31 protein-coding genes are annotated in these 41,871 nt (G+C 50.1%); 25 read left to right on the forward strand and 6 right to left on the reverse strand.

The window, feature by feature from the left end:
* The 3 genes from HKN88_09245 to HKN88_09255 all read left to right on the forward strand — a co-directional run.
* A partial coding sequence (locus tag HKN88_09245) for a hypothetical protein (protein ID NNC98240.1) occupies positions 1 to 680 on the forward strand: 680 nt, incomplete at its 5' end.
* Positions 681 to 791: 111 nt separating this feature from the next.
* On the forward strand, positions 792 to 1,079 hold the full coding sequence (locus HKN88_09250) for a hypothetical protein (protein NNC98241.1): 288 nt from the start codon (positions 792 to 794) through the stop codon (positions 1,077 to 1,079).
* A 65-nt stretch (positions 1,080 to 1,144) separates the two neighbouring features.
* Positions 1,145 to 2,095 (forward strand): DMT family transporter, encoded by a 951-nt coding sequence (locus HKN88_09255; GenBank protein NNC98242.1) that lies wholly within the window; start codon positions 1,145 to 1,147, stop codon positions 2,093 to 2,095.
* On the opposite strand, the gene HKN88_09260 is transcribed toward HKN88_09255, so the two are convergent.
* From HKN88_09260 to HKN88_09270, 3 genes are all read right to left on the reverse strand, one after another.
* Positions 2,077 to 3,123: a 2Fe-2S iron-sulfur cluster binding domain-containing protein gene (locus HKN88_09260; protein NNC98243.1), complete on the reverse strand. Its 1,047-nt coding sequence runs from the start codon at positions 3,121 to 3,123 to the stop codon at positions 2,077 to 2,079. The genes HKN88_09255 and HKN88_09260 overlap by 19 nt on opposite strands.
* A gap of 81 nt (positions 3,124 to 3,204) precedes the next feature.
* The gene (locus HKN88_09265; GenBank protein NNC98244.1) at positions 3,205 to 3,846 is read right to left on the reverse strand and encodes a ParA family protein; all 642 of its coding nucleotides are present in this window, start codon (positions 3,844 to 3,846) and stop codon (positions 3,205 to 3,207) included.
* A 132-nt stretch (positions 3,847 to 3,978) separates the two neighbouring features.
* Positions 3,979 to 6,081: a S9 family peptidase gene (locus HKN88_09270; GenBank protein ID NNC98245.1), complete on the reverse strand. Its 2,103-nt coding sequence runs from the start codon at positions 6,079 to 6,081 to the stop codon at positions 3,979 to 3,981.
* 314 nt (positions 6,082 to 6,395) lie between these two features.
* Between HKN88_09270 and dapF the strand changes: the two genes are divergently transcribed.
* The 14 genes from dapF (at position 6,396) to HKN88_09340 (ending at position 18,802) form a co-directional block, all read left to right on the forward strand.
* The gene (dapF, locus tag HKN88_09275) at positions 6,396 to 7,229 is read left to right on the forward strand and encodes a diaminopimelate epimerase (GenBank protein NNC98246.1); all 834 of its coding nucleotides are present in this window, start codon (positions 6,396 to 6,398) and stop codon (positions 7,227 to 7,229) included.
* A gap of 77 nt (positions 7,230 to 7,306) precedes the next feature.
* Positions 7,307 to 8,074: a DUF484 family protein gene (locus tag HKN88_09280; protein ID NNC98247.1), complete on the forward strand. Its 768-nt coding sequence runs from the start codon at positions 7,307 to 7,309 to the stop codon at positions 8,072 to 8,074.
* A gap of 33 nt (positions 8,075 to 8,107) precedes the next feature.
* Positions 8,108 to 9,064 (forward strand): tyrosine recombinase XerC, encoded by a 957-nt coding sequence (xerC, locus tag HKN88_09285; protein ID NNC98248.1) that lies wholly within the window; start codon positions 8,108 to 8,110, stop codon positions 9,062 to 9,064.
* A gap of 29 nt (positions 9,065 to 9,093) precedes the next feature.
* Positions 9,094 to 9,624, forward strand: coding sequence for an ATP-dependent protease subunit HslV (gene hslV, locus HKN88_09290; protein NNC98249.1), 531 nt, complete (start codon positions 9,094 to 9,096; stop codon positions 9,622 to 9,624).
* A 193-nt stretch (positions 9,625 to 9,817) separates the two neighbouring features.
* Complete coding sequence (gene hslU, locus HKN88_09295) at positions 9,818 to 11,140, forward strand: HslU--HslV peptidase ATPase subunit (protein NNC98250.1); 1,323 nt, start codon at positions 9,818 to 9,820, stop codon at positions 11,138 to 11,140.
* Between the two features lie 120 nt (positions 11,141 to 11,260).
* Positions 11,261 to 11,635, forward strand: a complete 375-nt coding sequence (locus HKN88_09300) for a DUF971 domain-containing protein (GenBank protein NNC98251.1) — start codon at positions 11,261 to 11,263, stop codon at positions 11,633 to 11,635.
* Positions 11,636 to 11,657: 22 nt separating this feature from the next.
* Positions 11,658 to 12,413 carry a bifunctional demethylmenaquinone methyltransferase/2-methoxy-6-polyprenyl-1,4-benzoquinol methylase UbiE gene (gene ubiE / locus HKN88_09305; GenBank protein ID NNC98252.1) on the forward strand — a complete coding sequence of 252 codons (756 nt, stop codon included), beginning with the start codon at positions 11,658 to 11,660 and terminating at the stop codon, positions 12,411 to 12,413.
* A 4-nt stretch (positions 12,414 to 12,417) separates the two neighbouring features.
* The gene (locus tag HKN88_09310) at positions 12,418 to 12,993 is read left to right on the forward strand and encodes a hypothetical protein (GenBank protein NNC98253.1); all 576 of its coding nucleotides are present in this window, start codon (positions 12,418 to 12,420) and stop codon (positions 12,991 to 12,993) included.
* Positions 12,990 to 14,621: a ubiquinone biosynthesis regulatory protein kinase UbiB gene (gene ubiB, locus HKN88_09315; GenBank protein NNC98254.1), complete on the forward strand. Its 1,632-nt coding sequence runs from the start codon at positions 12,990 to 12,992 to the stop codon at positions 14,619 to 14,621. The genes HKN88_09310 and ubiB overlap by 4 nt, the downstream gene beginning before the upstream one ends.
* Before the next feature lie 99 nt (positions 14,622 to 14,720).
* Complete coding sequence (locus HKN88_09320; GenBank protein ID NNC98255.1) at positions 14,721 to 15,419, forward strand: alpha/beta hydrolase; 699 nt, start codon at positions 14,721 to 14,723, stop codon at positions 15,417 to 15,419.
* 62 nt (positions 15,420 to 15,481) lie between these two features.
* Positions 15,482 to 16,150, forward strand: coding sequence for a hypothetical protein (locus HKN88_09325; protein ID NNC98256.1), 669 nt, complete (start codon positions 15,482 to 15,484; stop codon positions 16,148 to 16,150).
* Between the two features lie 16 nt (positions 16,151 to 16,166).
* Positions 16,167 to 17,111 carry a patatin gene (locus HKN88_09330; GenBank protein NNC98257.1) on the forward strand — a complete coding sequence of 315 codons (945 nt, stop codon included), beginning with the start codon at positions 16,167 to 16,169 and terminating at the stop codon, positions 17,109 to 17,111.
* 108 nt (positions 17,112 to 17,219) lie between these two features.
* The gene (locus HKN88_09335; protein ID NNC98258.1) at positions 17,220 to 18,125 is read left to right on the forward strand and encodes a DMT family transporter; all 906 of its coding nucleotides are present in this window, start codon (positions 17,220 to 17,222) and stop codon (positions 18,123 to 18,125) included.
* 5 nt (positions 18,126 to 18,130) lie between these two features.
* Positions 18,131 to 18,802, forward strand: coding sequence for an RNA pseudouridine synthase (locus HKN88_09340; protein ID NNC98259.1), 672 nt, complete (start codon positions 18,131 to 18,133; stop codon positions 18,800 to 18,802).
* Between the two features lie 35 nt (positions 18,803 to 18,837).
* Here HKN88_09340 and HKN88_09345 read toward each other — a convergent pair whose 3' ends face one another.
* The 3 genes from HKN88_09345 to HKN88_09355 all read right to left on the reverse strand — a co-directional run bounded on the left by HKN88_09345 (position 18,838) and on the right by HKN88_09355 (position 23,102).
* Positions 18,838 to 20,487: an alkaline phosphatase gene (locus HKN88_09345; protein NNC98260.1), complete on the reverse strand. Its 1,650-nt coding sequence runs from the start codon at positions 20,485 to 20,487 to the stop codon at positions 18,838 to 18,840.
* Positions 20,474 to 22,312, reverse strand: a complete 1,839-nt coding sequence (locus tag HKN88_09350; protein NNC98261.1) for an NUDIX hydrolase — start codon at positions 22,310 to 22,312, stop codon at positions 20,474 to 20,476. The genes HKN88_09345 and HKN88_09350 overlap by 14 nt, the downstream gene beginning before the upstream one ends.
* Positions 22,313 to 22,415: 103 nt before the next feature.
* Positions 22,416 to 23,102: an aquaporin gene (locus HKN88_09355; GenBank protein NNC98262.1), complete on the reverse strand. Its 687-nt coding sequence runs from the start codon at positions 23,100 to 23,102 to the stop codon at positions 22,416 to 22,418.
* A gap of 90 nt (positions 23,103 to 23,192) precedes the next feature.
* Here HKN88_09355 and uvrD point away from each other — a divergent pair, with 90 nt between their 5' ends.
* The 8 genes from uvrD to HKN88_09395 form a co-directional block, all read left to right on the forward strand.
* The gene (gene uvrD, locus HKN88_09360) at positions 23,193 to 25,397 is read left to right on the forward strand and encodes a DNA helicase II (GenBank protein ID NNC98263.1); all 2,205 of its coding nucleotides are present in this window, start codon (positions 23,193 to 23,195) and stop codon (positions 25,395 to 25,397) included.
* A 217-nt stretch (positions 25,398 to 25,614) separates the two neighbouring features.
* On the forward strand, positions 25,615 to 27,006 hold the full coding sequence (trkA, locus tag HKN88_09365) for a Trk system potassium transporter TrkA (GenBank protein NNC98264.1): 1,392 nt from the start codon (positions 25,615 to 25,617) through the stop codon (positions 27,004 to 27,006).
* A 14-nt stretch (positions 27,007 to 27,020) separates the two neighbouring features.
* The gene (locus HKN88_09370) at positions 27,021 to 28,469 is read left to right on the forward strand and encodes a potassium transporter (protein ID NNC98265.1); all 1,449 of its coding nucleotides are present in this window, start codon (positions 27,021 to 27,023) and stop codon (positions 28,467 to 28,469) included.
* Between the two features lie 74 nt (positions 28,470 to 28,543).
* Positions 28,544 to 28,900, forward strand: a complete 357-nt coding sequence (gene queD, locus HKN88_09375) for a 6-carboxytetrahydropterin synthase QueD (GenBank protein NNC98266.1) — start codon at positions 28,544 to 28,546, stop codon at positions 28,898 to 28,900.
* 3 nt (positions 28,901 to 28,903) lie between these two features.
* Positions 28,904 to 31,207, forward strand: a complete 2,304-nt coding sequence (locus HKN88_09380) for a M28 family peptidase (GenBank protein ID NNC98267.1) — start codon at positions 28,904 to 28,906, stop codon at positions 31,205 to 31,207.
* Between the two features lie 78 nt (positions 31,208 to 31,285).
* A complete protein-coding gene (locus HKN88_09385) occupies positions 31,286 to 32,005 on the forward strand; it encodes a TIGR00730 family Rossman fold protein (protein NNC98268.1) in 720 nt (239 codons plus the stop codon).
* A gap of 57 nt (positions 32,006 to 32,062) precedes the next feature.
* Positions 32,063 to 32,563 (forward strand): TRAP transporter small permease subunit, encoded by a 501-nt coding sequence (locus HKN88_09390; GenBank protein ID NNC98269.1) that lies wholly within the window; start codon positions 32,063 to 32,065, stop codon positions 32,561 to 32,563.
* A gap of 612 nt (positions 32,564 to 33,175) precedes the next feature.
* On the forward strand, positions 33,176 to 41,871 hold an 8,696-nt coding region (locus HKN88_09395), incomplete at its 3' end, for a tandem-95 repeat protein (GenBank protein ID NNC98270.1).

Raw genomic sequence — 41,871 nt, forward strand, 5'->3', positions numbered from 1 at the left:
AAGAGCTTTCACCGGGCCACAAACAAAGTTTGCGTTTGCAGGCCAAACTTTATGAACGCCTGGAAGATTGGGGTATGTTGCGAGGCCTGGTACCGCGCTTGCGTCAATACCAGGCCTATAAAAAAGCTGAAATTGACCAGATCGCTCTATTGGCGAATAAAGAGATCTTGATCGATGCCACTGCAGCCGAGCAACTGCAAGCGGCCTGGGATTCTTTAGACAAGACCACCAAAACCCAACCCAAACTCATCGCAACCTATGCCAGAGGCTTGTTGCAACACGGTCAGGCCAAGCAAGCCGAAGCCGTGGTGAATCAGGCCTTAAAAAAACACTGGGATGAAAGTTTGCTGGATTGTTATGCCGACCTCAGCGGCATGGATGCGAACAAGCAATTGAGCCAGGTAGAAAACTGGCTAAAAAAACGTGGCGAAAGTGCCAAGTTATTACAAGTGGCGGCCAAGTTATGTGTGCGGGTCAAATTATGGGGTAAGGCTCGCAGTTATATCGAATCCAGTCTTGCCATGCAGGCAAGCCCGGAGAGCTATCAATTGCATGGCGAGTTGTTGCAGCACCTGGGTGAGGTTAATGAGGCCAGTGAATCCTTCAAAAAAGGTCTGCAGCTGTTAACCGGCCAAACCGGAAATATGACCCGAATTCTGGCGCTACCACAAAACAAATAAGCAAAAAATAAACCTAATATCCCGTATTTATACGCATTTCAGCATCAGATATTGGCTGTTCTTGAAATTAGACTTGTGCAGCCGCCTTAAATCCGTAGAATCAGGGGTCATATGAACGTCGGGCATTTCAATTCTGATAAAGACAAATTTGTGGTTCTGTTTATTCCAGAACCCCAGCAAGGTGTGCCAGTGCAGGTCCTTAAAGAGAACATCAAATTTGTGTTCAAAATGCAGGACAGCGAGGTTTCCAGATTGTTTAGAGGTAAGCCTACAGTGATCAAAACCGGCGCGGATGAAGATACTGCGATTATGTACAAGCGAGCCATAGAGCGTTGTGGTGGTTCGTGCTGGATGGAGCCGGAGCAACACGATGCACAATCCAATATCATGACAGCCTGAGTCAGAAATAACTCGGCAATCTGCAACGACCTTTATGGTCGTTTTTATTTGTCTGGAATAAACGCATGTCAAAACCCACCAGCTTTCGTGCCAACCTTTTAATGCTGATTGCTGCTGCGATCTGGGGCTTTGCATTCGTGGCCCAGAAAAAAGGTATGGATTTCATCGGGCCGTTTACCTTCAATGCTGCGCGCTTTGGTCTTGGAACCATCGTCTTGATTCCAGTGCTGTGGTTTTTCTATTCGCGGCGCAAGTCGTCAAATGAGCTTAACGCGTCGCATGCGGCTATACAAAATATTCACACTTCTTTATTGCCGTCCATAGTGCTGGGTTTTTTATTGTATTGCGGCATAGGCTTTCAGCAAACCGGCATGATCTACACCACCGCGGGTAAAGCAGGTTTCATTACCGGCTTATATGTGTTGTTTGTTCCATTGCTGGGATTGTTTGTCGCCAAAAAAGTGAATCTGCCCACCTGGCTTGGCGTAGGGCTTGCACTGTTTGGTATGTATTTGCTCAGCATCAAACCGGACGCAGAAAATTTTTGGTCTCTGGAATATGGCGATGTTCTGATCCTGTGCAGTGCGGTGTTCTGGTCATTACATGTTTTGGTCGCTGATCGATTTGTGCAATACAACGACGCCCTGACTCTGTCTTTTTTGCAATTCGGGTTTTGTGCAATCTTCAGTTTGATCACGGCAATCGGATTCGAATCAATCGATCTGTCACTAATTGCCAAAGCCTGGGTTCCAATAGCCTACACCGGCTTGTTGGCAACAGCCCTGGCATTCACTTTACAAATGCTGGCCCAAAAAGAAGCGCACCCGACCCACGTGGCAATAATTATCAGTATGGAAGGCGTGTTTGCAGTAATTGGCGGTTATTTGCTGCTGTCCGAAGTAATGACGGCAAGAATGTTAGTCGGCTGTGGATTGATCCTGGGCGCGATGTTGCTGGCACAAATCCCAATCGCGAAAAAGCTTGAAAAGAAATCAGATCAAGACATGCTCGCCTGAATAACATCCGCGCCGAACTCAAAGGAGTCGTAAAACAATTGCTCATGCGCTAACCCGGCATCGGTGAACGCCAGCTTTGCCGCCTCTACCATCGGTGGAGGGCCTGCCATGTAAACATCAAACGGCGACATATTCGGATAATCTTCCAACACCGCCTCATGCACCCAGCCGCTACGTCCTTTCCAGTTCTCTCCCGATTCTGCTTCAGAGAGCACCGGGCTATACATTAATTGCTCGTAGTCAGAAGCCATCTCCAGCAGGTGATCGTGCAAATACAGATCACGAGTTTGGCGCGCTCCCCAGAACAAATGCACACCATGATCATCCTGGTTTTCCAGGAGGTCACGCAACATTCCAAGGAGTGGTGCGATACCGGTTCCTCCGCCCAGCATAATGATCGGGCGGCGTTGGTTCTTGCGTACAAAAAAGTTACCAATGGGTCCTTCAATCCTGAGTAAGGAGCGTTCCGGGAGAGCGTCAAAGACTTGTGAAGTAAAGGAACCGTCGGGAACCCGTCGTACGTGGATTTCCAGCAACCCGGCATCGTGCGGTGGATTGGCAATGGAAAAACTGCGTCGCCGACCATCGGGTAACAAGATGTCGATATATTGCCCTGCCAGAAACTGGAAGGGCTCAACTCTGGGCAGCCGTAAATGCAATGCCATGACGTCATGACAGAGCAATATTTTTTTCTCGATGCGACAGGGCAGGCGTTTGATCTGGATCTCGGCCGGGGTTTCCACTGCCTTGGCAATAATTTGCATATCACTGTCGGCATGTGCCAGACAGATCAAACATTGTCGCGCTACAAGGTCCTCTTCGCTGAGACTCCAGGGTGTGCCGTTGGGATAATGAAAATCGCCAAACGTAACGCGAGCTTTGCAACTGTGACAACTGCCGCCCCGGCAACTGTGTGGCAAGTTGTGACCCTGACGAATAGCCGCATCCAGAATGCTCTCGTGCTCTTGCACATTAAAACTGTCACCACCGGGTTGCAGGGTAATGGAGTGGGTTTTTTGAGACGTCATAGTGCTGATTCAGTTACTGTAATGCGGTAATGCAATAAAAAAGCCGTCCGAAGACGGCTGATGTACGCTTCGAGTTGTCGATTATTTTGGTTGGCTTCGCTTGCTGTCTAACCATTCGATCAAAGGTTCCCATTGTTGTTGGTCTGGCCAGGCCAGATACTCGGGAAGTTCATTGATGCCCAGGCCACGCGTGTAGGCACGGATATAATTTTGTGCTTCACGAAATGCGGCGATGTAAGGTGGTTTTTGTTTTTCCAGAAACTCGTCCAGTTTGTCCCACACCAGAGTATTCTCACGGAAACGGTTGGCAACCAGACCAACTTTAACTTTTTTCTCTTTGATCTTTTTGTAGTGACTCAACTCATCCAGGAATTTTGCCGTGGCATCCATATCGATCGGTGACGGTTGCACCGGGATCACGATGGTTTCGGCACGATTGACCAGATCGGTCAGTTCGGTTTTGTGGGTACGCGCCGGAGCGTCGATGATCACAATATCGGTGCCGCGATTCACGCCACGCATGCCATCTTCAAATCCGGCTAAACCGACAATTTCCGGGTAACGCTCGGAACGACGTTCCAGCCAGTCCAGGCTGGAAGCTTGTGAGTCAAAATCTACCAGGGCAACATCGTCAACCTTGTGGGCGTAATGTGCCGCGAGATTGGTCGCTACGGTGCTTTTACCGCTGCCGCCTTTGGGGTTGATGACCAATATGTGTCGCATAACGTCCTCTCTTTTGTTTTATTTCTTTTGGCTTGTATAAATTATCAGCTAAATCCTAAAGCACCCGCCAGTCGCTGTCCAATCTTGTGATTGGCTCATCGCTGCATATGCTCAAAATTTACCCAATCTAAACTACTTTGCAGCTTGTTTCTGAGAATCCGGCATCAATTGGTCTTTGAAATAGCTGTAGGTGAGCGCTGAAATATAGGCGGCTTGTTCATTATTGGTTGAACCCGCGTGCCCACCTTCGATATTCTCGTAGTAATAGTTGGGATGTCCGTATTCTTCCATCAGGGCAACCATTTTGCGGGCATGTCCGGGATGCACACGGTCATCTTTGGTTGATGTATAGAAAAAGACTTTTGGGTATTCCCGGTTTTTTTCAAGATTGTGGTAGGGCGAATAATTCTTAATGTAATCCCATTGTTCCGGAATATCCGGGTCACCGTATTCGGCCATCCAGCTCGCACCGGCCAGGAGTTTGTTGTAGCGTTTCATATCCAGTAAAGGCACAGCGCAGACCACCGCATTGAACAGATCCGGGCGCATGGTGTAAATGGCGCCGACCAATAAGCCGCCGTTACTGCCACCGCGAATTCCGAGGTGCTGCGGTGAAGTTATTTTGCGATCTATCAGATCTTCTGCTATGGCAATGAAATCCTCATAAGCACGCGGACGTTTTTCCTTAAGTGCTGCGTGATGCCATTTGGGGCCGAATTCACCACCACCCCGAATATTGGTTAATACATAGGTACCACCCTGATCGAGCCAGTCGATACCGATGGTGGCCGAGTAGGAAGGTCTTAATGACACTTCAAAACCGCCGTAGCCATACATGACCGTGGGGTTCTTGCCATTCAATTCAAGGTCTTTACGCGCAACCATGAAATAGGGCACTTTGGTGCCGTCTTTTGAAGTGACTTCAAACTGTTGAACCTGATATTTGCCAGCGTCAAAGAAATCTGGCAGTGAGCGAACTTTTCGTTGTTTGCCATTATTGTCGACGTAATACAAGGTATTGGGATTTAAAAACCCGGTGTAAGTGTAAAAATAATCGTTCGCCGTATCGTTTGTTGCAACCACCGACAAGTTGCCAAGATCGGGAGTGTCAACTTTGCTGTTTGTCCAGGAGCCATGCGCGTATTCATACTTGTACAGCTCGCTGCGCACATTATTCAAAACTGAAAGCAGCAAGTGATCCCTGGTGGTACTGAATCCGGCAACACTGGTACGCTCGCTCGGTTCATACAGCACGGTGAAATTGCGTTTCCCGGCCAGGAAATTCTCAAACCCGATACTGACCAGTGAGCCCTGCTTCAGGACTTGTCCGCCGACTTCCCAGTCACTTTTTAATTCAACCAGCATTTGCTCTTTGAAGATTCCGTTAAAGTCGGCGTCTTTCGGCAAGTCGAGCTTGGTGGTCTTGTCATTGTGGTAATAGTGGGTTTCGCCGGTGTAGAAAGTGCTTGAGCGTCTTATGAAAGGGTAAGAGCCCTCGGGAACATTGATCACATAGCCCCAGATGCCCACATCTTCCTGTTGCCCGGTGAACAGGGTCTTGGCGTCAGTGAGAGGCGTTCCGCGTTTCCACAGTTTGCTTAATTTCGGGTAACCGGAGTCGGTCATCGACTCGGGTCCGAAATCTACACCGACCATGACCGTATCCTTATCCAGCCACGCAATGGCGCCTTTGGATTCCTTGGTGACGAATCCGTTTTCCACAAAACTTTGAGTATTGAGATCGTATTCCCGTCTGACTACCGCATCACTTCCCCCGATGGAGAGATTCAGAATACACCTGGTGTATTCGGGGTACAGACAACTACTGCCCTTATAAACCCAGTTCTTGTTTTCACTCTCGGCCAGTGCATCAATGTCGAGCACGGTTTTCCAATCCGGATCATCCGACTTTAAATATTCGGCCAAAGTTGTACGACGATATATACCGCGTATGTGTTCGTCGTCTTTCCAGAAGTTATACACATAGTCTCCCCGAATACTCGGATAGGCAATGCGTTCATCCGAATCATAAACTTCGAGATTCTTTTTATTCAGTTCCTTGAAGCCCGGAATGGCTTCTAAATAATCGAGCGATTCCTTATTACGTGCTTTGACCCAATTCAGAGCTTTTTCGCCATCTACGTCTTCAAGCCATAAATAAGGATCGGAATCTTCCAGAGCTTGCAAATCTGCTTCAGACAATAAATTACTGGCAAGAGTTTTAACTTTAGCCATAGTGTCTTCTTTTATTTTCTCTTGCGCTTCGCTGCTTGAATCACTAGCCTCTGCAGCAATTTCATTTACAGCGCTTTGATCGGTGTCTGAACAGGCGCCCAGGAGCAAACACGTGCTTGCGAGAATTAGGGTAGAAGTTTTAATGGTTTGTTTGGTGAATAACATAGTTAAAGCCTTAAAAGAAATGATTGGGCGGGAGAGATAGTAGAGCTGCAGCATTTAGCCGATTAATGTAGCTTTTTTTTAGGAAAATGAAAAGGCTTAAGCGCTTAAATAATCAATGTTGTGGGCGATAGCTGCTAAAATTCCCGCTAATGAACACCATAAAATTCACCAAAATGCACGGTTTGGGAAACGATGTGATCGTTCTGGATCGTCGTGATCAAGATGTCGAGCTGAGTCCTGAATTTATTGCCCATTTATGTGATCGTCGCAAAGGCGTGGGTTGTGACCAGCTCATGCTGATCGAAACCAGCGATGATCCCGTATGTCATGCGCGCTACCGGATTTACAACCCCGATGCCAAGGAAGTCGAGCAATGTGGCAATGGCGCTCGCTGCGTGGCCCGATACTTGTTTGATAAAGATGAATTGCCAGCCGAGTTCCGATTACAGGCCATGCGCAGTGATGTGGACGCGATCTGTCATGCCGATGGTTCGGTTAGTGTTGCACTGGGGGTGCCCTCGTTTGAACCTGCGAGCCTGCCCTTAAAGTCCGCTCAACAATTGTCTGAATATCACATGCAAGCGGCTGGTCGGGAATTGAGTTTTGGCGCCGTTTCAATAGGGAATCCTCACGCAGTGTTGTCGGTGCCAAGTGTTGCGGACACCGATGTGGCGGGTTTAGGCACAGCTATTCAGGGAAGCAGTATGTTCCCGCAAAGCACCAATGTGGAATTTGTCGAGTTTCTGGCACGTGACCACTTGCGCCTGCGTGTGTATGAACGCGGCGCTGGAGAAACCCTGGCCTGTGGCAGTGGTGCCTGTGCCACGGTTGCGGTGGGCCGTCATTGGGGCTGGTTGGACGACGAGGTCAGGGTCGATATGCCCGGTGGGCAGGCCATCGTAAATTGGGCAGGCGACGGGCAAAAGATCTGGTTGCGCGGTGATGCCGTTCGCGTGTTTAATGGCAGCATTCAGGTGTCTTGATTCTCATCAATATGTCGCAATAGACAGTGAGTTCCGTTACACTGTTGGCATTAACAAAACGGAGCGCAGTCCATCCAATGAGTTCTGAAATCAGCAGTAAAGAAAGCGTCAACAAGGACAACGTCAGTAAGCTTGATCTGCCCGCAACTTTAAGTATGGAACAGCGCATGGAAGAGGCTGCAATTGCCGCGTACTTGCGCGAACATCCGGATTTTTTCACCCGCAATAATGACCTGTTGAACGAGTTGCGTTTGCCACATCCCGACGGCACACACTCGGTGTCGCTGGTTGAACGCCAACTGGTTGCCTTGCGAGATAAAAACTATCGTCTCGAACACCGCCTGGCCGACTTTATCGAGATCGGCCGGGAAAATGACCAATTGATCGACAAGATCCACCGTCTGGCATTGCGTTTGGTTAAAGCCCGCCATTTACCCGGGATCTTCACCGTGGTCGAAACCGCCTTGCGCGATGATTTTGGTGTGGACATGTATAGCCTGCAGATCTTCCAGGATATTACCGCCGATAAAGTCACCATGTTCCCGGGCAATTTCGTGCACAGCATCAAGCGCGAGAATGCCGAATTCTCCACCTTGTTCCAGAGCATGTTGGAATCGGGTCAGCCCAAGTGCGCGCGCTTGAGCAAGGCTCAAAACAAATTCCTGTTTACTGAAAAACAGCAACAAGAGATTGGTTCGGCGGCCCTGGTGCCTTTGGGCGACAAAGGTGAAGTAGGCTTATTGGCTCTTGGATCGCGTGATATCAATCATTTCAATCCCTCATCGAGTACCGATTTTCTTGCGCGCATGGGTGAATTGGTCAGTCACGTTATCGCAACCTCCTAAGGGTTTTTCTTCTGGTCTCACTGAGACTGTTCCATGACTAGCACTGACGCAAACGAAGCTTCTCAGTCCTCCGCGACAGATGGGTTATTACCGCAGGTCACCCGCTTTCTTGACTACCTGCGTTTTGAAAAACAGGTTTCTCCCCACACCTTGAGCAATTATCGTCGTGACCTTAAAGCATTGGGTCTATTCTGTGCCGAGCAGTCCATCACGGAATGGCAGGCTCTGGACAGTAAGCAAGTGCGATTTTTTGCCGCAACTGCATTCAGACAAGGTCTCGGAGCCAGCAGTATCCAAAGACGTTTGTCGGCATGTCGCAGTTTTTTCAATTATTTATTGAAAGAAGGCGAGATCCAGAATAACCCGGCCACCGGTGTGCGCGCACCCAAGGCGCCCAAACGCTTGCCCAAAACCCTCGACGTTGATCAAATGACCCGGCTTTTGAATATGACGGGCAAGGGCCCAACCTTTTTACGCGACAAAGCTATGCTCGAATTGTTATATTCCTCGGGTTTGCGTTTGGCCGAACTGGCCGCATTGGATATCAGTGATGTGGACATGGCGCAGGGCTTGTTGCGGGTGCTGGGTAAAGGCAACAAAACGCGCGTGGTACCGGTGGGCGCAATGGCCCTGACAGCAATACAAGAATGGTTAACAGTTCGTACCGACTGGGTCAAAGACGCCGCAAACCGGGCACTGTTTGTGAGTAACCGTGGCAGTCGCATCAGTCATCGCAGTGTGCAACAACGGATTAAACACTGGGCCAAGAAACAGGGGCTGGACAGCAGTTTGCATCCCCATCAATTCCGCCACTCCTTCGCCTCGCACATGCTGGAGTCGAGTAGTGATCTGCGGGCTGTGCAGGAATTGCTCGGACACGCCGACATCAGCACCACCCAGATCTACACGCACCTTGATTTTCAGCATCTTGCCTCCATTTACGATAAAACCCATCCACGGGCCACCAAAAAGACCGACGAATCGTCCTGAAGCACTGGCCCGACAAATAAGAGAACTGTATGACAACGATCGTTTCAGTCCGTAAGAACGGAAAAGTCGCCATTGGCGGCGATGGCCAGGTCACCCTGGGCAATACTGTCATGAAGGGCAATGCGAAAAAGGTTCGCCGTTTACACGGTGGCAAGGTATTGGCCGGGTTTGCCGGCGGTACCGCAGACGCCTTCACCATGTTTGAGCGCTTCGAGACCAAAATGAAAGAGCACAACCGCTTGATGAAGGCCGCCGTGGAAATGGCCAAGGACTGGCGTTCTGACAAGTATTTGCGCCGTCTTGAGGCCTTGCTGGTGGTGGCCGATGCCGAATCCTCATTTATTATCTCTGGCAACGGGGATGTTATAGAGCCGGTGGATGATCTTATGGCGATTGGCTCAGGTGGCTCATTTGCACAAGCCGCTGCGCGTGCGCTTCTCGATAATACTGAGTTAGATGCCAGCGAGATAGTGGCAAAATCGCTGCAGATCGCAGCAGATATCTGCATTTATACCAATCCGGTAATGACCATCGAAGAATTGGAGAGCAATAAGGCCTAAAATTGCCGATTACGCAGGTATCAGCGCCTAATACGTGTTTAAATGTCGCGAAATTACATAAAGTAGCGATTCACCTAAAGTTTCGATTTACTACCATATAACAACAATTAGCACCATTTTGTCTACATTTAGCTTCAATATCAGCTGATTTTAGGTAAAAGTACCAAATTCACTAACAAAAAAGGTTTTTATTATGTCCATGACCCCGCGCGAGATTGTGCAAGAACTGGATAATCATATTATTGGTCAAGACGCCGCCAAACGGGCGGTGGCCATCGCATTACGCAATCGCTGGCGACGCGCCCAGGTTGAAGAGCCTTTGCGCAGCGAGATCACGCCCAAGAACATTTTGATGATCGGGCCTACCGGCGTAGGTAAAACCGAGATCGCCCGACGTCTGGCCAAACTCGCCAAAGCGCCGTTTGTAAAAGTCGAAGCCACCAAATTCACTGAAGTGGGTTATGTAGGACGCGAAGTGGATTCGATTATTCGTGACCTGGTCGACATGGCCGTGAACCAGACACGCGAAAGCGTCATTGAAAAATTACGTCCGCGCGCCGAAGACGCGGCCGAGGATCGCATCCTGGATGCCTTGCTGCCACCGGCACGCTTTGGCGATGATGTCGAACAGGAAAAAGAAACCGATACGCGACAAAAATTTCGCAAAATGATGCGTGAAGGCAAGCTCGACGACAAGGAAATTGAAGTCGATACCAAAGCGGCATCCGTGGGCATTGAAATAATGGCACCTCCCGGAATGGAGGAAATGACGGGACAATTACAATCAATGTTTCAAAACCTCGGTGGCGACAAGAAAAAACGTCGGCGCTTGAAAGTCAAAGATGCTTTAAAAATATTGATCGATGAAGAAGCCGCCAAACTTATTGATGAAGAAGAACTCAAACAGGAAGCTCTGAACGCGGTCGAGAACCACGGCATTGTGTTTGTGGATGAGTTCGACAAGATCGCCAAACTCAGCGATGCTTCAGGCGCGGGTGTCTCGCGTGAAGGTGTGCAACGCGACCTTTTGCCATTGGTGGAAGGCAGTACCGTGAATACCAAATATGGCATGATCAAAACCGATCATATTCTGTTTATCGCATCGGGAGCCTTTCATGTTGCCAAGCCATCTGACCTGATACCGGAACTGCAAGGTCGTTTTCCGATCCGGGTTGAGCTGGAAGCCTTGACCGTTGATGATTTTGTCAAGATCCTGACCGAGACCGATGCCTCCTTAACCACGCAATACAAGGCCTTACTCGCTACGGAAGAACTGGATGTGAATTTCTCGCAAGCCGGCATCCAACGCCTGGCTGAAGTGGCATTCAAAGCCAATGAGAAAATGGAGAATATCGGAGCACGTCGCTTACACACCGTGATGGAGCGATTACTGGAGCAATTGTCCTTCGATGCGTCGGACAAACACGAGAATGCAGTCGAGATTGATGCCGCCTACGTGGATAAGCAACTTGAAGCCCTGGTCGAGGATGAAGACCTAAGTCGCTATATTTTGTAAGGTGGTAGCGAAACGATTCGTAATAAATTGCGTAGGATGGGCAAAACGGAGTGTGCCCATCACCTAAATAAAAAAACATGGGCGCGCAGGCTTTGCCCATCCTGCATGGTGTAATTAAAAATGACCCAACCCATCCCAACCGAAATTAAAATGCGCCAGGAATCCCGCTTGCTGGAGGTCCGTTTTGATGACGGGCAAACATTTAGCTTAAGCTGGGAATACTTACGCGTGTTCTCGCCCTCGGCGGAAGTGCGCGGACACAGCCCGACCCAGGCGGTATTGCAAGTGGATAAAGGCGACATTCGCATTGTGCGTATCGAACCGGTTGGCCAATACGCATTACGACTGGAATTTGATGATGGGCATAATACGGGTTTGTATTCCTGGTCATATTTGTACGAACTTGGCGTAAAATACCCGCAGAACTGGCAAGAATATCTGGATAAATTGAAAGCCGCAGGTCATTCCCATCCCGACATGCCTTCGCCAGATTAACCGCAACAGATAAAGACCCACTATGAGCAAATCTGAAAAAAATACCACCCATTTCGGGTATCAGGAAGTACCGGTCGACGAAAAACAAGACAAGGTCAAAGGTGTTTTTGATTCGGTCGCCAAAAATTACGACATCATGAACGACCTGATGTCTTTGGGTGTGCATCGGCTGTGGAAAAAATTCACTTTAGAACAAACCGGATTACGTGAAGGCATGCAAGCCCTGGATGTTGCCGGTGGTACGGGTGACATCGCGATCGGTTTGGCCAAACAGGTAGGGCCAAGCGGTCATGTCATCCTGACCGATATTAACGAGAATATGCTGGAAGTCGGACGCGATCGTTTGATCGATGCCGGTATTGGCGGCAATGTGTCGTTTCAAACCGCGAATGCCGAAGACTTACCGTTTGATGACAACAGTTTTGATTGTGTGAGCATCGCCTTTGGCTTACGCAATGTAACGGACAAAGACAAAGCCCTGCGCTCCATGCACCGTGTATTGAAACCGGGCGGGCGCTTGTTGGTGTTGGAGTTTTCCAAGCCAGTCGCTCCGGGACTGGGGCCAGTCTATGACACCTATTCGTTCAAGATCTTACCCTTACTGGGAAAACTGGTGGCCAGGGATTCTGAAAGTTACCAATATCTGGCCGAATCGATCCGTATGCACCCGGATCAGGAAACACTCAAACAAATGCTCACGGATGCGGGTTTTGCCAGAGTCCGTTACCAAAACCTGACTGGCGGTATTGTGGCATTGCACAGAGGGTACAAGATCTAAGACCATGTTAGTCGAAGCCGCCGTTCCCCATATTGAAACCTTATTGAATCGCAAATTACGCGATTCGGTCACGGCGCGTGAATTTTGTAAAACCTTGAGCGGCAAAGTGCTTGAGATAAATATCACTGAAGTGCCAGAACGTATTTTGCTGGCCCCGCTGGGCGAGAGTATCGAAATTTTGACCGATGCGGACATGAAAGCCCAGGTGGTTTTCAGTGGTTCGGTTTTTACGTTTATGCAAGCCACTCAGCAAAAACCACTGGAACTGGTGCGCGCGGGTAAATTAACCATGAAAGGGGATGCCGTACTGGCGGGCCAATTTCAACGCTTGATCGAACTGGCGATGCCGGATTGGCAAGAAGAGCTAGCCAAACTTTTCGGGGATTACGTCGGTCCGCAGCTCAGTAATGTCTTGCAAGGATTGGCGAGTATCGGGCAAGAACTGTTTAAAAGTTTTGAGCAGACGACAAAACCCGAAACTCAAGCCGAATCGCCACCCGCCCAGGAAGAATTCGAGCAATTTTCAGAGGATCTGGACACCTTACAAAAAGATCTTGATGAGCTGGATAAGTCTTGTTGATCCGGCCCAAACAATTCTGGCGTCTGTTGCAGATCCAGCGCGTATTGGTAAAGCATGGCTTGATCGAAGTCATCAAAGCCACACATTTATTCCGCCCCGTACGTTTTCTGTTTTATATATTCCCTTCCAACTGGTTTGTTGATAAAAATAAACCATTAGGCGCCCGCATTCGCGAAGCCCTGGAAGAGCTTGGTCCAGTATTTGTGAAGTTTGGTCAGGCCGTATCCACCCGGGTCGATCTCTTGCCACCGGAAATTGCACTTGAATTGGCCAAACTACAGGATGCGGTGCCACCATTCCCGTCCGAGCAGGCTAAAGACATTCTTGAACAAGCATTCGCACAACCACTCAATGCAGTGTTTGCGACCTTTGAAGACCAGCCATTGGCGGCGGCTTCCATTGCCCAGGTGCATGCAGCAACCTTGCACGACGGAAAAGATGTTGTGGTCAAGGTCTTGCGGCCCGGCGTCGAGGCGCTGGTCGCACAAGATGTGGATGTATTAAAAGACCTCGCAAAACTTGCAGATGCTTACTGGAGCGAGAGCAAGCGCTTGCGTCCGATCGAAGTGGTGAGTGAATACGAAAAAACCATTTTCGACGAGCTGGATCTGATGCGTGAGGCGTCCAACGGGGCGCAACTCAGGCGCAACCATGAAAAGATTGACGCTTTGTATGTGCCGGAAGTGTATTTTGATTATTGTCGGAAAAATGTTCTGGTCATGCAACGCGTGTACGGTATTCCGATCGGGCAAGTCAGTGAATTCCATCAACGCAATGTGAATATGCGGCGTTTGTCTGAACGCGGGGTGGAGATTTTCTTTACCCAGGTATTCAAACACAATTTTTTCCATGCCGATATGCACCCCGGCAATATTTTTGTGAATGTCGATGACCCGGAAGACCCGAAATACATCGCTATTGATTTCGGAATTGTCGGCACACTCACGCCGAATGACCAGAATTACCTGGCACAGAATTTTATCGCCTTTTTTAATCGTGATTACAAGCGCGTGGCCGAACTGCACGTGGAGTCGGGCTGGGTCCCGGAAGGTACCCGGGTTAATGAATTTGAAACCGCGATCCGTACCGTGTGTGAACCGATTTTCAACAAGCCTCTGAAAGAGATCTCGTTTGGCAATTTCCTGCTCAGTCTGTTCAATACTGCCCGACGTTTTGACATGGAGGTCCAGCCGCAGCTGGTGTTGCTGCAAAAAACCATATTTAATATTGAAGGTCTGGGGCGACAGTTGTATCCTGATCTGGACCTGTGGCAAACCGCCAAACCCTTTTTGGAGAGCTGGATGAAAGAACGTTATGGCCCGATGGCCGCCATCGATAAAATTCGCGAAGACCTGCCGGAAATGGGCGAGGCCTTGCAGGTGGCGCCGCAGCTGGCCTTCCATACCTTACAAAAAATGGCCGATGGAAAACTGGTGGTGCAGGCCAAAGGCAAACAGCTGGAAAAGATCCAGCAACAACTGGTCGACAATCAGAAAAAAACCAAAGGCAATATTCTGGCTGGATCATTATTTATCGGAGCAACGGTCTTGCTCGGAACCGCTTTCCAGCCGCTGTGGCTGGGCTGGGGCATGATGATAATTTCACTAGCCATTTTTGCTCGCAGCTAGGTGCATGAATTGCATCACCGTTGTTAGATGTTCAGATTACCGTTCTTAGTACTGATTTGCACAAGTCTGTTATTGTCAGCTTGTGCTACAGCCCAACAAGTGGCCAATCAACAAAGCAGTTTGCATCAATACCGGCCTTTACCGGATCTGGATAATCAGGAAACCGTGGTGTTATTACACGGTTTGAATCGCACGGCACGTTCAATGCGACCGCTGGCAAGCAGTCTTCAGGCCAATGGCTATAGCGTCTGCAATATTGATTATCCATCACGTTATTTTGAACTCAATGTCTTGGCCATGGAATATGTGTTGCCCCGCATTCGGAACTGTGTGACTGATCCATCAGGGGTGCTGCATTTTGTAACCCATTCCATGGGCGGCATGCTGGTTAGAAGTCTGGATGCCCATTTATCAGAATTCACTACCGGACATCTGGTGATGCTGAGTCCGCCCAATAAAGGCAGTGAAGTGGTGGATGTATTCGCCCATAATCGCTTGTTTATGCAAAGCGCCGGCCCGGCCGGCAGTCGCCTCGGCACTGATCCCGACAGTTTGCCCAGCACTTTACCTCAGCCATCAATGCCATTTGGAGTGATTGCGGCAAAGCACAGTAACAGTGCGATGTCATGGGTATTACCGGGTGACGATGACGGTAAAGTTACCCTGGAAAACATGAAACTCGAAAGCATGCAGGATTTTATTGTGATCGGAAACACGCATTCCTTCATGATGCGGGATGCCGACGCAATCCGGCAGGTTTTGCATTTCCTCAGACAAGGTAAATTCAAACACAATTGATCTCCGTCAACGATCGGGGGTGTGCAAACGCTATACTTGACCGCCATGCAAACAGGAAGGCAATGGTAAACCTAATCGATAAACAGCAACTCACCAGTACCAGGATCATGCAATGGATCACGGTGATTCTGCGGGTACTTCTGTTTATTGGCGCGATAATACTGTTTGTACAAAACAAATTCTTGCCGGCATTGACCACTTGTGGAATTATTCTGGCCACTTTTACGCCGCGGTTACTCGGTCATTCCCTGCGCGTGACCGTTCCGGTTGAATTCGAATTCCTGGCGGTGGTATTTATTTATGCCTCACTGTTTTTGGGCGAGGTTGGAGGCTACTATCAAGTGTACTGGTGGTGGGACCTGATGTTGCATCTGGCCTCCGGGTTTATTGCGGGTATCTTTGGCTTTGTTCTGGTGCATGTGTTAAATGAAAATGACAATATCGGCATGCACCTGAATCCCGGCTTTGTGGCTTTTTTTGCTTTTTTGTTTTCGCTGGGCCTCGGAGTGATCTGGGAATTATTCGAATACATCATGGATGTGGTGTTTGGTATGAACATGACCAAAACGGGCCTGGACGATACGATGGAAGATATTTTTATTGCCTTGATCGGAGCTCTGGTTATCTCGGTGATTGGCTATATTTTTTTAAAACGCAACAAACCCACCCGCTTCTTTGAGCGCTGGGTGTACAAATTTGTAAAACAAAACCCGCAACTATTCAAAAACTGATCACTTGACGGACATTATGCAAAAACCATCTCGAAAAATCGGCTTGATACTTGGAAGTGGCTCGGCCCGCGGCATGTGCCACATTGGTGTAATAAGAGCTCTGGAAGAGATCGACATCGTGCCGGATATAGTGGTGGGTTGTTCGGTCGGAGCCCTGGTAGGCGCCTCTTACTTGCATGGCAAGCTCGAGCAAATGGAAAAATGGGCGCTCTCATTGAACAAGCGCACGATTGCCAGTTATTTCGACCTGAATTTTTCATTTCACGGGTTTGTGAAAAAAGAACGCATGCAGGAGTTCTACCAGGAACATGTTTGTGGTCCGCATAAATTGATCAGCCAGATGGATAAGCCGTTTGCAGCCGTGGCGTGTGACTTGAGCAGTGGCGAAGAGGTCTGGTTGAAGCACGGGCAGGTGCTGGACGCAATTTGGGCAAGTATGTCTTACCCAGGATTATATCCGGCATACTGGCACGAAGAGCGCTGGCTGGTGGATGGCGGGTTGGTCAACCCGGTGCCGGTGTCTCTGGCCAAGTCTCTGGGTGCCGACGTGACCATTGCGGTCAATCTCAATGCGGATATAGCAACCAGTCATGAGCTGAACGAGCATGTGGAAGATACAGATCATCCAGTAAACGTATCAAACAATGTTGACGATACTTTTATCACAAAAGCAAAACGGAATTTCAGGCAGGTAACCAGCAATTGGTTGAGTTCAGACGATGATCCTGATAACGGATTCGAGAAGCCCAAGGTCTTTGATGTGATCGCCAGTTCAATCAACATTATGCAAGATCGCCTGACCCGAAGTCGCCTGGTTGGCGATCCGCCGGATATTGTCTTGGCTCCGCGCTTATCCGAAATCGGTTTGCTGGAACTGTATAAGGCCAAAGATGCAATCGCTGAGGGTGAGGCATGTGTCAAACGTCTCAGAGAAGAGATCGATTACCGGGTCAATGGCTAGGCACTGCCGCTTCAGTCTGCACAATTCAAGGTACAATAGCGCGTGCATTTAGCAGGTCAGCCACACGGTTGACCTTTTTTATTTTCAGGTTATTTAGAGTTTTCCACTATGGCGATAAGCTTTGGATTCGGCGAGTTTTGTGCCACGGCGTGTTCTATTGCCTGGGCACTGAGTGTAGTGCTGTTTCGCCGCAGTGGTGAAAGCATGCCGGCTTTCGAGCTAAATTTTGTTAAAAACATTATTGCTGCATTATTGTTACTGGCCACAGTGGTGGTTATTGAACTGTTTCAAGACGGTGCAGGGTTACCGTCTTTTTCCCGATGGGATATGTTTTTAACCTTTGTGTCTGGCCTGATCGGGCTCGCCATTGCCGACACCTGGTATTTTAAAGGCTTGCAGTATCTGGGCGCGGCTCGCATGGGAATTGTGGCGACTATTTACAGTCCATCGGTGATTTCCTTATCCGCTTTATTTCTGGGCGAGTCTTTGCAAGGCTGGCAATATCTGGGTTTTGTTTTGGTCTTACTCGGATTGCTCATGGTTGCATGGCGCCAGAATAAACAAGACATAGATCCTGCGGATCTACGCAAAGGTCTGTTTTTTGGTGGCACGGCAGTCATATTAACCGCAGCGGGGGTCTTGATGGTTACCGGGGTGATGGACCGTCAACCGTTTTTCTGGACCGCCTTGTTACGCATGCTGGCAGGTTTGGCGGGCATGTGCATTTTCATGAGTGTGCGCAAAGAGTGGCCGTTGTTCAGACAAAACCTCAAAGGCAATCATCCCTGGAAAACGATTGTATTGGCCAGTTTCCTGGGCGGTTATTTATCCATGGCGCTGTGGTTGACGGGATACAAACTGATCAACCCGGCCGTTGCATCGATATTGAATGAAACCTCGTCCGTGTTTATTGTGTTCTTTGCCTGGTTGGTCCTGAAAGAGCACATTTCCAGACAAAAGATCCTGGGTCTCTTGCTCACCTTGAGCGGGGTGATGGTTGTGTTGATGGGTTAATGAAAATGCCTGAGACTCATAAATCCAAGAATTACATTGTTCCGCCTTGCGCAGAGCAGGTCGAAATACTGCTCGAAGGCGAGAGCTTCCTGTTGGTGAATAAACCGCGTCCCCTATTGTCGGTTCCTGGTAGACATCCATTGAACAAAGATTGTTTGATCACACGGCTACAGAAGCAGTACCCGACTGCACGCATTGTGCATCGACTGGATATGAACACCTCGGGCATCATGGTAATTGCTTTAAATACGGACAGTCATCGCCACCTGAGTATGCAGTTTGAACAACGCAACACCTACAAAGAATACGTTGCTGTGGTTTACGGCGTAGTAGAAGAAGATACGGGTTCGATCGAACTACCCTTGATCTGCGACTGGCCAAACCGTCCCAAACAAATGGTTGATCACCAGGTGGGCAAGCCGGCTTTAACGCATTTCGAGGTATTGCACAGGGGCGAGGATCAAACACGCCTGTTGTTCAAACCGCTAACCGGACGATCTCACCAGCTCCGTGTACATGCGGCAGAGATCGGTCATCCGATTTTGGGTTGTCGTTTGTATGCGCACCCAAAAGCCTTGGCGATGTCGCAGCGTTTGATGTTGCATGCCAGCAAACTGGAATTTGATCACCCGCTTAGCAATGAGCGGGTTAAGGGATTTTGTGAAGTGCCTTTCTAGCATGATTATTGCTGGCCAAATTTATTGGGGCAATATTATTCAGCAGGCTCGAGGCGCAAGGCGTGTTGCATCACATGAAAAATATAATTCTGCTCATACACCCCGGTAAGTAAATGCGCTGCCGGGCCCTTGGCATACACGCCGACATCGGTGCCGGAATGGGTTTCAGAGCGAGTTGGTATACCCGATTCTTGTAAATAGTTCTTGTCTTCGGTATCGACTTCGCTCAGATCCGGTCTGCCGTTTGTAATGCCCTGAATAGTATTTGGATAATGCGGATAGCTTTTGCTGCCCTCGGGTTGTGTGTCACTGGCACCAATATGTCCCGGGCCATTGAGATAACCCAGGGTGGTATAGGGTTTACCACTGGCATCGCGATCCAGGGTCATGCCGTCAACCGTCAGGGCGCTGCTGACCTTGCCCAGGATCGGGTTACCGCGTTTCGGGTATCCGGCAAATTCCATCACATGGCCATGATCCGCAGTCACCACGATCAAAGTATCTTCATCATTGGTCAACTCATCGGCCATTTTCACGGCATCGGCAAAGGCGACGGCATCATGCAGGGCGCGGTAAGCATTTGCCGCATGATGGGCGTGATCAATGCGGCCGCCTTCAACCAGCAGAAAAAAACCGTCTTCCGAGCTGAGATGCTTGATCGCAAAGCCGGTCATGTCGGCAATCGACGGTTCTCCACTGGCGTCTTCCCCGCGATCGGCCTCGTATTGCATATGGCTGGGTTCAAACAAACCCAGGATCTGCGAGTAAGCATGTTTGGAGAGCGCAAGCGCATTAAAGTCTTGTAGATTCCAGACATATTTCCGGCTTGGCGTTTGTGCTTGCCATGTTTGTATCAGGTTTTTGCCGTCACGCCGGTAACCGTTTTTGTCGGCATATTCCGGGTCTGGTGTGCTGACCGGCAAAAAGGCTGCGCGTCCGCCACCCAAGACTACTTCGATTCCGTCTCCCTTATCAAAATCCACCAGTTGGGAGGCGATATCCTTGCATCCCTGCGGCGCCTGGGCTTCCCAGTCGCGGTGTGCCACATGCGCAAAGGCCGAGGCCGGTGTGGCGTGTGTGATACGGGTAGTTGCAATGACGCCGGTCTTGTATCCGGCCTGTTCGGCAAGTTCGAGCAAGGATGGTGCAATCGCAGCTTGGCTACCTGCGCATTCACCACGCACCACCTTATCGTTCATACCCACCACACTGATCTTGGTTTTAATACCGCTCAGCATGGCGGTTGCGGTGCCGGCCGAATCCGGAGTTTGGCTATCGGTGTTGTAGGTTTTGCTCAGGCCGGTATAGGGAAAATGTTCAAAACTCAAAAAATTCTCTTCCCCGCTTTCACCACGCAATTGCCCGTCAAGGATACGCGCGGCAGTGACTGTTGCCACACTCAGACCATCGCCAATGAATAGGATCACATTTTTTGCAGGGCGTTGATTCAGCGGTTGCTGCAATTTTTCTTGTAACAGGCTTTGTCCCTGGGCATACCAGTCATCCGGATGCTCAATTGTGCTCACGGGCAGTTGCTCAACTTGCTTGACAGGTTCCTCGGAGCTTGCCTGCTGAACTTTATCGGAGCGACTACACGCCGCAAGCGTGATCAGAATTGCAATACAGCAGATACCAAGGGATCGCTTTAATGCAGGCTTGGTCTGTGAAGATTTAGTCTGATCCAAGTTCTTTCTCCAGATTTTCCAATTCGGTGAAACGTACCCGGCGATATTGGAACCGGCTTGCGGCTTTCATGTTATTGGCCAGCACCTGATGCAGCTCGGAATCCCAATAGCCCCAGCGTTCGATCATGGCCTTGGCTTCATTCTTTTTGCCACTGGCCTGGATGCCTAACACTTCTTCCAGCATGCTGGCGACCACAGCAGGAAATTTTTCGTAATCAATATGAATTTTTTCCATTTCAGGATCAAAGCTGATCACCTCGTTTTCTAATAAATAATTAAATTGCATCAATTGCATGGTGCCATAGGCCTGGTCCCTGCGTGGTTTGTTGGTTCTGAGTACGCGTAATATTCCGCCGGCCTGAATTTGTTTAAAGGTCTCGGCGCCGAGTTCTTCTTTTTCCAATAATTCTTTCGCCGTGAACAGGGAAACCAGGTCCGCTTTCATTTCTTCAAAATGATCGGCGACTTCTTCGAGTGCAGCGTCCAGATCACCACCGGACTCGGTTTCGTCGACTCCCAGATAATGACCCACTTCATGCCACAAGGTGCGCTGGAATTGTCCATCCATGCTTAAATCAGCGGCAAATTCAGGCTCTACTGCCGCGGCAAAGCGTGCCTGGGCATTGGCGAACAGCACCGGATTGGTCATGATGTTATGGCGTAGCATGATAGTACGACCATACTTACGTGATTGTTCCGCTTCATTGGGCAATATGGTGGCGGTATTGGCACCACGTGACTGGCCAAAGTCAGCGATCACGTCGTACACTCCGAGTGACAAGTTTTCGTTAATACGCCGCGGAAATTGATAAGGCAAGGCGTCGTGTACTGCTTGTAAATTTCGCAAACCGCTGGCGAGTTTTTCACTGGCCTCTTTGTTTCGTAACAGCACATTCAAACTGAAATAACTTTTCACGCCAAACAAGGTGTCGTCGTAAGTTTCGTAACTGCCGATCTGACCATTGAGTTGATTAAAACGGCCAGTGACCCAGGATGCGTCACCGGCTTCATAATCATCACGCAGCAGATCAAAACTGCGTTGGCGTAAATATCCGGCAAATTCGCGGTCTTCATTCTCCATCCAGTCGGCCGCATTATTCAGGTGTTTGTGGATCTGCATGATCTCATTCATGTAATGCACGGAATAGGGCAAGCCGTAGTAACCCTCATTGGGATGTTCACTTTGGATCTTGAGCAGACGGTCTTTAAGCCCCGGGTGCAAACTGTCGAGGAGTAAATTGTTATTGAGTTTGGCGATGTCTTCGGTGAGATTGGTCGGGGTAACTTTGCGTACCACTGAACGCAAATGCATAATGCTGCGACGCAGATCCGGATTGCCGGACAAATATTTTTCCAGCGCTTCTTTATCCACGCCCCAGGGGTAGACATTGCCACCGGCTTGTTCGGGTTCGACCGGCAAAAAAGCCACACGCTCGTTTTCAAGGTTTGTGGCGATCGGCCCCTTGAACTGATAATACAAATTGAGCAGATTGGCGGTTTCCACCGGTTCGCCGAGTTCTTTGTGTAATTTATTCAATTCATCACGCGCACTCAAGGCCTGCGGGTGGCGGGATAATTCATACAAGTCATTAAATATAATCCCGGCCAGCATCAGTTCACGTACGGCTTCACGTTCCTGGGCTTTTAAGGCGCTGAGGTCGGGCGACAAGATGATCTCGGCACTGCGTTCCAGTACTGCACTACTTTGTTCCACCGACCAATAGCCTGTCGGGAGTTTAATGGAGTCGGAGTCCCCCTTTCCCTGATATAAAAAATACACGCCAATTAGAACTACGGGGACCACAATAAGAACAAGTTTTTTCATAAGGCCGAATTTACGCAATGGTGATTTTAAAAACAGTCATTGTACGCCGTGCAAGCAATTACTTTTAGAATACTTTTGTAAATAATTTTTGCTTGAATTGTGTTTACACAGTGGCTTCACAGCAACCATCAAAGGCGGTCCATTTACAACTGTATACCGCCAGTGCCGCGCCGATCATTGGCGCAATGGAATAAAGCCAGAGTTGTGACCAATCCAGAGCGACCAATGCCGGTCCTATACTGCGTGCCGGGTTCATGCTTGCATTAGTGAGTGGTCCGGCAAAGGCTGCGGCCAAGGCTACTGTTGCACCTATGGCCAGACCCGCCATCATGCCCGTTTCTTTTGCCCCAGTTGCTACTCGCAAGATCACGAACATCAAAAAGAAGGTAATGATGATTTCGAGTACACACCCTTGCCAAACTCCAATCGAAGACCGGGTTACACCAAAGTTAATATCGTTGGCTGCAAAATCGCTTAACAGGAAGCGTAATAAAACAACAGCAAATACTGATGCTGTGATCTGAACCACGCTGTAAATTACAAATTCTTTTGCCGGAAAACGCCGCGATAGAAAAAACCCGAAACTCACCGCAGGATTAAAATGTGCACCCGAGATATCGCCTACGGCATAGATCATAACCATGACCACCAAACCAAAGACCAGGGCAATCCCCATATTGCCCAGACCGCCAAAAAGCTGGTCGGCAACAATTGCGCCAACACCACAAAAGACCAGGGCAAAGGTTCCGATAAATTCGGAAAATAGACGATCACTGAGTGGTGCTTGCATGTTTTTTGGTGTCCAAAAGTGTTTTTTCAGGCAGGCTATATTGTACGGTAAGCAGACAGAAAGTTTTATTGCATCCAGTACAATAGCCGAATGGATGTTTCAGCAATTCTCGACGACCTTAATGATGCACAACGCCAGGCGGTAACGGCCGCAGACCAGCCTATGTTGGTATTGGCAGGGGCGGGCAGTGGCAAAACCCGGGTCTTGGTGCATCGTATCGCCTGGTTGGTGCAGGTTGAGGGCGTGAATCTGCATAACATTCTGGCCGTGACCTTTACCAACAAAGCGGCGGCCGAAATGCGCGGACGGGTTGAGGGCATGTTGCAAGTGCCTGCCGCACCGCTCTGGATAGGCACTTTTCACGGCTTGGCACATCGCTTATTACGTCGGCATTGGCGCGAAGCGGAATTGCTGCAGTCTTTCCAGATCATGGACGCTGATGATCAAAAGCGCATGATGAAACGGGTCTTGCGTGAAATGGATCTCGACGAAGGCGCCTGGCCACCGCGCGAGATGTGCTGGTGGGTGAACAAGAAAAAAGAAGAGGGTATACGACCGCAGCATTGTCAGGCGGGCGAGAATGAACTGGAGTCTATCCGGATCCGTATTTACACCGCCTATGAAGCCATGTGCGCACGCACCGGGTTGATCGACTTTGCCGAATTATTATTACGTGCGCATGAACTTTGGTTAAACAATCCACATTTGCTGGCCCATTACCAGCGACGTTTTGCCCATGTGCTGGTCGATGAGTTTCAAGACACCAACACCATCCAATACGCCTGGTTGCGACTATTGATCGGTGACAAGGGCATACCATTTGTGGTCGGCGATGACGATCAGTCGATTTATCGTTGGCGCGGTGCCAAGGTTGAACATTTGCAGCGCCTTGCACAGCACTATCCGGCTTTGCAAACCATACGTCTGGAACAAAATTATCGTTCCACCGGTAACATCCTGAAAGCCGCCAATGCGGTTATTGACAACAACACCGATCGCCTCGGCAAAGAACTCTGGACCGATGGCCACGATGGCGACTTGATCCAGCTGTATTCTGCCTACAATGAACGTGAAGAAGCGGAGTTTGTGATTAACTGCATTCGCCAATGGCAGAACGAAGGCAACTTACGCAAAGATTGCGCCATCCTGTATCGCTCGAATGCGCAATCGCGGGTGTTTGAAGAAATGCTCATACAGGCGGGCATTCCGTATCGTGTTTACGGGGGCTTGCGCTTTTTCGAACGCGCCGAGATCAAAGACGCCTTGGCGTATTTGCGTTTGTGTTCTAACCCGCACGATGATGCGGCCTTTGAACGCGTGGTCAATACTCCGACCCGCGGAATTGGTGCGCGTTCGGTCGAACAGATCCGCGCTTACGCCCGGGCCAACGCCTGTTCAATGTGGCGTGCTGCCGGTGCCTGTGTGTCGGATGAAATGGACTTTCCACGGCGTTCTGCCAATGCTTTGAACGCTTTCCTGATCATGCTCGATCACATGAGCAAAGCCATCGAAGATCTCGATCTGGGTGAACAGGTTGAACACGTGGTGCACACCAGCGGCATTATCGAACATTACAAAAAAGAAAAAGGCGAACGCGGTGAAGCGCGTCTGGAAAACCTGGATGAACTGATCTCGGCGGCCAGTGGTTTTGATCCTGACGACATGGCGCACGCTTTGCAAAATGACGAGGATGAATTTTCTGAAGAAATGTCGCCATTGGTGTCGTTTTTGGCGCACGCCGCCCTGGAAGCCGGCGAGGGCCAGGCCGATGCCTGGGAAGACTGTGTGCAACTGATGACCTTGCATTCCGCCAAAGGGCTGGAATTTCCATTGGTGTTTTTATGTGGCATGGAAGATGGGCTTTTTCCGCACCAGCGCTCGATCAATGATGCCGCCGGGCTCGAGGAAGAGCGTCGCCTGTGTTACGTGGGCATGACCCGGGCTATGGAGCATTTGTATCTGCTACACGCCGAACGGCGCCGTTTGTACGGCCACGACAGCTACGGTCAAGCCTCGCGCTTTTTGGCGGAAATCCCCAAAGAACTGGTGAATGATATTCGTCCTAAAGTGTCGGTGGCGCGCCCGGTCATGCCAGCAGCACGGGCAGGCTTACGCATCAGAGAACCGGCACCGTCAGGATTAAAACTGGGTCAATCGGTCATGCATAAGAAATTTGGCCCCGGCGTGGTCATGAATTACGAAGGTCAGGGCAGTCATGCCAGGGTGCAGGTGAATTTTCAAGACGTGGGCGCGAAATGGCTGGTCTTGGCCTATGCCAATTTGCAAGTTGTGTAAGTATTCCGATTTCCACGTATGCGCACCATTTTTTTGCCTATTTTGCAAGACATTTAATTAGCGGAAATTGCCGGTAAATCCTTGCAAGCCCGCATTATTAGGCGTAATGTGCTTATCTTGACGTGCAGCAAAAAAATAATATTCGGATTCGCAACAAGCAATAACGCATAAGTAATAAGCATAAGAATTTGTCAGATCTCGCGACGCATATCTCCCTATGAAAATACTAATACTAGGTGCCGGACAAGTGGGCTCAACTGCGGCCTATAATCTCGCGCAGGAAGAACAAAACGAGATCACAGTAGTCGACACCGATGCAGAAGTATTAAAAGAACTCAGTGACCGTCTTGATATTCGCACCGTTGAAGGCTTCGCCTCGCACCCGCGCGTGCTCGAACAAGCCGGTTGTAATGATGCCGACATCATGATCGCCTTAACCAATTCTGACGAAACCAATATGGTCGCCTGTCAGGTGGCATATACCTTGTTTCATACCAAAACCAAAATTGCCCGGGTGCGTGAATCCGCTTATACCCATCCGTCGGTGTCACGCATATTCAGTCAGGATGCCTTGCCGGTTGACGTCATCATCTCGCCCGAACAACTGGTGACCGAACACATTGAACGTTTGATCCATTTTCCGGGTGCCTTGCAGGTCCTGGAGTTTGCCGATGGCAAAGTTCGCCTGGTCGGGGTAACCGCGCATGAAGGCGGATTGTTGGTGGGTCAGGAATTACGTGCTTTGGCGGAACACATGCCAAATACCGACGCACGTGTCGCGGCGATTTACCGTGACGGCCTGAGTGTGATGCCGGACGGGGATACCGTGATACAGGAAGGCGATAATGTGTTCTTTATTGCCGAGCGCAATGATATTCGCATGGTGATGAGCGAGATGCGCAAACTGGAAACTCCGGTGCGACGGGTCCTGATCGCCGGCGGCGGCAACATTGGATATCAACTGGCTAAAGTTCTGGAGCGCACCAACAAGGTCAAGCTGATTGAACGCGATCGTGACCGCGCACGACGTATCTCGGAAAAGTTACGCAAAACCATTGTGCTCACTGGTGATGCCGCTGATCAAAATCTTTTACTGGAAGAGAATATCGAAAACACCGATGTCTTCGTATCGGTCACCAATTCCGAAGAAGCGAACATTTTATCCGCCATGGTGGCCAAACGTCTGGGCGTAAAAAAAGCCATCGCGCTGATCAATCGACCAAGTTACGGCGAGGTGGTGGAAAGCGGCGGGGTTATTGATGTAGCGGTTTCACCCCAGCAAATAACCAGTGGCGCCTTGCTCTCGCATGTGCGGCGTGGTGACGTGGTTAAAGTGCATACCTTACGGCGCGGCGCGGCGGAGGCTCTGGAAGCGATCGCGCATGGTGACAAAGAAACCTCACAAGTGGTCGGACGCGCCCTTGAGGACATCGACTTGCCCAAGGGTTCAACCATTGCTGCTATTGTACGCGATGAAGAAGTGATCATTGCGCATCACGATGTTGTGGTCGAACGCGATGACCACGTTATCTTATTCCTGACCGATCGCACCAAGATCCCGGCGGTTGAAGATCTATTTCAGGTTTCGGTCAATTTCAGTAATAGCTAAGATCAAGTCATCACATGAATTTTAAATTGGTCATTCGGATTCTCGGTGTTTTGCTGATGATCTTCAGTGCCACCATGCTGCCACCAATCGTATTTTCGATCTTTTATGACGACGGCCAGGTCGCGGCATTTTTTAATGCGCTGTTGGTCTATCTGGTGCTTGGTGCGATTCTCTGGTATCCCTTGCGACATTTACGGGCGGAATTGCGTTTACGCGACGGGTTTTTGGTGGTCTCCACGTTCTGGGTGGTGATTGGATTAGCCGGGGCCTTGCCGTTTTTATTCTCGGATCTCCAGCTAAGTTTGACCGACGCGTTTTTTGAAGCCGTTTCCGGTCTTACCACAACCGGTGCAACCATTCTGGTGGGCCTGGACGAAATGCCGCGTTCAGTCTTGTATTATCGCCACCAGCTGCAATGGCTAGGCGGCATGGGCATTATTGTTTTGGCACTCGCCATCCTGCCCATGTTAGGTGTGGGTGGTATGCAGTTGTATCGCGCTGAAACGCCCGGACCGGTAAAAGATTCCAAACTCACGCCACGCATCACCGAAACGGCCAAAGCCTTGTGGTACATCTATCTGGGTTTGACTGTGTTATGTATGTTGGCTTACTTTTTTGCCGGCATGACCTGGTTCGATGCCTTGTGTCATAGTTTTAGTACGATCGCTATCGGGGGGTTTTCAACTCACGATGCCAGTATCGGGCATTTTAATAGTCCCCTGATCGACACCGTTGCGATTATTTTTATGTTGATCGCGGGAATGAATTTCGCCTTACATTTCACCGCCTATCGACGTTGGCGTATCAAGCATTATTTTCGCGACGCTGAATTCAGAACCTATTTATTTATAATTTTTATAGGCGTGGTGATCGTTGCCTTGAGTCTTGAGATCTCCGATCATATTGATGACGCATCGCAGGCAACGCACGCGGCTATTTTTCAAGTGGTCTCGATCGCGACAACCACAGGTTTCACCACTGCCAACTATTCACTGTGGCCGGGCGCCTTGCCTTTACTCTTGATCTTGCTGAGCTTTATTGGAGGCTGTGCGGGTTCAACCGCCGGCGGCATGAAAGTTATCCGCTGGTTGCTGGTATTCAAGCAAGGCATGCGGGAAGTGGTCCGGCTGGTACACCCCAGCGCCGAGATCCCGGTCAAGCTGGCCAACCGCGCCGTTTCACCACGAGTGATCGACGCCGTGTGGGGATTTTTCTCCGTGTATATTGTGGTGTTCGGGGTCATGATGCTACTCATGATGGCCACCGGCCTGGATCAGGTGACCGCCTTTTCGGCAGTGGCTGCGAGTTTAAACAATTTAGGACCGGGCTTAGGTGAGGTCGCTGGTAATTTTGTAAGCGTTAATGACACAGCAAAGTGGATCAGTATTTTTGCCATGCTTCTGGGGCGCCTGGAAATTTTCACATTGCTGGTTTTATTCACCACGGCGTTTTGGGAATATTAAGTCCTTGCGCTGGCATAAAGTTGCCAAACAGTTTCATTAATTCCGTATTTTTACATCACTGATAGAATGCCCGAATGGAAATATTTAAAGTCTTTCAAATTGAAGCCGCCCATCATTTGCCCAATGTGCCCGAAGGGCATAAATGCCGACGTTTGCACGGGCACTCCTTTATCGTCGAAATTCACGTCAGTGGTCCGGTTGGCGAGAACAGTGGCTGGGTTATGGACTTTGCCGAACTCAAGGCAAGCTTCGACCCCTTGTACCAGCAACTCGATCACAACTACCTGAATGAAATTGACGGCCTGGAAAATCCGACCAGCGAGAATCTGGCCAAGTGGATATGGCAACAGTTGCAAGTCAAGCTTCCGTCACTGAGTAAAGTTGTGGTTAAGGAAACTTGCAATTCCGGGTGTGTGTATACAGGTAATTAAGGTATGCAACCAGCTAACACTTCACATCAGTCTCCAAATCTGGAGTATTTCCCGTTACTGACTTGTGTGTTGTTATTTGCTCTGGCCCTTTTCCTGGGCATGCAGCAAATTACCCCGCCACCGGTTGTTCTGACCAATGCCCCCGCTGACCAGTTTTCCGCTGAACGTGCCAGTGAATATTTGAATCATATTGCGGTACGCCCGCATATGGTTGGTTCGCAAGAACACGCCAAGGTCCAGGCGTACATCAGTAAAGAATTGCAATTGCTGGGTTTGCAAACCCAGTTGCAAGCAACCTCGGTGATCTACGATTATCCGCGATACTCCAAACGAACCCCGCGTATCGCAAAAGTTAAAAATATCGTGGCACGCTTGCCGGGTAAAAATCCCGATTATCCCGCGGTAACCCTAATGAGTCATTACGATTCTGTACCAACGGCTGCGGGTGCTGGTGATGCCGGGTCGGGTGTTGCCGCCATTTTGGAAACTCTCCGGGTCTTGCGTAACGGACCACAGTTGCTGCGTGATGTGATTGTGGTCATCACCGACGCCGAAGAGGTCGGCTTGCTCGGAGCACAAGGGTTTTTTCGCGAACATCCCTGGGCGCAAGAGATCGGATTGGTTTTGAATTTTGAGGCCCGGGGATCAGCGGGTGGCTCGCAAATGTTTGAGACCAGCCCTGGAAATGCCTGGCTGATCAGGGAATTCAGAAAAGCCGCCAAATCACCATCCGCCAGTTCGATCAGTTACGAAGTCTACAAGCGCATGCCCAATGATACAGATGTCAGTATTATTAAAGACCGGGGCTATCAGATCCTTAATTTTGCCTTTGTAGACAATGCATTTGATTATCACTCGCCAGCAGATACTATCGAGAATCTAAGTATTGGTTCCTTGCAACACCATGGTGTATTGGCTACCTCTCTGGTGCAACATTTTGCCAACCTTGATAACTGGCAAACCTCTCAAAGTGACGCCACGTATTTTAATGTTCTGCCTGGTCTATTGGTGCAATATTCCAGTAATACTGCAATAGCGTTTGCTGTATTGGTATTACTGTTTGCCTTGTACACCTTGTGTACCGGTGTGCGCCTCAAGCATGTCAACCCTAAGGGAATTCTGGCGGGAGTGTTGTCTATCCTGGTAGTGATCATTGTGATCAATGTGATTACCAAATTTGCCTTTGACAGTTTTCAGAGTAGTGAGCGCCCGAAAAACCTGACTTATAAATATCATTACCTGTTATTAAGTTATGGATTATTTCTGGTCGCCTTAACGGCCGCGTTTTGTAAATTCGCGAATCGTTGGGTCTCACACAAGAATCTGGTGGCCGCAGCCTGGGTAATATTGAGTATCTGTAGTGCGATCGTTGTGTTCTCCATCCCCAATGCCAACTACATTTTCAGTTGGGCCTTGTTGTTTATCCTGATCGGGCAACTCATGGTGTGGCGTACGAAATACACTTTTTGGCCAATGGCGATCGCCAGTCTGTTTTGCGTGTATTTATGGGCACACCTTCTTTACATGGTGTATTTGGGTGTTGGATTGCTGGACCCCGCATTTTTCTCGCCGCTGGTTTTACTCATCATTGTACAGCTCATGTGCATTCTATTAAGAATCCCTAGAAAAGTGATCTATCCTTTTGGCGCTGCGGTGTTGGGTATAGCTTTGTATGGCGCATTCACAGCAGAATACACACCACGCAAACCCCGTCCGACCGAAGTTTTTTATTATCATGATGCTGAAAATAACCAGAGTTATTGGGCCAGTCGAGGTGATCACCAGGATGCCTGGACACGCGAATTCTTCCCGGCAGACAATACCCGGAAAAAAACTGTTTTAATGCCGTTTGGCGCTTCAAACCTCAAATTGTCATCAGCCCCAAGCGTTGATATAAAGCATGCCAAAGTGAGTCTAAAAAAACGTATACGGCTTGGTGAGCGAATGCGTTTTGAAATAGAGATACAAGGTCAAACGCATACTGAAATGGGGCGTCTGGTGTTGTCGGCCGATGCCATGTTCAGTGGCTTGACCATCGATGGAAAATCATTTGATCTGCGACCCTTTGCATCAACCGAAGATTCTCAAGCGACTATTGAGTTGCCGATCACCTACTTTGGTTTGGGTAATGAAAAATTTGACCTGGTGGTTGAACTCGTAAGTGATGGCGACCTGACATTACACATGAGCGAATACCAGGGCGGTTGGCCGCAAGGATTAAGTGTGCCGCAGCGTGCGGAAAATATCGCGCCGCTGGCCTGGAGTTATTCCGACAGCGCCATAATTACCCATAGCAGTAAATTCTAGTTACAATTCAAAATAAATTCACACTGATGTCTGGAAACTTGTCAGTGACCACAATGTGTAGATAACAAGGAGTCACCCATGGCAAAAAAATTGCCAAGCCCACCGCGTAGTCCGATCGACCATTCCATGTTAACCCGTGAGTCGTGGAAGATTTTTCAGATCATGGCCGAGTTTGTTGAGGGTTTCGAACAGCTATCCTGCATAAAGCCTTCGGTGAGTATTTTCGGGTCGGCCCGCACCGAGCCCGAACACGAGTTTTACAAACTCACGGAAGAAATTGCCCATGTGCTGTCCAACGCAGGTTTCTCAATCGTCACCGGTGGTGGCCCCGGACTCATGGAAGCCGGGAGTAAGGGCGGTTTTGAAGGTAAATCCTTGAGTGTGGGCTTGAATATCCAGCTCCCGCATGAACAAAACGCCAATGAGTATCAAGACATAGCCATGAACTTCAGGCATTTTTTTTCACGCAAGGTGATGTTCGTCAAATACGCTTCGGCCTATGTGGTGATGCCGGGTGGATTTGGCACCCTGGATGAGGTTATGGAAATTCTGACGCTTATTCAAACCGGAAAGTCACGCAGGATTCCGGTGGTCCTGGTCGGATCCGGATTTTGGAGCGGTCTTGTGGAGTGGTTCAAGAACACACTGATCGCCAATGGCACGATCTCACCCGAAGACATGGACCTGTTCAGTCTGGTGGATACCCCGGAAGAAGTGAAACAGATAATATTCGACTTTTATCATGATCGCAGCTTTGAGCCTTCGCCGGAAGAACAGCAGGTAATGTTGAATTTATAACGTCTAAAGCAGCAATAAACCATGAATCCACCAAAGAGATGAATATCAAATTCGTACATGCAAAAACTGGCTAAACAAATATCCACGCTTTGTGACTGCTTAGGGCGTACCGTTTCCTGGTTGACCTTGTTTATGGTGTTGGTCACCTTTGCAATTGTGGTGTTACGCAAATTCTTTGACCTCGGCTGGATATGGTTACAGGAAAGTGTGACCTGGATGCATGCCCTGGTCTTTATGCTGGCGGCTGCCTATACCTTGAATGCCGACGAGCATGTGCGAGTGGATATTTTCTATACCCGATGCAGCCCGCGTACCAAAGCGTATGTCGACCTGGTCGGTGCGATCGTTCTGTTATTGCCACTGTGCGCTTTCATTGCCTGGAGCAGTTGGGACTATGTGTCGGAATCCTGGCGAATCCGGGAAACTTCCTGGCAATCGGGCGGCTTGCCGGCCTTGTATCTGCTTAAAGCGGTGATCCCGCTGACGGCGATCTTGCTTGGCTTGCTGGGATTCTTGAGATCTCTGGCTAATTTCATCGAGGTTAAACAGCGGTCATAAGACTCAAATGTATGCACAACTGCATTGGGTAAAGAATGAAGGACTTCAACTCAGAACAGGCATTTCACAAAGGATTCTTAATCAAAATGGCATTTACCAACTGTTTCAATTAGTTAACAAGTTTCTCTAAATTCAGATTACAGAATGTCACGCAAAATTATTGGCAGATTGTTCCAAAACAGTCCTAAACCATTAATTTTATTCTTAAAAAAAAATTATAAGGCTATTTTTTTGTATGTTATTCAAGCAATCTCAGTATGGATGAAATCAAAAGCAACCCAGTTTGTTTCATTTTTGGCACGAAATGGCCAAAATCAGGAAAATATCTCTTCAAACAGTGTCTATTGCCTATAAAACCTGCATTTTGTTGCAGTTTTTAACTGTGCTACACTCAGGCGAATTTAATTAAAAACAACTAGGGTAATGCAGGTGCATAATTGAACAACAAAGTCGACACACAAGTCGGCATAGGCGTTATCAAAGAGTAAATTTCAAACACTAATACATGCTTGGTCAGACTCACTGAGTGGCTGGTCAGCGGGTATTTATTTAATTAAATACAAGCGCAATTTCACTACATAAACGATAAACATTTCAAAACGGATTAAGATTATGAAACCAACAAGACTAACAGCAAATCTGGTACTACTTTTAGGCGCTTTCAGCTTGAGTAATCCACTGCGGGCCCAGGAGCAATTGGATGCTTCTGACGGCGTCGGCGTCGATGTGATCGACGGGGTTAATTCAACTAGCGTAGATGAGTTTGGCAATCTGATCTTGACCATGGAAAGTGGTGAAACTGTTACGGTCTTGTCTGGCGAGTATTTTATTTATGACGGAAGTTATTATCTGACTTCCGATGCGCTGGCCAATCTGGGTTTATCCATCGAAGATGCAGCCGCAGTTGTGGTTGCCGCAGCCGGCGGTGGTGGCGGTGGAAGCACTCTTCTGTTGGTCGGTGGTGGTGTATTGTTACTTGCAGCAGCAGCTGGCGGTGGTGGCGGTGGTTCATCAGCACCCGCTCCAGCTCCGGCGCCTCCCGTAAATAATGCCCCATCTTTCACTTCTGCCAATTCGAGTAATGCGGCTGAAAATACAACCACGGCCTACGATGCCAACGCCACCGATCCCGATGGCAATTCCATCACCTATGGCCTGACTGGGACAGATGCGAGTTTATTCACCATCAATTCCTCAACCGGGGTTGTGAGTTTCATCAATCCACCCGATTTTGAAAATCCGGGCGACTCCGATGGGGACAACGTGTATGACGTGAATGTCACTGCATCGGATGGCAGCCTGAGCGTTTCCCAGGGCGTGTCTATCACGGTGACGGATCAAAATGATGCCCCGGTTGTCAGTGCAGCTATAGAAGACGAAACAAGTGAAAATGCCGGTCTGAGCGTTGACTTATTACAAAACGCCAGTGACCAGGATGGCGACACACTGAGCATTGCCAATGTGGTTGAGACCAGTGGCAACGACGCCAGCGGTGTAAGCATTTCTGGCAGCACCTTAACGGTGGATATGACCACCTACGATTATCTCGCCGAGGGCGAAACAGTCGTATTGGTCTACACCTACGACGTTGAGGATGGCAATGGTGGAACGGTCAGCACCTCGGCTACCATTACCATTACTGGTCAAAATGATGCGCCAATCTTAGCTGTGGTTGATATTGCTGCCACCGAAGACGGGGCGCCAGTCGATGGAGCGTCGACGGCTAGTGATGTGGACATCAGTGATACCCATGTATTCACTACCACTCAACCAACTGAAGGCAGCGTCAGTATTGATGCCGCGACCGGTGTGTACACTTTTGACCCGGGCGAAGATTTCCAATACCTCGCCGATGGCGAGACCACCACGGTCAGTTTTGACGTCACCGTAACAGACAATAATGGCTTGTCAGATACGCAAACCGTTACGGTAACCGTTACCGGTACCAATGATGTTCCGGTCATTGTTGAAGCCGAATCCGACTTGAGTGGCGATGTCACCCAGGTCCCGTTGGCCGACGCTGCATCAAGTTCGGCGTTCACCGCAGTTGGTGAAGTAATCGGCGTGAATGAATTGAATGGCATTTTGCCTACCGAGGGCAGCTCGATGGCATTGTTGAATGCCCAGGGCGCTACCGATGCCGAGATCGAGGCCGAACTGGGTCTTGCACCGGGTACTCTGGATGTCCATGCCGGTCAAGATGTGGTTGATGGCTCAGGCATAACTACGGCCGTGACCCTGACCGCCGGTCAAGTGGTCACGTTTGACTGGAATTTCCAGGACGCTGAAGGCGACGTGCCCGTAACCACTGATATCAATGATTTTGCTTTTGTCTCGGTCAACGGAGATGTTTCGTATCTGGAGCGTAGCTCGGATGTGGATACGAATGAATGGACCACTTATTCCTTTACAGCACCGGCCGACGGCACCTATGTGTTTGGCATCGGGGTGGTGAATGAAGGCGACGATGCCGTAGATTCGCAATTGCTGGTGGACAATTTCAGTGTTGATGGAGTTTTGGTTGATGGTGCGGAAGGTCTCGACTCCCTGACAACCAGCGGCACAATTACCTTTACCGATCTCGATTTCACGGATACGCATGGTACCGAGGTCGAGCCCGACGCGGGCAATACCCTGGGTGGCATCATGGTTTTGACCGGAGTCAGTGAAGACCCAACCACCGAACCGGGCACTTTTGACTGGACCTATGTGGTCGATAACGAAGCCACGGCCTATTTGGCAGAAGGCGAAACCACCACTGAAAGTTTTACCGTGTTCGTGGGCGATGATTTTTCTGATATTGACGTACCCGGCACATTTGACTCGCAGGTAATTACAATCACAATCACTGGCACCAATGACGCGCCAGTCATTTCAGTTGTTGATCTGGCCGCCACTGAAGACGGTGCCACAGTTGATGGCACGGCTACTTTTACCGATGTCGATCTGATCGATACTCATGAATTCACTACCACGCAACCTTTGGAAGGCAGCGTAACTATTGATGCGGCGACTGGTGTCTACACCTTTGATCCAGGTGCCGATTTCCAATATCTGGCGGATGCTGAGACCGCCACGGTCACTTTTGATGTCACCGTCACAGATAATAATGGCTTGTCAGATACGCAAACCGTAAGCGTAACCGTTACCGGTACCAACGACACCCCGATCATTGAAGTGGTCGATGTTGAGGGTGCGGTCATTGAAGACGCCACCACGCCAAATCTGACCGACGCAGGCTCTGTCACATTCACTGAAATTGATGACACCGATGTAATTACTTCATCGGTTGCTCTTACAGCAGAGGCCACCGACAGCGCAGAACCGATTCCGGCCGATTTGAGTGCCGCCTTGGCGAGCGCGGTCACAATTACCCAGACGGGTACCAACGATGGTGATATTGCCTGGGATTTCAGTCTCGATAATGCTCTGACCCAATACATTGCTGATGGCGAGACCGTCACCGCGACCTACACCATCACCGTAATGGACGACAGTGGAACGGCCAATGACACTGCAACGCAAGACGTTACGGTTGTGATCACCGGCACCAATGACCAACCGACCCTGACCATTCTTGATACGGATGGCGCGATGGACGAAGGTGATGACAATGCCGTATTGTCCGATTCAGGCGCATTAAGTTTTGACGATATCGATGCGACCGACATCGTTACAGTCAGTCAAACCTACAACGATGATATCGCCTACAGCGGCGCGCTCGACCCGGCCGATCCTATCGATCCCGTGAACCTGGCTCTGGAAGCCGACCTCATTGCCGGTTTCAGCGTGGATCAGGACAGCTGGGACTACACCTCCAGTGAAGACCTGGACTTCTTGGGTCTGGGTGAAACCATCACTCTTTCTTTCGATGTTGTTGCCACCGATGATTCGGGTACGGCCAATAACACTTCGGATCCGGTCACGGTCACCATCACTTTCACCGGCACCAATGATGCAGCCGTCGTTACGGGTGTGGTCGAAGGTGAAGTAGGTGAAGGCGATCTGGTGGATACTGTGTTTGGTGATCTCAATCACACCGATGTGGACAACACTGATCCGGACGGCCTGTTCCAGGCAGATTCCGGGGCGACCACATACGGAACATACACAGTCGACGCCGATGGCAACTGGAGCTTTACTCTGGATAATGCCAACCCTGCCACCGAAGCATTAACCGCAGGCGAAGTAGTCACTGACAGTTTCAGCGCGTTCGCTGATGATGGCACAGAACAAGTGATTACTGTCACCATTAATGGCAGTAATGACGGCGCCATTCTGAGTGCTGATGTGGAAAATCTGGTTGAAACCGATCTTGCCGCTGATATCAGTACCAGTGGAGCCTTGACCATCAGTGATGTGGATGCTGGCGAAGCAGTATTCGTAGCGCAGGCTGGTAGCGTTGGAGACTACGGCACATTTACAATTGACGCAACCGGCGCCTGGACTTACACCGCCAGTTCCGCGCATGATGAATTTGTTGACGGCGTTACTTACACAGATACCTTTAGTGTGCAAAGTGCCGACGGCACCACCACCAGTGTCACCATCAATATTCTCGGCACCGATGATGCGGCCATCTTAAGTGCCGATGTGGTTGCTCTGACTGAAACCGATTCAGCTCTTGATATCAGCACCACAGGTACTTTGACCATTAGCGACTCCGACAGCCCGGAAGAGTTTGTGGTGCAAACCGGCACATTGGGTGATTACGGCACCTTTACTATCGATGCCGATGGCAGCTGGACTTACGCGGCCAGTACGGCGCACAATGAATTTGAAGATGGTGTTGTGTACACAGACACCTTCAGTGTGGAAAGTGCCGATGGCACCACCACCAGCGTCACTATTAATATTACCGGGACCAATGATGCAGCAGTGGTCAGCTCCGATTCGGTTGACCTGATTGAAACCGACGCGGCCTTAACCGCTGATGGCGTTTTAACCAGTTCCGATGTGGATAATACCGACAACGCTTTCACGGCCAGTACCACGACAGGCACACTGGGTGAATTTGACATTGATGCACTGGGTGCATGGACCTTTACGGCCAACAGTGCTTTCGATGAATTGAATGACGGGGATGTCATTAGTGAAACTTTTGATGTCGCTAGTGCAGACGGAACACCGAGTACGGTCACCATCACCATCACCGGTAGCAACGATTCAGCCAGCATTGTGGCTTCCCTGATGGAAGATACAGCGACAACAGAAGCCGGTATTGATGCCGTGGGCGCTCCAGTAGCCGGCGATACGGATGCTGGTGGCACTTTGATAATTACAGACGCCGATGATGGTGAAGCTGTATTCCAGGCGCCGGCTTCCTTGGCGGGCACCTACGGTGACTTTACTTTTGATGCAGCAACCGGAGTGTGGGCCTACACCTTGAACAATGCCGATCCTGATACTCAGGCATTGGCAGCGGGCGACCCAGCAACCGATACATTAACCGTCACATCGCAAGACGGCACGGCCAGTTACGACATCGTGGTCAATATCACTGGGACCAATGACGCCGCCGAGATCACGGGCACCAGCAGTGGTTTAGTGCTGGAAGATTTTGCCATTAATGTCGTGAGTGGTGATCTGCAAAACACCGACATCGATGGCACCGACCAGGTGTTCCAGGCTGGTGCAGGCGCGGGTGACAACGCTTATGGCACGTACACTGTTGATGCAGAGGGCACGTGGACATACTCACTGAGCAATGCCAATGCCGACGTTAACGCATTGAATGTCGGTGATACCCTCATCGACAGCTTCACGGTATTGAGTGAAGACGGCACAGAACAAGACGTGACCATCACGATCTATGGCTCCAATGACGGACCGGTTGCAGTTGCTGACATGGTGACCACCAACGAAGACACCCTGGTCAACATCGATGTGTTGGATAACGATACCGATGTGGATAACCTGCCCGCCGATCTGTCGGTCACTTCGGTTAGTGCCTCCAACGGTACCGTGACCATTAACCCTGATAACACCCTGGATTACACCCCGGATGCCGATTACAACGGTTCCGATGTCATTTTCTACACCATCAGTGATGGCAATGGCGGTGTGGATACCGGGACGGTTGCGGTCACGGTAACCCCGGTCAATGACGCACCGGTTTTTGCAACCGATGCGGTTGCCGCTTCGACAGCCGAGGATCAGGTCCTGACGGGTACGGTTAACGCCACCGATGTGGATGCTGATGTGCTGACTTATACCATTGAGATTGGCGATGGAGCCGCAAATGGCACCGCTGCGGTAGATGCCAGTGGTAATTACACCTACACTCCGAATGACGATTTCAACGGTACCGACAGTTTTGTCATCACCGTAACGGACAATGGCACTGGTGCCTTGACCGACACCATCACAGTCAATGTCACGATCAATCCGATCAATGACGCGCCAGTGGCGAGTGTAACGGCAGCCGCAGCCTTGACTGAGGGTGTCGATGCCTCCGGCACAGCTGTCGCGACAGTGTCGCAGACAGACCCGGATGCGGGTGATACTCACAGCTACGCGATCATCGGCGGCAATGAAGCGGGTCTGTTTACAATTGATGCCGGCACTGGCGAGATAACCACAACACGAGACCTGGACGATGCCGAGGTTGGCAGTTATCAGCTGACCTTGCTGGTCGAAGATGCGGCTGGCGCGCAGGACGCAATTATTCTGGATGTCACGGTCACGAATGTGAATGATGCGCCAATTGTGGCAGTCGATTCGGCAACAACCGCGGAAGATACCGCGGTCACCATCAGTGCGGCCTTGTTATTGGCCAACGATACCGATGCCGATGGCGATGCCTTGAGTATTAATGCACCATTAGTTACAACGACCTGGGATGACGACGGTAATGCTGCTACTGCAGAAGTGCCTGCGGGTACGGTTGCCTTGGTCGATGGCAATCTGGTATTTACCCCAGACACGAATTTTGTGGGCGACGTCATCATTACTTATAACGTCAATGATGGCACCGTCGATGTCCCAAGCAGTGTTGTGGTGACAGTTGGGGGCACCAACGACGCTCCGGTTGCAACCGTGACCCCGACTAACACAAGCTTGACTGAAAACGACGCGCTGGATGATACGGGTACCGAAGTTGCGACCTTGTCGCACACCGATGCGGATGTCGGCGACACCCACAGCTACGCGATCATCGCGGGCAATGAAGCCGGCCTGTTTGCAATTGATGCCGGCACTGGCGTGATAACCACGACGCGTGACCTGGATGATGCCGAGGTCGGCAGTTACCAACTGACCTTACTGGTTGAAGACGGGGCTGGTGCACAGGATGCGGTGACTCTGGATGTCACGGTTGAAAACGTGAACGATGCGCCGGTTGTCACGGTCGATGCCGCGAGTACTGCGGAAGATACGCCGGTCACGATTAGCGGGGCCTTGTTGGTTTCCAATGATACGGATGCCGATGGCGATACCTTGAGTATTGACACAGACATAACGGTTGCGCCGACGGCGTCATCCGGTACTGTGGCATTGGTTGATGGTGACCTGGTCTTTACACCGGCAGAAAATTTTGTTGGTAACGTGACGATCACTTACAACGTGACCGATGGCAATGGAGCGTCGGTGGCGAGTAGTGTTGTTGTATCGGTCAGTCCGGTCAATGATGCACCGGTTACAGACGACGCCGAAACGCTCACAGTTGATGAAGACACTGCGGGTATGGTGTCTCCATTAACGGGTGATACGGATGTTGATGGCGACACACTGACAATTACCGGCGCGGTTGCCTCCAATGGCACAGTGACGGAGTCCGGCGGTGTACTTACCTACACCCCGGATGCGGACTTCAACGGTTCCGATGAGATTGTTTACACCATCAGTGATGGTAATGGCGGTGTGGATACCGGCACGATTGCAGTCACGGTAAACCCGGTCAACGATGCGCCGGTGATTGCAGGCGAAGACACCGGCACTGTCACTGAAGACGTTGATGTGACCGCTGGGACGCCTGACACCATTGAAACTAGCGGTAATTTGACTGTTACGGATGTGGATGCGGGCGAAGCTGCATTCAGTACAACGGTGGTCACTCAGGGAGTTCTGGGTGAATTGACCATTGATGCGCTGGGTAACTGGACTTATGTTGCCGACAACACCCAAGCGGCCATTCAGTCACTGGGTGAGGGTGAAAGCACCACCGATACGATTACGGTCGAAAGTGCCGACGGTACCGATCACGACATCGTAATCACCATTATTGGTACTAATGATGGACCGGTAGCGGCTAATTTAGAAAATACCGATCTGCAATCTGAAGATGAAGCCGCTTATACAGTTGATCTGAATGTTGCCAATATTTTAGGTATCACCTTGGCCGATTTAGGAACCGATGTTGATAACACACTGACCTCGGAATCCTTCAGTTTGAACGGCGTGACCATTGCCGGGACTCTGTACTCGGCCGCGGACGCGGGCATTGGTTATAACCCGACCACGGGTGAGATCACCATTAATACCGGAACGGATGCGTATCAATACTTGGCTGAAAATGAGACAGCTGAAGTTGTTGTTAGCTACACCGTGACCGATGGTTTGGCCAGCGATACCGGCACGGTCACGTTTACTGTGACCGGCGTAAATGATGCTGCGATCATCACCGGTAATGACGCGGGTGACGTGGCAGAAGACGCATTGGTGGATAGCGCTACGGGCGACTTGAACAACACCGACGTGGACGGCGCGGATAATGTGTTCCAGGCGGCGGGTCCTACGGCCACGACCTTGGGCACTTATGAAGTTGATGCAGACGGCACGTGGACCTACACCCTGGACAACGGCAACACCACAGTGGATGCCTTAGCCGAAGGCGAGACCACCACCGACAGCTTCAGCGTGTTGAGCGAAGACGGTACGTCGCAGTTGGTGACGGTGACCATTACCGGTGCGAACGACGCACCGGTGGCAGTGGATGTTGACCTAACGGCTGCGCCACAGTTTGAAGACGAAGCCGTGGTGACGATCGATCTAGCGACTGGCTTAGACAACTACGGCAATGATCTCGGTCTCACGATCGCCGCTGTGGCGACCGATGTGGACAGCACGCTGACGATCGCCTCTTTCAGTTTAAATGACGTGACAATCGACGGGACCTTGTACTCGGCGGCGGACGCGGGCATCAGTTATGATCCGGGAACGGGCTTGATCACTGTGGATACCTCAGTGGACGCCTATCAAGGTTTATCGGCCACCGATGTGGCCTCGGTTGTGGCCAGCTTCACGGTTACCGATGATTTTGGGGCCACCGATACAGCCACAGTGACCTTTGCGGTCAATGGCGTGAACGA

The sequence above is a fragment of the Gammaproteobacteria bacterium genome (assembly GCA_013001575.1).
GTDB lineage: Bacteria > Pseudomonadota > Gammaproteobacteria > Steroidobacterales > JABDMI01 > JABDMI01.

Bases quoted from the DNA above. Each gene is read 5' to 3' on its own strand.
- HKN88_09380 (NNC98267.1), top strand. From the start codon at position 28,904: ATGCAACCAGCTAACACTTCACATCAGTCTCCAAATCTGGAGTATTTC.
- ubiE (NNC98252.1), top strand. From the start codon at position 11,658: ATGAGCAAATCTGAAAAAAATACCACCCATTTCGGGTATCAGGAAGTA.
- HKN88_09270 (NNC98245.1), bottom strand. From the start codon at position 6,081: ATGGCTAAAGTTAAAACTCTTGCCAGTAATTTATTGTCTGAAGCAGAT.
- hslV (NNC98249.1), top strand. From the start codon at position 9,094: ATGACAACGATCGTTTCAGTCCGTAAGAACGGAAAAGTCGCCATTGGC.
- HKN88_09335 (NNC98258.1), top strand. From the start codon at position 17,220: ATGGCGATAAGCTTTGGATTCGGCGAGTTTTGTGCCACGGCGTGTTCT.
- HKN88_09350 (NNC98261.1), bottom strand. From the start codon at position 22,312: ATGAAAAAACTTGTTCTTATTGTGGTCCCCGTAGTTCTAATTGGCGTG.
- xerC (NNC98248.1), top strand. From the start codon at position 8,108: ATGACTAGCACTGACGCAAACGAAGCTTCTCAGTCCTCCGCGACAGAT.
- HKN88_09250 (NNC98241.1), top strand. From the start codon at position 792: ATGAACGTCGGGCATTTCAATTCTGATAAAGACAAATTTGTGGTTCTG.
- HKN88_09355 (NNC98262.1), bottom strand. From the start codon at position 23,102: ATGCAAGCACCACTCAGTGATCGTCTATTTTCCGAATTTATCGGAACC.
- HKN88_09340 (NNC98259.1), top strand. From the start codon at position 18,131: ATGCCTGAGACTCATAAATCCAAGAATTACATTGTTCCGCCTTGCGCA.
- HKN88_09330 (NNC98257.1), top strand. From the start codon at position 16,167: ATGCAAAAACCATCTCGAAAAATCGGCTTGATACTTGGAAGTGGCTCG.
- dapF (NNC98246.1), top strand. From the start codon at position 6,396: ATGAACACCATAAAATTCACCAAAATGCACGGTTTGGGAAACGATGTG.
- trkA (NNC98264.1), top strand. From the start codon at position 25,615: ATGAAAATACTAATACTAGGTGCCGGACAAGTGGGCTCAACTGCGGCC.
- HKN88_09265 (NNC98244.1), bottom strand. From the start codon at position 3,846: ATGCGACACATATTGGTCATCAACCCCAAAGGCGGCAGCGGTAAAAGC.
- HKN88_09280 (NNC98247.1), top strand. From the start codon at position 7,307: ATGAGTTCTGAAATCAGCAGTAAAGAAAGCGTCAACAAGGACAACGTC.
- uvrD (NNC98263.1), top strand. From the start codon at position 23,193: ATGGATGTTTCAGCAATTCTCGACGACCTTAATGATGCACAACGCCAG.
- queD (NNC98266.1), top strand. From the start codon at position 28,544: ATGGAAATATTTAAAGTCTTTCAAATTGAAGCCGCCCATCATTTGCCC.
- HKN88_09370 (NNC98265.1), top strand. From the start codon at position 27,021: ATGAATTTTAAATTGGTCATTCGGATTCTCGGTGTTTTGCTGATGATC.
- hslU (NNC98250.1), top strand. From the start codon at position 9,818: ATGTCCATGACCCCGCGCGAGATTGTGCAAGAACTGGATAATCATATT.
- HKN88_09310 (NNC98253.1), top strand. From the start codon at position 12,418: ATGTTAGTCGAAGCCGCCGTTCCCCATATTGAAACCTTATTGAATCGC.
- HKN88_09385 (NNC98268.1), top strand. From the start codon at position 31,286: ATGGCAAAAAAATTGCCAAGCCCACCGCGTAGTCCGATCGACCATTCC.
- HKN88_09300 (NNC98251.1), top strand. From the start codon at position 11,261: ATGACCCAACCCATCCCAACCGAAATTAAAATGCGCCAGGAATCCCGC.
- HKN88_09260 (NNC98243.1), bottom strand. From the start codon at position 3,123: ATGACGTCTCAAAAAACCCACTCCATTACCCTGCAACCCGGTGGTGAC.
- HKN88_09255 (NNC98242.1), top strand. From the start codon at position 1,145: ATGTCAAAACCCACCAGCTTTCGTGCCAACCTTTTAATGCTGATTGCT.
- HKN88_09390 (NNC98269.1), top strand. From the start codon at position 32,063: ATGCAAAAACTGGCTAAACAAATATCCACGCTTTGTGACTGCTTAGGG.
- HKN88_09325 (NNC98256.1), top strand. From the start codon at position 15,482: ATGGTAAACCTAATCGATAAACAGCAACTCACCAGTACCAGGATCATG.